The sequence below is a fragment of the Streptomyces sp. NPDC018000 genome (assembly GCF_044328025.1).
Taxonomy (GTDB): domain Bacteria; phylum Actinomycetota; class Actinomycetes; order Streptomycetales; family Streptomycetaceae; genus Streptomyces.
Genome location: NZ_JBIRGM010000006.1, coordinates 228,569 through 283,804, shown reverse-complemented (window position 1 = coordinate 283,804; position 55,236 = coordinate 228,569). Strand labels below are relative to the sequence as shown.

The following is a 55,236-nucleotide window of genomic DNA, read 5'->3' as shown; positions in this document are numbered from 1 at the left end:
GCCATAGCCCTCGTACATGATCGTCTGATAGTCGACGCCGCCCGCTTCGAGACCGCCACCGCGCTTGACCGCGGAGTCGATGTTCTTGTTCGGTACGGAACTCTTCTTCGCCTTCTGGATCGCGTCCACAAGGGTCGGATTTCCATCGGGGTCCACACCGCCGGTACGGGCCGCTACCTCGATGTTCTTGATCAGCTTCGCGAAGAGCTTGCCGCGCTTGGCGTCAATCACGGCCTTCTTGTGCTTCGTCGTAGCCCATTTAGAGTGGCCGGACATCTGCCTTCTCCTTCGCGTCACCAAAAACGATTCGAACCCGAGAGATCCTACCGGGATCGAGTCACCCGACTGCGCGCACCATCTCCACGAACAACGCGTGAACGCGATGGTCCCCGGTCAGTTCCGGGTGAAATGACGTCGCCAGGGCGTTTCCCTGACGTACGGCGACAATGTGGCCACCGTGCTCCGCCACCACCTCGGCCTGCGCGCCGACCGATTCCACCCAGGGGGCGCGGATGAACACGCCCTCGACCGGGCCACCCTCGATACCTGCGACCTCGACGGCCGCCTCGAAGGACTCGTTCTGCCGCCCGAAGGCGTTACGGCGCACGATCATGTCGATGCCGCCGACCGTCTCCTGGCCCGAGCGCGGGTCGAGGATCTTGTCGGCGAGAAGGATCATTCCGGCACAGGTGCCGTAGACCGGCATCCCGTCCCGTACCCGCTCGCGCAGCGGTTCCAGCATGCCGAACAGGGAAGCCAGCTTGGACATCGTGGTGGACTCGCCACCGGGAATGACCAGGCCGTCGACCTCGGCGAGCTCCTCGGGACGCCGGACCGGCCTGGCCAGGGCATCCGCCGAGGCCAGGGCGATCAGGTGTTCCCGTACGTCGCCCTGGAGAGCCAGGACTCCGATCACAGGGGTGTCGGTCATCAGTGATTACCAGCCACGGTTGGCGTAGCGCTCGGCCTCGGGCAGGGTGTCGCAGTTGATGCCGACCATGGCCTCGCCCAGGTTCCGGGAGGCATCCGCGATGATCTTCGGGTCGTCGTAGAAGGTGGTGGCCTTCACGATGGCGGCGGCACGCTTGGCCGGGTCGCCGGACTTGAAGATGCCGGAGCCCACGAAGACGCCCTCGGCGCCGAGCTGGCGCATCAGCGCGGCGTCGGCGGGGGTGGCGACGCCGCCGGCGGAGAACAGCACGACGGGCAGCTTGCCGAGCTCGGCGACCTCCTTGACCAGCTCGTACGGGGCGCGAAGCTCCTTGGCGGCGGCGTACAGCTCGTTGTTGTCGTAGCCGCGCAGCCGGGCGATCTCATTCTTGATCTGGCGCAGGTGACGGACCGCCTCGACGACGTTTCCGGTGCCGGCCTCGCCCTTCGAACGGATCATGGCCGCGCCCTCGGCGATACGGCGCAGAGCCTCGCCCAGATTGGTCGCGCCACAGACGAACGGGGTGGTGAAGGCGAACTTGTCGCTGTGGTTGACCTCGTCGGCCGGGGTGAGGACCTCGGACTCGTCGATGTAGTCGACACCGAGGGACTGCAGGACCTGGGCCTCGACGAAGTGTCCGATGCGAGACTTCGCCATCACCGGGATGGAGACGGCCTCGATGATCTCCTCGATCATGTTCGGGTCCGACATCCGGGCCACGCCGCCGTCCTTACGGATGTCGGCCGGCACCCGCTCCAGGGCCATGACTGCCACGGCGCCGGCATCCTCGGCGATCTTGGCCTGCTCGGCATTGACGACGTCCATGATGACGCCGCCCTTGAGCTGCTCGGCCATGCCGCGCTTGACGCGGGCGGTGCCGGTGGCCGGGGAGTCGGCGGACTGCGGGGTGGTGGGAAGCGTGGACACGGATCGACCTCACTCGGAGAAAGAGTTGCTGAAAGCGCTGGTTGGTGCAGTGCTGAGCAAACTCTCCGCGACCAGTCCGCAGCAAGGGCCAATGAAAGGCCGGTGGATCGTTTTGCACGCGTTCAGGACGAGTTGTGAGGCCGGTCACGTACGCGTGTGGTCCCCGCGTCAGCTGACGGGGCGGTCCGCCAGGGCGACAGGCGGTTCGTCATCCATCTCGAAGGCCAGCGGGAACGGGGCGTGCCCGGCCAGCCGGAACCACCGCACCGTACGGTGCCGGCGCAGCGCACGCGCAGCGCGCACCGCGTCGTTGTGGAACCGCCGGGCCATCGGGACACGGCGCACGGCCGCGGCGAGTTCGAACGCCGCCTCCTCGCCGCCGGGGATCTCCTTCACGGACTCCACCTGCGCCGTCTCACCGAACACCGCGCGCAGCGCAGTGCTGAGCTCGCTCTCCGCGACCTCGCGGTTCTCCTCCTCCGCCTGGCGGGCGGCGTGCGCGGCCTCGTACAGCACGATGGACGCGGCCGGGTCGAGGACACCGGAGGTCGCCAGTTCCTGCGTGACCGAGGCGCGGCGCAGGAGCTGCGCGTCGAGGGCGGCGCGGGCGGCGTCGATACGGGTGTGCAGCCGGTCCAGCCGCCCTGCGGTCCAGCTGAGGTACATACCGATCGCGACGATCACGACGGCGATCCAGATGAGGGTTTCGATCACGGGCGGCAAGGCTACCTTCGGCGCGCAGGCGGTGTGACCGTCCGGCCCCGGGCACGGGGCGGACGCGGGCGGGATCGGCTGCCGCCGGGGCGCTGCCCCGACGCCGGTCCTCAATCGCCGGACGGGGTCGAACCGGCGCCCCGCATGTGCCGGTCGGTCTAATCGCGCGCCAGCCCGAAGCGTGCGCGCAGGCCCGTGCGTTCGTCGGCCGCCACCGACGCCGCGCCGTCCGTCACCGTCTCGTACACCGCGAGAATGTCCGCCCCGACCGTCGACCAGTCGAAGCGCCGCACGTGCGCGGTTCCCCGCTCGCGCAGCTCCTTGCGCCGCTCCGGGTCACCGAGCAGCCGGACCGCCGCCGACGCCAGCGCGTCCGCGTCCTCGTTGGCGAAGAGTTCGCCCGCCGCGCCCAGGTCCAGGACCTGCGCGAACGCGTCCAGATCGCTGGCCAGCACCGGCGCGCCGGCCGACATGGCCTCGACCAGGATGATCCCGAAGCTCTCGCCCCCCGTATTGGGCGCGACGTACACATCGACGCTGCGCAGCAGCCGCGCCTTGTCCTCGTCGCTCACCATGCCGAGGAATTCGACGCGCCCGCGCATCTCCTCGGGCAGTGAGGCGACGGCCTCCTCCTCGTCACCGCGGCCCGCCACCAGCAGCCTGGTGTCCGGACGCGCGGCGAGGATCGAGGGCAGCGCCCTCATCAGCACGGGCAGGCCCTTGCGTGGCTCGTCGATACGCCCGATGAAGCCGATCGTGCCGCCCTCCCGTCTCCCGCCGCCTTCGAGCGAGCTTCGCGCCCCCTCCGATTGCCACTCGGTCTTGGGCTCGGCCCCGGCGAAGAAGCCGACATCGACCCCGTTCGGGATGACGACCGCGTCACCGCCCAGGTGCTCGACCAGGGTCCGGCGTGCGTACTCGCTCACCGCGATGCGCGCGCTGATCTTCTCCAGCGCGGGCTGCAGGATCGGGTACGCAGCGATCATGGCCCGGGAGCGCGGGTTGGAGGTGTGGAACGTGGCGACGATCGGCCCCTGCGCCGCCCAGCAGGCGAGCAGCCCCAGCGACGGCGAGGTCGGCTCATGGATGTGGATCACGTCGAAAGTGCCGTCGTGCAGCCAGCGGCGCACCCGGGCGGCCGAGAGGAAGCCGAAGTTCAGCCGGGCCACGGAGCCGTTGTACGGGACGGGCACGGCCCGGCCCGCCGAGACCACGTACGGCGGCAGCGGAGTCTCGTCGTCGGCGGGTGCCAGCACCGACACCTGATGTCCCAGACGGATCAGGTGTTCGGCCAGGTCCCGGATGTGGAACTGCACACCGCCCGGTACGTCCCAGGAGTACGGGCAGACGATGCCGATCTTCATGGTCGGTCCTCCCGGTTCTCCAGATCGGCCGACCAGAGGCGTTGCAGCATGTGCCAGTCCTCCGGATGCTCGGCGATTCCGACGGCGAAGGCATCGGCCAGCGCCTGTGTCATCAAGGACGTCTTCTCCGCACGGCTGCCTGACTGGGGCACCTCGACCGGCGCATGGACACGCGCCTTCATCACAGGCGTGTCGTCGTACGAGAGCGTCACCGGCAGCAACAGCGCCCCGGTCTGCTGGGCCAGCAGCGCCGGCCCGGCGGGCATGCGTGCGGTGTCCCCGAAGAATGTCACCTCGACGCCGGACGCCGACAGATCACGGTCGGCGACGAGACAGACCAGCCCTCCCGCGCGCAGCCGCCGTGCCAGGGTGCCGAAGGCGGCGCCGCCGCTGTGCGGCAGGACCTCCATGCCGAGCCCCTCGCGGTAGGCCACGAACCGGTCGTACAGCGTCTCGGGCTTGAGCCGCTCGGCGACCGTGGTGAAGGGCACCTTGAGATCGGTGGTGACCCAGGCTCCGGCCAGGTCCCAGTTCCCCAGGTGCGGCAGAGCGAGGATGACGCCGCGGCCGGCGTCCAGTCCGTCGGTCAGCCGGTGCGCGTCTGTCACGTCTATCGACGCCTTGATCCGCGCCGGACTCCAGGTGGGCAGCCGGAACGACTCCATCCAGTAGCGCATGTACGAGCGCATCCCGGCCCTGGAGAGCGCGGCGAGCCGGGCCGGGGACGCACCGGGCACGACCCGCGCCAGATTCGACTCCAGCCGCAGTACACCCTTGCCCCGCCGCTTCCACACCTGGTCGGCGATGGTGCGGAAGAGGGACCGGGCGACCGGTTCGGGGAGCTTCTTGACGGCGGTCCAGCCGAGCCCGTACAACCCGTCGGTCAGCCGGTCCCGCAGGCCGGACTGCGTGTCACCCGGTGCGCCGCTCACTGTACGGCCCCGCTCCCCCGGTCCGCGGCATCTGCCTCAGCGGACTCGCGGCGCACGGTCACGACCCGCTGCACGAGCGTCACCAGGCTGCCCACGGCGACGATCCACAGCGCGATCGGCAGCAGGATCTCGATCCCGGGGACACCGAACTTGTGGAGACCCGCCAGTCCTGCCGCGACCAGCGAGATGACCAGCCGCTCGGCGCGCTCCACAAGACCGTTGACCGCGACCGGCAGCCCGATCGACTCGCCGCGCGCCTTCGTGTACGAAACCACCTGGCCGCTCGCCAGACAAAAAATCGCGACCGCGCACATCACGTTGTCGTCGCCGTTGCCCGCGTACCAGAGCGCGAACCCGCCGAAGATCGCCCCGTCGGCGACCCGGTCCAGGGTCGAGTCCAGGAACGCGCCCCAGCGGCTGGAAATACCGGCCTGCCGGGCCATATTGCCGTCGACGAGGTCGGAGAAGACGAAGATCGTGATGACGATCGTGCCCCAGAAGAACTCCCCCATCGGGAAGAAGGCCAGCGCACCTGCCACCACCCCGGCCGTGCCGATCAGAGTGACCGCGTCAGGGGTCACGCCGAGACGGAGCAACAGTGCGGCGAACGGTGTGAGGACACGCGTGAAAAATGCACGCGCGTACTTGTTCAGCATGGCCTTCCCGAGGGTCGGTGGGCCGAGCGGCCCCTACGGCCACCGGCTGGCCCATCGTAGTCACGCCTGCCGGACTCCACCGTCCCGGCACCCGGCGTCGCGCCGCGGGGCACGACGTATGGACGCAACCTGACCTGAGTGGAAAGCTCGAATTACCGCGGGCGTCGCCTTAGCCGCCGCGGCCGCTCCTCCGCGCCCGTGCTCCCTTCCCCCACACCGCGCCGGCTTTTCTTCCCACTCCGCGCCACTATCCGGGAGGCACGCATCATGGGCGACAAGGCACACACATACACCGGGGCCGCCGGCAGGGCAGCAGCGGCCGACCGGCCCTCATCCGTACGGAATGTGGTGCTGGTCGGCCACAGCGGATCCGGCAAGACCACCCTCGTCGAGGCCCTCGCACTGACCGCGGGCGCGGTCAACCGGGCCGGCCGGGTCGAGGACGGCGCCACGATCTCCGACTACGACGAGATCGAACACCGCCAGCAACGCTCCGTACAGCTCTCAGTCGTTCCCGTCGAATGGGGCGGGTACAAGATCAATTTGCTGGACACCCCCGGATACGCCGATTTCGTCGGGGAACTCAGGGCCGGTCTGCGGGCAGCGGACGCGGCCCTGTTCATTGTGTCCGCGGCCCAGGAGGCCGACGCCGTGGCGGGCGCCACCCGCGCCGTGTGGGAGGAGTGCGCCGCCGTCGGCATGCCTCGCGCCATCGTCGTCACTCACCTCGACACGGCGCGCACCTCGTTCGACGAGATGACCCGGATCTGCGGCGAGATCTTCGGCGGCTACGACCCCGACGCCGTACTTCCTCTCTACCTGCCCGTGCACGGACCCGAGGGCCCGGACGGGCACGCTCCGCTCACCGGGCTCACCGGACTCCTCACCCAGCGCATCTTCGACTACTCCTCGGGCGAGCGGCGGGAGAGCCCGCCCGCCGAAGCCCAGCAGACCACGCTCCAGGGGGCCCGGAACCGGCTGATCGAGGGGATCATCGCCGAGAGCGAGGACGAGACCCTGATGGACCGCTATCTCGGCGGTGCCGAGATCGACATCAAGACACTCATCGACGACCTGGAGCGCGCCGTCGCCCGAAGCGCCTTCCACCCCGTCCTCACTGCGGCCCCCGCCGCCGAAGGCGCCCGCCAGGGCATCGGCACCGTTGAACTCCTGGAACTGATCACCGGCGGCTTCCCCACCCCGCTGGAGCGCCCGCTCCCCGGGGTGACACCCCTCCATGGGGCCCCGCGACCGGTCCTGACCTGCGACCCGCAGGGTCCACTCGTCGCCGAGGTCGTCAAGACGGCCTCCGACCCGTACGTCGGCCGGGTCTCGCTCGTACGCGTCTTCTCCGGCACCCTCCGCCCCGACGAAACCGTCCACGTCTTCGGCCACGGCCTCACCGACCCCGGCCACGAGACACGCCCCTTCCACGAGGCGGAGGTACACGTCGGCGCACTCTCCTCACCCTTCGGTAAACAACAGCGCCCCCTCACCGCATGCATCGCCGGAGATCTGGCCTACGTCGCCAAGCTGGGCAGCGCCGAGACCGGGGACACCCTCTCCGCCAAGGACCAGCCGCTGCTGATGGACCCCTGGACCACACCGGACCCACTGCTGCCGCTCGCCATCGAGGCACACAGCAAGGCGGACGAGGACAAGCTCTCCCAGGGGCTCTCCCGACTGGTCGCCGAGGACCCGACCATGCGCCTCGAACAGAACCAGGACACCCACCAGGTGGTCCTGTGGTGTCTCGGCGAGGCTCATCAGGACGTGGCGCTGGACAGGCTGCGCAGCCGGTACGGCGTCCAGGTCGACGCCGTACCGCACAAGGTGTCGCTGCGCGAGACCTTCGCCGGCCCGTCGACCGGCCGCGGCCGGCATGTGAAACAGTCCGGCGGCCACGGCCAGTACGCCATCTGCGAGATCGACGTGGAGCCGCTGCCACCGGGTTCGGGCATCGAGTTCGTCGACAAGGTGGTCGGCGGGGCGGTACCGCGTCAGTTCATCCCGTCCGTGGAGAAGGGCGTGCGCGCCCAGGCCGCCCGAGGAGTCGCGGCCGGGCATCCGCTCGTCGATGTACGCATCACCCTGCGGGACGGGAAGTCCCACTCGGTGGACTCCTCCGACGCCGCGTTCCAGACCGCCGGCGCACTGGCCCTGCGCGAAGCCGCCGCGGACACCCGTATCCAGCTCCTCGAACCCGTTGCCGAGATCCAGGTCCTGGTGCCCGACGACTATGTCGGGCCGGTGATGAGCGATCTGTCCGGGCGGCGCGGCAGAGTGATCGGCACCGAGCAGTCCGGCCCCGGACGCACCCTCGTACGGGCCGAGGTGCCGGAGCTCGAGATCGGCCGGTACGCGATCGACCTGCGCTCCCTGTCCCATGGCGCCGGCCGCTTCGACCGGGCGTACGCCCGGCACGAAGCCATGCCCCCACAGCTCGCGGAGCGCATCCGCGAACAGCAGGAAAACAACCCGAATGATGCGTAATCGCCTGTGCCGCCCGCTCTTTTCCACAGGAGCGGGCGGCGAAGTGATCCGGACGATACGCTGTGGTCCCAGCTCAGAAGGTGTGCCGGGCACGGCAGTTGGGAAACAGCCGCAGGAGCAGTTCCTTGGCGGCGAGTGGGGGCGATGGTGGCCAACGACGGATTCGATTTCTCTCCCGGAGCGCAGATTCCGCTCCAGGGCTCTGCCGGACAGGCGGTGGCGACAAACGCCCTCGCCTCCGCCGCGTACCGCGACAGCCCGGTGGAGACCATCCTTGAAGCCAACAGCGAGTGGCACAAGTCCGAAGTGAAGGCGGGCCGTTCCAAACTCCTCAAGTCCGACTGGTTCAAGCCCAACCTCGGCGAGGCATTCTCCCGCGCCGTCCAGGAACGCATGCTGGGCGGCGCCCGCAAGGCCCTTATTCAGTCGTTCGGAATCGACCCGCAGACCGTCGTCGAGCACTGCCTGTCCGCGACCCGCCTCCGCAGGGCACGCGACACCAAACTGACCGCAGTCACCGTCCTGTTCGGCTTTCTCTTCCTGCCCGGAATGCTCCTGTGGGTCATCGCCTTCCGGCTGCGCGACTCGCTCGGCAACACCAAGGACAAGGCCCTCGCCGCCCTTGGCAGCGCCCTGCTCCCGGTCATCGGCATCGTAGCCTTGTTCTTCCTGGTCAAGCTGCCGCTCACCGGGTTCTTCGCACTCTACGTACGGGCGATGGTCGTCGCCCCCGTCATCGGCTGGTTCATCGCCAGACGTATCGCCGAATCCTCCGCCAAGGACATGCGCGCCCGCTGGGAAGGGTTGCTTTCCGGCGGCGGCGTCATTGCCAAGATCCCCGAGGCCGTGCCCAAGAACCCCAACGAGACCTCCCGCGAGGCACTCCGCCAGGGCTTGGAGAAACTCTCCGCCGAGCAGCAGTCCAACTCGGTCTTCTACGCGGGCCCCAAGGGAATCCTCGGCATGGGAACCCGCTGGGGCAGCTGGCAGCTCGCCGAACAACTCGTCTCCAGGGAACCCGGCAAGGAATTCCACCAGTTCCGCAGCTGGGACCTGATACGGGCCATCCACGACCAGCTCAAGGTGCTGGAGCGCGGCCCGCTGAACACCGGAGGATTCCCCACCCCGTCGGTCACTCACTGGATCGTGTCTCCCGTCGGCGAGAACGCCGACTCGGTCTCCCGGCCCGACGGCGAGGACGTCGCCACCTTCCAGGTCAAGCCGCACGAAATACAGCGGATCTGCAACCACCAGCAGTTCGGCGGCGGCGACCGGCACTATCTGGGCGTCCAGTTCACACTCTGGGACGGCCAGTTGGTCATCACCATGATGATCACGGTCACGGTGCTCTACGAAACCCTGCGCATCGAAGTCACCGGACACGCACTCGGTCCGGTCCACTCGCTCTTCACCAGCAAGCCTGCGGCCAAGACCAAGACGGTCAACAAGACCGTCCGCTTCTGGGAGACCCGCGACATCACCCTCGCACTGGTCGAACCCCGCGAAGTCGTCCGCCTCGCCCTGCGCGCCCCCTTCACCTGGTATCCGCCCCTCCTCGACTACCTGGGCGGCAAGATCGCCCTGCCCGAGCCGTTCGGCCTGCGCCATGCCTGGGCCGAGAAGCCATGGCGCCACCGCTTCATGGCCGACGACGCGATGCGCGCCGCCACCCCCGTCCTGCGCGCCGTACACAGCGCCGCCCTACGCGTCCTGGAGGAGAACGGCGTCGACACCGAACGCTTCGACAACCGCTCGATGGTCCTGAGCGGACTGGTGCAGGACCCGACCCCGCGCAAGGCCGACCTCTACGACGCATAGACATGCGAGGGCGCCCCGGTAAAGCAGAAACCGGGGCGCCCTCGCAGAAGCAACAGCTCGGATCAGGCCGTCGGCCAGGCGTCGGCCAGCATCTTGCGCGTATCGGCGAGCAACTGCGGCAGTACCTTCGTATGCCCCACCACCGGCATGAAGTTGGTGTCACCACCCCAGCGCGGCACCAGATGCTGATGCAGATGGGCCGCGATACCGGCCCCCGCCACCGAGCCCTGGTTCATACCGATGTTGAACCCGTGCGCCCCCGACGCCGCCCGCAGAGCCGTCATCGCCCGCTTGGTGAAGTCGGCCAGTTCCATGGTCTCCGGACCGTCCAGCTCCGTGTAATCGGCTACATGCCGGTACGGCACCACCATCAGATGTCCGCCGTTGTACGGATACAGATTCAAAACGGCGTACACCTTGTCGCCGCGCGCGACGACAAGCCCGTCCTCGTCCGATTTCAACGGGATCGCACAGAACGGACAGCCGTCGCCGGCCTCCGGACCGGTCGGCTTGTTCTCGCCCTGGATATACGCCATCCGGTGGGGCGTCCAAAGGCGCTGGAACGCGTCGGGCGTCCCCACTCCGATCTGCTGCTCCGGCTCACTCGTCATGGCGTTCAGCATATTGCTTCACTGCCGGCCAGCGTGTCGCCGGGGCCGCCCCCCTCGGCGCACGGCGACGCTGATGCGATGCTGATGCGATGAGCGACCAGCCCGCGGACTCCACCACCCTTCGTTTCAGGCGCTGGGAGCAGCGCACGGAAGTGCCGCTCTTCGGCGCCTCACTGCTCTTCCTGTTCGGTTACGCGGTCCGCGTCCTCGCCCCGCACGACGCCGAGCTCTGGCGCACTCTCGCCCTCGCCCTGGTCGGTGCCACCTGGTTGATCTTCGCCGCGGACTACGTCGTACGGTTCCGCCTCAGCGGTCTCGGCCACCGTTTCATCCGTGTGCACTGGCTGGACACGGTGGTGCTGCTGCTTCCCCTGCTGCGGCCGCTGCGCCTGATACGGGTCTACACGGCGGTCCAGCGGCGCAGGGAGCAGCCACGGCTGAGCCTGCACGCCCGCGTGATCGCGTATGCCGGTACCAGCGCTCTGCTCCTGGGCTTCTCCGCCTCGCTCGCCGTCTACGACCAGGAGCACATGGCGGAAGGGGCTTCGATCCGTACCTTCGGCGACGCGCTGTGGTGGGCGTGCGAGACGCTCACCACCGTGGGGTACGGGGATGCGGTGCCGGTCACACCGGGTGGCCGGGTCGTGGCGTCGGGCCTGATGGCCTGCGGGCTGGCACTGCTGGGAGCAGTGACGGGTTCGTTCTCGTCGTGGCTGCTGCAGGTGTTCACGCGGGAGGACGAGAAGAAGCCCCCGGAGGGCAGGTAGCTCTCCGGGGGCCTCTCACCGGGTGTCTGTCAGACCTGGACGCGGTCCTCGACAGCCTTCTGGATCTTGGCGATGGCATCCTCGACGGGGATGCCGTTCTCCTGCGATCCGTCGCGGTAGCGGAAGGAGACGGCGCCGTTGGCCATGTCCTCGTCGCCCGCGATGATCATGAAGGGCACCTTGGCCTTCTGCTGGTTCCGGATCTTCTTCTGCATCCGGTCGGACGAGGCGTCCACCTCGACCCGCAGCCCCTTCTTCCGGGCCTTGGCCGCGAACTCCTGGAGGTACGGGATGTGCGCGTCGCCGATCGGGATGCCGACCGCCTGGACAGGGGCCAGCCATACCGGGAACGCACCCGCGTAGTGCTCGAGGAGCACCGCGAAGAAGCGCTCGATGGACCCGAACAGGGCGCGGTGGATCATGACCGGGCGCTGCTTGGTGCCGTCGGGACCGGTGTACTCCAGGTCGAAGCGCTCCGGCAGGTTGAAGTCGAGCTGCACGGTCGACATCTGCCAGGTGCGGCCGATCGCGTCCTTGCACTGCACCGAGATCTTCGGGCCGTAGAAGGCGGCGCCGCCCGGGTCCGGGACCAGGGGCAGTCCTTGCTTCTCGGCGACCTGTCGCAGCGTCTCGGTGGCCTCTTCCCAGACCTCGTCCGAGCCGACGAACTTCTCCGGGTCCTTGGTGGAGAGCTCCAGGTAGAAGTCGGTCAGACCGTAGTCGCGGAGCAGGTTGAGGACGAAGGTGAGCGTCCGGTCGAGCTCCTCCGCCATCTGCTCCCTGGTGCAGTAGATGTGCGCGTCGTCCTGCGTGAAGCCGCGCGAGCGGGTCAGACCGTGCACGACGCCGGACTTCTCGTACCGGTACACCGTGCCGAACTCGAAGAGGCGCAGCGGCAGTTCACGGTAGGAACGCCCACGCGCATCGAAGATCAGGTTGTGCATCGGGCAGTTCATCGGCTTGAGGTAGTAGTCCACCCCGTCGTCGAGCTGCATGGGCGGGTACATGCCGTCGGCGTACCAGTCCAGGTGGCCGGACTTCTCGAAGAGCTTGCCCTTGGTGGCGTGCGGAGAGTAGACGAACTCGTAGCCCTCCTCCTCGTGACGCCGACGCGAGTAGTCCTCCATGGCGCGGCGGATGATGCCGCCCTTGGGGTGGAAGACCGCGAGGCCGGGGCCGATCTCGTCCGGGAAGGAGAAGAGGTCCAGCTCGTTGCCGAGCTTGCGGTGGTCGCGCTTGGCGGCCTCCTCCAGGAACTCCAGGTGCGCCTTGAGTTCGTCCTTGGTGGGCCACGCCGTGCCGTAGATGCGCTGCAGCATGGGGTTCTTCTCGCTGCCCCGCCAGTACGCCGCGGCATTGCGCATCAGCTTGAAGGCCGGGATGTTCCGGGTGGTGGGCAGGTGCGGACCGCGGCAGAGGTCCTTCCAGCACAGATCGCCGGTCTTCGGGTCGAGGTTGTCGTAGATGGTCAGCTCGCCGCCGCCCACCTCGACATCCGCGCCGTCGCCGGCGTTCTCGACGGAGTCGGAGCCCTTGATGCCGATGAGCTCCAGCTTGTACGGCTCATCGGCCAGCTCCTCACGGGCTGCCTCGTCCGTCACGACCCGGCGGGAGAACTTCTGGCCCCGCTTCTGGATCTCCTGCATCTTCTTCTCGATGGCCTTGAGGTCCTCGGGAGTGAACGGCTTCTCGACGTCGAAGTCGTAGTAGAAACCATCCTTGACCGGCGGCCCGATGCCCAGCTTGGCCTCGGGAAAGAGCTCCTGCACGGCCTGCGCCATGACGTGCGCGGTGGAGTGCCGGAGGATGTTCAGGCCGTCCTCGGAGGAGATCTCGACGGGCTCGACGACCTCGCCGTCGGCGACGACGTATGCGAGGTCCTTCAGCTCACCGGCGACCCGGGCGGCGACAACGGTGCGCTCGCCGGGGAAGAGCTCGGCTGCCGTAGTGCCCGTCGTCACCACGCGCTCTTCCCGCTCGGAATCGCGTTGGATGATCACACGGACGTCTGACACCGGTCTCTCCTGACTCAGGGGGTACGCACGCATTCGTGATGCACGTGCGATACGAATCGTACCGAGCCGTGGGCCCCCTCTGCTAAACGGTTGAGCGCGAAGAGCCTCGTCTTGTCCGCTGCCCGCCCTCTACGCCCTTGGGCCGACCGGCAAAGTGGGGGTGGCCCCATGTGCCGCTCGGCCCTGTTCGCCGGTGCACGATTCACCGGTGCACGCCTCCTCGAAACAGTCGACGTTCTCCTGGAGCGTTTTCATCAGTCGGTCCCGTTCGGCCTCGTCCACCTGTACGGGCACGACCTGCGAGGCCCGGGTCAGCCGCCGGAAGCCACCGCGGCTCTCCAGCCTGCCCTCCACCCGGATCGGCAGCCCCACCAGGTGGGCGTGGCCCGCGATCCGGTACGCCTCCTCGTCCAGCTCCAGCCGTACGTGCGGCACCTCTGCGCCCGCCAGCACCCGCAGTCGTACGATCCCGGCGCCACGCGGCCCCGAGCGGCGCAGCCGGACGACGGCGCCGGTGATCCGTACCGTCACGGCGGGCTCGTCCTGGAGGTAACGAGCGCCCGCCCGGCGCAGGGCGGGCAGGCCGCCGGGGGAGAACTCCACCGGCTCGGGGCGGGCCGGGCAGCCCTCGGGGATGCCTGCGGCGGGCGCCCATTCCAGGGCTGTCCCGGCCCCTTCCGAGCCCCGGACCAGTGCGATGACGGCCTCGGTCAGTTCCCGGCTGACCCCTGCCTCGACTGCGGCGTCGAAGGCTTCGAAGCCACCGGTCGCCCGTTGGTAGTCCACTGCCTCACGGGTGGCGTGCAGGGCGTGATAGAGCCGTACCGCGACGGCGCGGCCCGGTTCGACGGGGGCGAACACGGTGAGATCGCGGCCACCGGGCGCGGGCCCGACGAGGATGCCTTCGAGGGCTGCCAGGGCTCTGCGGCGGTGGCGTGCGCCGTGGTAGCCGGTGCGCCCCCGTACGGCGAGCGCCCCGGCGAGCAGGATCTGCCGGGCGGCGGTGTGCAGCTGCTCCGCCCCCGTCCAGCTGGCGGCCCCGGCCGCTCCCGCGACGGGTTCGGGGACATCGCGCCACCAGCGGATCTCGTCACTGGGCACGGCGAGGGAGACCAGGACTTCGCGGGCGGAGGGTACGGCGCTGCGGGCGAGCGCGGTCAGCACCTCGCCGAGGAGGTCCTCGCTGTCGGGGAAGGCGGTGGTGTCGGGGACGAGGAGGCTCGTACCGCCGCCGGGCCGGGACGGCAGTCCCGGTGGGGTCCAGCGCCCGGCCGCCCCGCCGCGACGCCGCCAGCCATGCCGGTCGAGCAGGGCGCCGAGAACCGCGGGGTCGATACGGGCGGGGTCGGGGATGTTTCCGAGCGGCTCGGGATCGATGGGCCACGCTCCCGCGGATTCGCCGGGGTTCGGGCGTGTGGCTGACGCGATCGCTTCGTCGGCGGACTCGTTCAGCGGCCGGCGCATCAGGGTCTCCCTCCCGCCCCTACGCGGGTCATGATCTCGCAGAGCGCCCGGTCGTCGAATATGCGCGAAGTCGGGATCCGCACCGTGGTCCTGTGCCGGCCCGTCACCGCGTGGCCGGCCAGATTGGTCCAGTAGCAGCAGTGGCGCAGGTCGAGTCGGTCGTGTCCGGCGCGCAGCCAGTCGTCCTGGCTGCGCGGCACGATCATCACGACCAGGATCTTGTGCACCGACACGGGGGTCCGGGCGAGCTTCACGAGGTGTGCGTTGTCGAGCGTGAAGGAGAACGTCGGTCCGGGCGGGTGCGGCGGGATCTGGTAGGTGCATTTGAGCTGCACCTTTATGGTCACTTCGTCGTCCACGGTGTGGCCGGGGGCGCCGTGGCTGACGTGCCAGTCGATCCCGTTGTCGGGGAAGGGCTGCGACAGGGAGCACCCCGCCGCGGCCGCGACGGCGTGCAAGTAGCCCACCTGGAGGGTCTCCATGCAGGCGGTGGTGGCGAGTGTGCCGCGCAGCGGTGCGATCCGCTGGGGCAGCAGCCCGCTCGGTTCGGGCTGCGCGAGCGCCATGGCTGCGTGTGCCTTCCGGGCCGTGCCGACCGGTTCTTCGGTGCAGGGATGTCTGCGGTGCAGGAATTTCTTCGTGCGGGACTGACGGACAACTTCCTTTCCCGTCAACTGTGTTGTCACCGCACACGGCGGCCCGCAAACGGCGTATCAGGCAAAGGGCGCGGGTATCACCGAACCGGGCAGGGGAATCACGCCATCTGCCGTTCGGGCACGAGGAGTTCGGGGATGTCTCACTGGTACGAAGGGCCGCTGGCCGCATTTGACACCGAGACAACGGGAGTGGACGTCGAGGAGGACCGGATCGTTTCGGCCGCTCTGGTCGTCCAGGACACAGCAGGCGGGCGGGTGCGCCTCACCCGCTGGCTGGTGAATCCAGGTGTGCCGGTGCCCGCCGGGGCGACCGAGATCCATGGTCTGACCGACGATCATCTTCAGCGCAACGGCCGCTGGCCGGCGCCCGTGGTGGAGGAAATAGCCCGGGCGCTGGCCGAGCAGTGCGCGGCCGCCCGCCCGCTCGTGGTGATGAACGCACCGTTCGATCTGACGCTGCTGGACCGGGAGCTGAAGCGTCATCGCGCGTCGTCGCTCGCCGGGTACCTGCAGAACGCACCGCTGTGTGTGCTGGATCCGCGCGTACTCGACAAGCACCTGGACCGCTACCGCAAGGGCCGGCGGACCCTCACCGATCTCTGCGAGCTGTACGGGGTGGTGCTGGACGGTGCACATGACGCGGCGGCCGATGCGGCGGCCTCGCTGGAGCTGGTGCGGGCGGTGGGACGGCGGTTCTCGTCCCGTCTGGAGCGGCTGACGCCGGCGGAGCTGCACACCCTGCAGGCCGTGTGGCATGCGGCACAGGCGCGCGGACTGCAGGCATGGTTCGCGAAGAACGGCACGGCGGAGGCGGTGGACCCTGCGTGGCCGCTGCGTCCGGAGCTTCCCGCTGTGGCGTGATCGGTGGCGACCCGGGCCCTGTTCCCGGACAGACAGAGGCCGGTCCGTCGATTCTGCTGACGGACCGGCCTCTTCCGGGTGGGCGATACTGGGTTCGAACCAGTGACCCCTTCGGTGTGAACGAAGTGCTCTCCCACTGAGCTAATCGCCCGGGAACGGGTTGAACCATACAGGGCTCGGAGGGTCTGGTTCAAACTCCTTCCAGCCGGGCCGTGAGGCCACGCCGTCCGGCACGCATCATCAGGGCGTGGTTGGCCCGGAACACGGCGCGTCCGGGCACCGCGAGGATCCGCATCAGCCGCCTGTGCACCTCGACCTCCTGCTCATAGGTGGCACGGCTCCCGGCGCCGTGTGCGGTGACCGTCCACCGGGCCCAGCCGTCGAGGTCGCCGCTGAGGGTCGCTTCAAGGACCCTGGCCCGGGGGTCGCGGCGGCGTTCGCGGACGGTCATGACGAGGTCGTACGGGAGGAAGGAGCGGATACGGGTGGTTCCGGTGGTGCCGTCGACCGAGGTGACCTCGCGGACCTGCGGCCACCATCGCGGGTAGTCATCCGCGCGTCCGAGGATCTCGTACACGGCATCGGGTGGGCCTGGCAGGTCCCAGATACTCACAAATCGGTAGTGACTCCACTTCATGGCCCCAGTCTGCGCGTACTCAGCCGGAGAACTGAGTACCCGAGCGCATGTCCGAACCTGTGGCTCACGCCACACTGCCGCTCATGGAACATGTGCCGCCGCCCGCCGAGGAATTGGCGCTCCTCGATCGCGAGCTGGCCCTGCTGGATGCCCGCCGGTCCCAGTTGCTGGTTCGTCGTGCCTGGCTGCTGAGTGTGCTGACGCCGCCCGTCGCGCGCCCTGCCGCACCGCCGTACGCCGCTCCGTTCGGACCTCCTGCCGCACCTGTCGGGCCGCGCAGTGCGCAGAATGTGCTGCTCATCCTGGGCGGTCTGCTGCTGACGATCGCGGCGATCGCGTTCACTCTGGTCAGTTGGGGCCACATGGGCATCGGTGGCCGCTCGGCGGTGCTCGGGGTGGTGACGGTCGCGGCGCTTTCCGCTCCTGTCGTGCTACTGCGTCGCGGGTTGCCCGCGACAGCCGAGTCGCTCGCCGCCCTGGCGTCGGCGCTGATGGTGCTGGACGCGTATGCGCTGCACCAAGTCGCGGTGCCGGACGCCGACGGGCGAGGTTTCGCCGCGGTCGCCGCGGCTGTGCTGGCCGCGCTCTGGGGCGCGTACGGGCTGCTGCTCGACCGGCTGCGGATGCCGCTGCCCCTGGCGGTGGTGAGTGCGCAACTGCCGCTGCTGCTGTGGGCGTGGGCGGCGGGTGCGGGATCCGCAGCGTTCGGTTGGGCGTTGTTGGTGACGGCGGCGTTGGACTGTGCGATCGCGGTGTGGGGCAAGGGTGTTGCGGTACGGGTGACGTCCGTCGTCTGCTGCTGGGCGACGGGCCTGCTGGGGCTGCTGGTGGCCCTGGCGCAGTCGATGTCCGCCGATGCGGCGTCGGCCGCGCTGGCACCGGGTCTGCTGTTGCTCGTGGGTGCGCTGATCGCGGTGTCCGGGGCGTGGCGTGCGCCGGCGTGGATTGCGGTGTCCGGTGGTGTGGTGACCGGGCTGTGCGGGGTGGCCGCGGTGGGTGGTGTGCTGCGTGCCGGGGTGGCCTGGAGCTGGTCGGTGCCGGTGTATCTGCTGTGCGCTGTGGCGCTGTTGGCTGCGGTGCGCGCTCCGCTGCCGCGCCCGGTCGGGCAGGGGATGGTGTGGGCTTCGTCGGCGGTGACCGTCGGCGCGGTGCTGGCCGCGGCACCGCCGGTCGGACTGTCGCTGATGGGTGCGGTGTCGCAGCTGGCCCGGGTGTGGTCGGGAACGCCGGACGGTGGTATCCGGGGCGCGCTGGGTCTGAAGAGCCTGCCGTGGTCGGGGATGGCTGCGGCACCGGTGGTGCTGCTGGTGGTGGCCGGTCTGTCGGGGGCGGTGTACCGGTCGTGGGCGTGGCCGGTACGGGTGGCCGGTCCTGCGCTGTCGCCGGGTTCGGCCTGGCGGGGTGCGGCGGGGGCGGGTGCGGTGGCGCTCGGCTGGGCGGGGTTCACCGTGTTGCCCCCGGTGCTGGGGATGTCGTACGCGGCCGCCATGTCGGTGCAATTGGCTCTGGTCGCCGGGGTGCTCGCGGTGGCGGTACGGGGTATGCGCTGCGGGAAGGATGGCGTGGGGCTGACTGCGCTGGTGTGCGGTCTGGTCGGCGCGGTGAGTACGGGAGTGCTGTCGCTCGGGGCGGAGGCTGCTACGTACGCGGTGTTCGCGGTGCTGCTGGTGGTGTTCGGCGCAGCCGCGGTGATGCTCGGCGGCACTGCGGTGTCGGCGGAGCGGGCGTTGCCGCCGCAGTCCGCTCAAGCGGCGCGGGCCGTAAGGGCGTTGCAGATCGCGCAGGCGGCGGTGGCATGCGGTGCGGTGGTGTGCGGGATGGTGCTCGCCCGTGCGGTCGGGGCGTCGCTGGGGCTTGCCGCGTACCGGGCGGCGCCGCTCCTGCTGGTCGTCCCTGCGATGACGGTGTTGCTCGGAGTGCGGCTGCGTGGTCTCCCGTCGGCTCTGCCGGTCGAGCTGACCGGGGCCGTGGCGGGCGTGGTGGCGGTGGCCATGGCAGTGGCGGACCGGCCCTTTCTGGCCTTGGTGCTGGCGCTGTGCGGGGTACTGGCCGCGGGTACGGCCGTGCGTGCCGAGCGGCGGCCGGTGGCCGGGTATCTGGCGATGGCGCTGTTCGTCCTGGCGGCCTGGCTGCGACTGTCGGCTTCGGGGGTTTCGGCCCCGGAGGCGTACACCCTGCCGGTGACAGTGCCTGCTCTGGCGGTCGGTGTGCTGCGCCGGCGCCGTGATCCGGAGGCGTCGTCGTGGACGGCGTACGGTGCGGGCCTCGCGGCGACTCTGGTGCCGAGCCTCTTCACGGCATGGACCGATCCGCACTGGGTCAGGCCGCTGCTGCTCGGTGCGGCGGCGCTGGTGATCACCCTGTCGGGCGCGCGGTTGCGGCTGCAGGCGCTGCTGCTGCTCGGTGGTGCGGTGCTGGCGCTGGACGCCCTGCACGAACTCGCGCCGTACGTGGTACAGGTCGTGGGCGCCCTGCCGCGTTGGCTGCCGCCCGCGTTGGCCGGGGTGTTGCTGCTGGCGGTCGGGGCGACGTACGAGCAGCGGCTGCGCGACGCCCGGCGGCTGAAGGACGCCCTGGGCCGCATGCATTGACGATGTGTCACATGACTGGCCTGGGGCGCCCCATGACCCTCGGGCCAACTTGTGGCCATCAGGCCGCCGTCAAAGACGTACCGGACAGGACAGTGTTCACAGCCGGAGGTCGCAGCCGAACTGCCCCTCGGATTCGCGCAGTACGCGTTCCTCGTCATAGTCGCGTAGAAATGCGACGGGGTTCTGGAAGGAACCGGGAGATGCGCATTGCCCACGGGGACTCGGGTGTTGAGCTCTTTCCAGAAATTCTCGCAGTCATGGAAGGCAGTACCGACAACCGATCCTGACCCGGATACCCGGGTGCTTCTTCTCGGAGAGCGAATCCTGGCGTTGCCCGCTGCCACAACCGATTGAATGGTTCACGAAGGTATCGCAGCGAGTGAACATGGAAATGCAGAGGGCCCCTGAGACTCTGTGGTCTCAGGGGCCCTCTGTCCGGGGTGGGCGATACTGGGTTCGAACCAGTGACCTCTTCGGTGTGAACGAAGCGCTCTCCCACTGAGCTAATCGCCCGGGCGCAGGCCAAACATTACCCCATCTCAGCGGCGCCCCATGACCATCCCCGGGTCACTCGTGGATCTTCCACGGCATGGTGATGCCGAACTTCCAGACGTAGATCCCCACCAGCGCCGCCATGATCACCAGGCCGATCACGGTGAGGATGATGTTGCGCCGCCGGACCTTGGGGTCGAGCGCCCGCTGAGCGGCCTCCGTGACCTTCCGCCTCGTCCAGCGCAGCACCAGCTGCGCCCAGACGAACTCCGTCGCCCAGATCGCCATGCCGGCGAAGATCACCACCCAGCCGGGGCCGGGCAGCGGCAGCATGATGATGCCTGTCACGACCACCGCGAGGCCGACCACGAAGACGCCGACCTGCCAGCTCAGATGCAGCGCCCTGGAGGCTTTGATGAACCCGGGCGCCCTGGAGCCGAGCTCTCGGTCCTTCTTCGTCACACCCTCCGCGACATCTCCCGCCACGCTTTCCGTCACATCCCCCGTGGCGGACACTGATTTCGCCGGTATGGCGCCCCAGTCCCGCTCGTCACTCTCCGCATTCATGGGAGCCAACCTACCGGAACAGCCCTCGTCACCGGAATGGCCGCATAACCCCGAGTTACACACCGCCGTACGAGCTACCTGAAGGAACACAAAAAGGTCAGAGGGGTTTACAACGCCACCGTAGGTGGCATGTCGATTTCGCCGACGTGCGAATCCCCGAGCGCACACTGAGCGAAAGGCCCTGGCGCTTATGAACACCACGGTCAGCTGCGAGCTGCACCTGCGCCTCGTTGTGTCGAGCGAGTCCTCACTGCCTGTACCTGCGGGCCTGCGGTATGACACGGCCGATCCTTATGCCGTGCACGCCACCTTCCACACCGGAGCGGAGGAAACGGTCGAGTGGGTTTTCGCCCGCGACCTCCTCGCCGAGGGGCTTCATCGGCCCACCGGCACCGGAGACGTCCGCGTCTGGCCATCCCGTAGCCACGGCCAGGGCGTCGTCTGCATCGCGCTGAGCTCCCCAGAGGGCGAAGCCCTGCTCGAAGCCCCGGCGAGGGCCCTGGAGTCGTTCCTGAAAAGGACCGACGCCGCGGTTCCGCCAGGCACCGAGCATCGTCACTTCGACCTTGATACGGAGCTCTCACACATCCTGGCCGAGAGCTGAGCCAGGCCGAGAGCTGCACGGCGCCGTCCAACTCGGGGAGGCGGCGCCGCGCGGAAAACCTCATAGGGCTGACACCGACGCCGCCATCACGGAATCCACCGTGGTGACGGCGTCGGCGCGCGTTCCCCCGCAGCCGTGGCCGAATGCCCCGCGCACCGGTACGCACCTGGCGCCCCGGAGCACCCGCCCACGGCCCGCACAGAGGACCTCAGGCCCACCGGTACCCACAGGTGGCCGGTAAGCGCTCCCCGCACCCCTCATGGACCCTCTCGGGCCACTGTGCGCCGACACCGAACCAGTAGAGTCAGCCGGCATCGGCGGGCACCCGCCCGCCGGAGGCCAGGGAGCGAAAGCGTGCTGATCCCCCACGACACCCGGATCGCCCTAGACACAGTGGTCGATCTGCTCAACACCGCACCGGAGAGCGAACCCCGGGGGAGCGGGCAGCGGGAAGGCGAGCCGCTCGACGGTCTCGCCGACATCGAAGCGCTGTACGACTTCGCGCGGCGCCATCGCATCAGCGGCGTGGGCAAGCTCCACGAGAAGGACCTGCGCGCCGTACGGGACGTACGGACGCGCTTCGCCACGATCTTCGCGACGGACGACGCGCAGATCGCCGCCTCGCTCGTCAACGCCCTCATCGCCGCCGCCGGCACCACACCGCAGCTCAGCAATCACGACGGCTACGACTGGCATGTCCACTACTTCGCACCGGACGCCTCGATCGCCGACCATCTCGCGGCCGACTGCGGCATGGCACTGGCCTTCATCGTGGTGGCGGGCGAGCAGGAGCGGCTGCGGCGCTGCGAGGCGCCGGACTGCCGGCATGCCTTCGTCGATCTCTCCCGCAACCGCTCCCGCCGCTACTGTTCCAGCCGGACCTGCGGTAACCGTCTGCATGTGGCCGCATACCGGGCACGCCGAAGGGAAGCGGCCGACTGACCGTTCACAGCATGAAGAGATCATGCAACGCGGCCATCAGCAGCAGGCTGCCGATCACCGCGAGGAAGATCATCAAAGGGGGCTGGGAAAGCGCGAAGAGGCAGCCGCGCGGCTCTTCGGCAGGGCTTGCGGGGGCATCGCCCCGGGAGGTGTCCACCATCTCGGGACGATCATGACTCCCTCCGGGCTTCTTTGGCGATCAACACGCCTTTTTGTACGGTGAGTTCACCCGCCCCGGGCCGGGCAGGATTCGCTCCGGCGTCCGATGGGCCCTCACATTTTCGGTAGCACGACCGGTACGCTCCTCCATCGCACACGACACGTCGTGGACATCTGTGTTGCTCAACATCGCTTCATACACGCTGAATTCGAGGTCCGGCGGGTAAGTACCCGACTGGTCGAGGTGCGCCGCCAGAAGACATCGAAGTCCTCCAGCCGGGGCCTGCTTTCGGCAGTCGCCGAGTTGTGCCCAAGGGCGTGAAGGAGCCGGGAGCGGGTGGAGCCGTGGCCTCAGCGCAGTGTCGCGCAGGATGCGTGTCGCCGCCCCGGCGGGGGTGAGTATGCCGGGGACCAGCGCGCCCAAGATCGTTCGGGGCGGGCGGCTGAGCGGACTCAGTCCAAAAGAACGGTGCGTGTCAGATGCCGTGCTTCTTCAGGATGGCCTCGATGTCGCTGAAGTCATCGCCCGACGAGGCGGACTGCTGCTTCGGCTGCGCCTTCGGACGCGCCTGTGTCGCCGGGAGCCTGGACCCCAGGGAAGGCGCCGAAGCCGCGGGAGCGATGGCCTCTCTCTGCGCTGCCCGGGCTGCGGCCTTGCGTTCCTTACGGGTACCGACGCCACGGCGCTCGATCGTACGAGTGGTCATGAACAGCAGCCAGGCCACGGCCAGCAGCCCGAAGCCGAACCAGACGCTCGGCTTGAAGGCGATTCCGGCGACCCAGTCCACGATCCCGGTCAGCACCAGGCCGATCGGCACCAGGGAGTAGGCGGCGATCCTCGCCGCGGCGAGGAAGCGCTTCCGGTACGCAGTGACGGCGGCGATGCCCAGGCCCGCCGCGGACGCCGCGGAACAAATGGTCTCGGCAAGCATCAGGGCCTCCAGGCGCAGGGGGAAACGTCCCTTCCATCCTGCACCGGTCACCGCCCGGGCGGCCACGATCCGGGACCACATCAGGGACATTTCAGGGCCGGGATCCTCCCCAGGTGCCGATCAGGAGCAATCCCGCCGCACGGAGACGGAATGGATCGGATGCGGATTGGGACGCTCGGGCGGGCCCTGGGAGACTGGCCGTATGAGCGATTCCACCCCCGCAGCGCCCGTCGTCCTCGACGTCTGGTGCGAACTCCAGTGCCCCGACTGTCACCAGGCCCTCACCGATGTGCACTCCCTGCGGGCCAAGTACGGCGACCGCCTTGAGGTGCGGCTGCGGCACTTCCCACTGGAGAAGCACAAGCACGCCTACGCCGCCGCGCAGGCCGCCGAGGAGGCCGCGGCCCAGGGCAAGGACTGGCCGTACATCGAGGCGGTTCTCGCCCGTACCGACGACCTCGGCCGCACCGGCGAGCCGCTGCTGCTCGAGGTGGCGCGGGAAATCGGCCTGGACGCCGAGGAGATGGACACCGCTCTGATCGACGGACGCCACCTGCTGATCGTCGACGCCGACCAGGCCGAGGGCAAGGCGATCGGGGTCACCGGCACACCGACGTATGTGATCGGCGACGAGCGGCTGGACGGCGGCAAGAGCCAGGACGGGCTGCGCGAACGGATTGAGGAGATCGCCGACCGGCTGCTCGCCGAGCAGGGCTGAGCCGACTAAGGGCTGTCCCGTAACCCCGCCCACCAGGGATTACGGGACAGCCCTCAGGGAGTGAGCATCTTGGCCAGGTTGTACTGAGTCGCTCCGTAACCGAGCGACTCGTACAGCCGCAGGGCCGGTGTGTTGGAGGCGAAGACGTGCAGCCCGAGGCGGTGGGCACCCGCGTCCAGGGCAATGAGCTCGGCCTGCCGCATCAGGGCACGTCCGTAGCCACGGCCACGGTGCTCCTCGCTCACCTCGACGTCGAAGACGTATCCGTCCATTTCGCCCTGGCTGTCTTCGCGCACCGACACCCACACATGGCCGACGACCGCGCCCTCGTGAACGAGGACGTGGAAATGCATGCCCGCGGTGTCGATGCCGTTCGGCAGGTTACGGGCATGATCGGACCGGGACTTCTGCATGGCTTGCTCGACCGGGACGCCCTGGTCGATCCAGGACTGCGCATACATGTCGACGCTGGTGCGTTGCCACTGCGCGAACTCCTCGGCGCTCATCCCCCGGGCGATGGCACCGTCCGGAATCGCCGGAACCGTCCGGGCGAGATCCTTGAGCATGTTCCGGCTGCGTTCGGTGTAGCCGAGTGCGGCTGCCAGCCGCCGGGCTCCCTCGTTGTCCGCAGGTGCTGTAAGAAACACCTGGCTGCATCCCCATCCACGCAGCACCTCTTCGGCGGCGAGCGCGGCAATGGTGCCACGGCCCCGCCGCCGGCTCGGCTCGTCGACGCTCAGGGAACGCAGCACACCGGCCGACGCGCCGAACCCCGGATGCGTGCCGATCTCGACGGCTCCGACAGGCCGTCCGTTGTCGCACACGTCGTACGCGCGGCTCTTCGCACCGTCGGCGCCTTGCTGGATCGGCCCGGTCGGCCGCAGGGTCGTGGTCATCAGAGCCGTTCTATCCGCTGAGCCCCGGCCCGTCACCCTGTTTTGCGGCTTCGAGCCACGGGTTCTACGGGTCGAGGTCGTTCCCCGCCCGCTCGTCGAAGATCCGCATGGCCTTGACGGTCACCGGGCCGGGCCCGCCGGGCAACTCCCGGTCGTCCACCCGGTGGACTGCCTGCACATCACGCAGGGTGGAGGTCAGGAAGATCTCCTCGGCCTGTTCCAGGACATCGAACGGCAGGTCGGTCTCCTCGGCCCCTGTCCACTCCACGGCCAGCGCGCGGGTGATCCCGGCGAGGCAGCCGGAGGCGACCGGCGGGGTGTGCACCTGCCCGCCGAGGACGACGAAGACATTGGACCCGGTGCCTTCGCAGAGCTGTCCGACCGTGTTGGCGAAGAGTGCCTCCGACGCGCCGTGCTCATGGGCGCGGGCGAGGGCGACGACGTTCTCGGCGTACGAGGTGGTCTTGAGCCCGGCGAGCGCACTGCGTTCGTTGCGCGTCCAGGGGACGGTGATCACGGCGGTGGTGTCGGGACGGCGCGCCACCTCCCCGAGGGCGACGACGAGGCCGGGGCCTGCGTTGCCGCGGTCGGAGCCGAGCGGGGAGAGTCCTCCGGTGTAGGTGATGCGCAGCCGGCCGAGTGCCATCGGGTTGGCGTCGATGACGGCGGTGCACGCGCGGCGGACCTCGTCGAGGTCGGGGTCGGGGAGGCCGAGGCCACGGGCGGAACGGGTCAAGCGATCGAGGTGGCGGGTGAGGGCGAAGGGCCTGCCGTCGACGGTCCTGACCGTCTCGAAGATGCCGTCCCCCACGGTGAGTCCGTGGTCGAGCACGGACACCCGGGCGTCGTCGGCATCCCGCAGTTCGCCGTTGACCCAAATCCTCATCACGCGGTCCTTCCAGTCGCTTCGTGAGCGCCCGACGCTACAGCGAGCAGCCGGGATGCCTTGAGTTCGGTCTCGTCCCATTCGCGGTCCGGGTCGGAGCCCCAGGTGATGCCGGCCCCGGTGCCGAAGCGGAGTACCGGGGCGGTCCCGGTCCGGTCGATCCAGAAGGTCCGTATGCCGACGGCCAGGGACGCGGTGCTGCGGTCGGCATCGACCCAGCCGATGCCGCCGCAGTAGGGCCCGCGCGGTGCCGTCTCCAGTTTCTCGATGATCCCGAGGGCGCTGGACTTGGGTGCCCCGGTGACGGAGCCGGGTGGAAACGCCGCGTCGAGGAGTTCGGGCCAGCCGGCGCCCTCGGCGAGCTCTCCGCGCACGGTGGAGACGAGGTGGACGAGGCCGGGGTGCTTCTCCACCACACAGAGGTCGGGGACCGTGACCGATCCGGTGGCACAAACCCGGCCGAGGTCGTTGCGGACCAGGTCCACGATCATCACGTTCTCGGCGTGGTCCTTCTCCAGCAGATCGCCCTCGGTCCGTCCGGTGCCCTTGATCGGACCCGACTCGACGGTCAGGCCGTCGCGCCTCAGAAAGAGTTCGGGGGACGCAGTGGCGATCTCCACGCCGTGCGCGGGCAGCCGAATCGTTCCTGCATACGGGGCGGGATTGCCGCGCGCCAGCAGCGCGGTCAGCGCGTCCACGTCCGCGGCGGCCGGGTCGGGCAGTTCCGCGGTCATCACCCGGCAGAGGTTGGCCTGGTAGACCTCGCCCGCCGCGATGTACTCGCGGATCCGCCGTACGCCCGCGGTGTACGCGGCACGGTCCAGGGACGATTTCCAGTCACCGGCCGCGGGCCCGCACCAGGCGCCGCGTACTGGGGCGGGCACCGTCTCGGTGCGTACGGCGGCGAAGCGCGCGCAGACGAGCCTGCCCTCGAAATCGACGGACACGGCCCAGAAGCCGGACGAGTCGAGGGCTGCGGGATCACTGGTCACGTCCTGCAGATCGGACGCGACGAGGCCGCCGAAGCGGGCCATTGGAGCGAGGTCGTGCACGCCGTTGAGTCTAGGACGGCGCGCGATGACCCGCGCCGGGGCTTACGCGCTTCAGCACGCTGCACAAACGCGTTTTTGTACTGGCCCGGGAATCCGCTAGAGTTCAACACGTCGCCGGGACGCGCAAGCAGACCGGGAAAGACAAGCGGACGTAGCTCAGTTGGTAGAGCGCAACCTTGCCAAGGTTGAGGTCGCCAGTTCGAACCTGGTCGTCCGCTCGCAGAAGGTGGGGGTCTTCCCGAACTCCCACCCCTGGTGGAGTGGCCGAGAGGCGAGGCAACGGCCTGCAAAGCCGTCTACACGGGTTCAAATCCCGTCTCCACCTCCAAGGACGATTAGCTCAGCGGGAGAGCGCTTCCCTGACACGGAAGAGGTCACTGGTTCAATCCCAGTATCGTCCACTGATCCGCAAGGATCCCCGCGCGATTAGCTCAGCGGGAGAGCGCTTCCCTGACACGGAAGAGGTCACTGGTTCAATCCCAGTATCGCGCACGCAGTACACGCAGTTTCACCCTGCGCGATTAGCTCAGCGGGAGAGCGCTTCCCTGACACGGAAGAGGTCACTGGTTCAATCCCAGTATCGCGCACCAGCGAAAGCCCCGGTCGTCTTGGCGACCGGGGCTTTGTCGTTTCCGCGATGAGCAGCGGTGGTTACCGCTGAGCGGCCGGGCGGCGGAACGCACCGCGGGCCCGGACGGAAGCGTCCGGGCCCATGGTCAGGCCCTCACCGGCGTCGCCCCGCTCAGGAGGAGAAGAGCATGCGCCCGAAACTCTTGCGCCGGTAGTGACCACCGTGGTACTGCGGGGCACCCCAGGCGGGCGCCGGGGCGGCCGGGTAGGCCTGCGGGGCGGGCGGCGCGGGCGGAGCCTGCTGCGTCCACTGCGCCTCGATGCGGGTCAGGGACTCCAGCTCGCCGTAGTCGAGGAAGATCCCCCGGCAGCCGCTGCACTGTTCGATCTGTATGCCGTTGCGGTTGTACGTCTGCATCTGTGCGTGGCACTTGGGACACTGCATGGTTTGGCTCACTCCTCGCCGTCGGGTCACCGTCGCCGGAATGCATGCCCGCCGACGGTCGGTTCAGCCTACGACGAGTGCTCGGCGGCCAACTCGGGAGGGAGGGAGACAATTCGGACACAGGCATCGATCATCGTCTGCTCCACCTCATCCAGAGTTCGGCCCTCCGCCGCGGACTTGGCGCATGCCAGTGCCGCGGTCTGAACGGTCAGTGCACGGGCCGGGACGTCCAGTTCGGGCCAGGGATCGCCCTCGGCGCGCACGGCGGGGCCGCCGGCTGCCCGGTAGGCGTCCAGGAAACGGAGCCAGACCTCGGGAGGCAGCAGCCCGGCCGCGTACCAGGCGGCGGGGCGGGCGAGGTCCCATGCGGGGTCGCCGAGGCCGGCGTCGTCGACGTCGATGAGCAGCCAGGGGCCGTGCGGGGCGGGGTGGCGGACGAGCTGCCCGAGGTGCAGATCGCCATGGCACAGGAAGCGGGAGCGGTGCCGGGGCGCGGCGGCTTCGTCGCGGGCCCAGGCGGGCAGACGGTGCCACGCTTCGAGTACAGGGGCGGTGGCCGGGTCGCCGGGCCGGGCGGCGCGCATCCGGGCAACGGCGAGCGAAGCCTTTGCGGGGCCGCGCATGGGCGGGAGCGCGAGGGCGGGCGGGGCCGGGGTCAGATGGAGCCTGGCCAGCAGAACGGCGGCCTCTTCCCAGGGGGCGGCGTCGGGGTCGCCGGGGTCGACGGGCTCGCCGTGGGGCCACAGGGTGACCGGGCGCCCCTGGAGGGCGGCGGAGGGCGTGGAGGGCTGGGGCTGCAGGGGGGTGAGGAGGATGCCGGTCAGGCGGGGGTCGTTCGCGAGGGTCAGGCGGGCCAGCAGGTCGGGGGTGCCCGTGCCAGGGGCGTGGGCCTTGGCGACGACGGGCCCGCTGCGGACCACTGTGCCGTCCGCGCGGTCGGCGAGCACCGCCGGTGGCGGGCAGGCACAGATGTCCTCGGGATGTGCGTGGGCGGCCCGGTGGGCGAGGGCGCCCAGCGAGCGTACGACTGCGGTGGTCACGGACTCCTCCGGTGGCGGACAGATGCAGGTGGCCCGATACACGCCGGGCCCGCCGATGAGCGTACGCGCGTCGCGAGGAGACCCCGGACAGCGCGATGTCCGGTCAGCTCCCCAGCTGACCGGACAAACGCTGCCGCCCGCCGTACCCCCGTCCCCACGGGGTTGTTGGCCGGATGTCCCGGTCCGGACCGCTCTTCCGGACCCGGGGCGCCGCTCAGCGCCCCAGCATCACGCCCACGGACGACGCCTGTGTGATCACTGCGTCCCAGCCGCCGAAGACGACTACGAGCAGGGCCGCCAGAGGAAGAACCATCGCCGTCGCCACCAGCGGGTGGCGCGTACCGGACGACGGGTGGCTGCCGAACGAGGCATCGGCCCTGCGTCCCCGTGTGCGGATCATGGTCCGCGCTGCCGTGTCCGCCATGGTTCCTCTCCTGACTGAATATGGAGCGGCGGGCGTCTGGCCTCGGGGGACGAGTGCTGCACCCGCCGCTTGAGGTCAACACTAGGGACGTGGACGTCGTACGACGTCATGCCCGCGTACCGAATGCCGGGCCTCCCGGAGGATGAGCCCCGGGTGGTCGATGTACTCCCCTGGGTGGAGAGCGGGCGTCTGATCCCGGGGTCATCCCGGAGGGGCTCGGTCGCGTACGCCCGCAGCCTCCGATGTATTCGGCCTCTGGCCCCCGGCCGCTCGGTGACCATCGAAGCGACCGCCGGCTCCTCGGTCCTCAGCGGGCCCGGCGGCTGCGCGGCGAAGCCGACGCCGGGCCCGGACACTCCGTACCTGGGCCGGTCGATCAGGACCACGCTGCACGTGACCGCTCCCCGAGGGAAGGGGAAGACGTCCCGCTGAGCGCATCCCGGTCCCCCGTCCGGACATTTCGTCCGGGCGGGGGACACTCGCGCGTCAGAACGGTTCGGGGCCCCTCCCCGGCCGTGACTTCACTCACTACCCCCTCCGCTTCTCGGCGACGGCCCCCCGGTGTGCCACCGGAGAAGTCCGCGTCGCGCCCGGTCCGGCATCCACGCCCTGCGGCCCGTCGTTTCCGCTCGTCCGTCAACCCCGCACCGTCGCAACGCCTTTGAGGCCCGGATCCGTCCGGCGCGGGAGCCGCTCGGGGCCCACGCACTGTCATGGACCGTGCCGCGCACCGACAATCGATCGGTGGGCGAGGGCGCGGCCTCTGAGCGCCCCGGGCGCCGGGTACGTAAGCTGTGCTTCATCAGGCGTACCAGGCAGCGGGGATGGGCAGACATGGCGATGATGCGGCTCCGGCGCGAGGACCCGCGTGTCGTCGGCTCGTTCAGGCTGCACCGGCGGCTCGGGGCGGGCGGCATGGGGGTCGTCTATCTCGGTTCGGACCGGCGGGGCCAGCGGGTGGCGCTGAAGGTGATCCGTCCGGATCTGGCGGAGGACCAGGAGTTCCGCTCGCGGTTCGCGCGCGAGGTGTCCGCCGCGCGACGGATCCGCGGTGGCTGTACGGCGCGTCTGGTTGCCGCAGATCTGGAGGCGGACCGCCCGTGGTTCGCCACGCAGTACGTCCCGGGGCCCTCACTGCACGACAAGGTGGCCGAGGAGGGCCCGCTGTCGGCGGCCGAGGTGGCCTCGATCGGGGCGGCGCTCTCCGAGGGCCTGGTGGCGGTGCACGAGGCCGGTGTCGTCCACCGTGACCTCAAGCCGTCGAACATCCTCCTCTCCCCCAAGGGCCCCCGGATCATCGACTTCGGGATCGCCTGGGCGACCGGGGCGAGCACGCTCACGCATGTAGGTACGGCGGTGGGCTCGCCGGGATTCCTGGCGCCGGAGCAGGTTCGCGGCGCGGCGGTGACGCCCGCGACGGACGTGTTCTCGCTCGGTGCCACGCTGGCGTACGCGGCGATGGCCGACTCGCCTTTCGGGCACGGCAGTTCCGAGGTGATGCTGTACCGCGTGGTGCATGAGGAACCGCAGTTGTACGACGTGCATGACGCGCTCGCACCACTGGTGAGCGCCTGCCTGGCGAAGGACCCGGAGGAGCGGCCGAGCACGCTTCAACTCTCCATGCGGCTCAAGGAGATCGCGGCGCGGGAGGCGCAGGGTCTGCACGAGAGCCGTCCGCCCGCTCAGCGTTCGGCACAGGAGCTGGACCGGCCGACCGGTCGTATCGACGGCCCGTACACCGAGCAGCAGACCCGGCGTACGGCCCCCCCGGCACCCCGTCAGCAGAGGACGAAGCAACCTCGAAGCAGTCGGCAGGCCGCGTCGTCGCGGGCAGGGTCGTCGCGGGCAGGGTCGCCGCGCACCGGTGGTTCGCGCCCTCAGCAGCATCAGCCGCCGCGCAACACCACGCGCTCCGGCAGGCGCCCGCAGGGCACGAACGGGGCGAACGGCCGACCGGGCACTCGGCCCGGGGCCCGTAAGACTTCGGCGGGGCGGCGTCCCGCCAATCCGCGGCTGCTGCGGCAGCGTCTCGTCGTCTTCGTCGTGGTGACGCTGCTGGCGGCACTGGGCATCGCGGCGGCACAGGGCTGCCAGGGGCCGGCCCGCGGGCTGGGCACGAGCGAGAGCCGGACGCAGTCCCAGGGCCAGCTCCAGAACCAGACGCAGGGCCGGACCCCGGACCAGGGCCCGCAGTCTCAGTAGGCGGTCAGTTCTGCGGGCGGCCCGATGCCACCGCGTAGAACGCGACCGCGGCGGCCGCTCCCACGTTCAGCGAGTCGACTCCGTGCGCCATCGGGATGCGCACCCATTCGTCGGCGGCGACCAGGGCCTGGGTGGACAGTCCGTCGCCCTCGGCACCGAGCATGAGCGCCACCTTGTCCATCCGGTGCGGTGCCGCCTCGTCGATGCTGCCGGCCTTTTCGTCCGGGGTCAGCGCGAGGAGTTTGAAGCCCGCTTCCCGTACGGTCTCCAGGCCCTTGGGCCAGGTGTCGAGACGGGCGTACGGGACGGAGAAGACCGCACCCATCGAGACCTTGACGGAACGCCGGTAGAGCGGGTCGGCGCAGTCCGGGGAGAGCAGTACGGCGTCCATGCCGAGGGCGGCGGCGCTGCGGAAGATCGCCCCGATGTTGGTGTGGTCGTTGACGGCCTCCATGACGACCACCCGGCGGGTCGTCGCCAGCAGTTCGTCTGCCGTCGGCAGCGGTTTGCGCTGCATCGAGGCGAGGGCCCCGCGGTGGACGTGGTATCCGGTGACACGTTCGGCGAGCTCGGGGCTGACCGCGTACACCGGGGCCGGGACCTCGTCGATGACGTCGCGCATCAGATCGACCCACTTCGCCGAGAGCAGCATCGACCGCATCTCGTACCCGGCATGCCTGGCGCGTCTGATCACCTTCTCGCCCTCGGCGATGAAGAGGCCTTCGGCGGGCTCTCGCCTGCGTCGGAGTTCGACATCGGTGAGTCCGGTGTAGTCGCGCAGACGGGGGTCGTCGGGGTCGTCGACGGTGATGAGATCAGCCACGGGTTCGATACTGCCTTGTCCGGTGTGTGGTGCCAACGGCTTGGGAGAAGATCCGCTACCGCTGGTTACTCGGCGGGGTGCGGGCGGCGCTCGCGCCGGCTGTTCGGCAGGGAAGGAGCGGCGCTCGCGCCGACAGCGACGACGTCGCCGATGACGATGACGGCCGGGGGACGTACGTCTTCGGCAACGGCCCGTTCGGCGACGGTCGCAAGCGTTGCGTCGACCCGGCGCTGGGCTGCCATGGTGCCCTCCTGGACGAGGGCGACCGGGGTCTCGGGGGCCTTGCCGTGGGCAATGAGAGTGCGGGCGATGGCGCCGATCTTGTCGACGGCCATCAGGAGCACAAGCGTGCCGCGCAGCTTGGCGAGAGCCGGCCAGTCGACCAGCGAGCGCTCGTCGTCGGGGGCTACATGACCGCTCACGACGGTGAACTCATGCGCCACGCCGCGATGGGTGACGGGAATTCCGGCCGCGCCGGGCACGGAGATCGAGCTGGAGATGCCGGGGACGACGGTGCAGGCGATGCCTTCGGCCGCGAGCGCCTGGGCCTCCTCCATGCCACGGCCGAAGACGAACGGGTCGCCGCCCTTGAGCCGTACGACGGCTTTGCCCGCCTTGGCGTGCTCGATGAGCGCCTGGTTGATCGCTTCCTGGGCCATGTAGCGGCCGTACGGGATCTTCGCGGCGTCGATCACCTCGACGTGCGGCGGGAGTTCGTCGAGCAGATCGCGCGGGCCGAGGCGGTCTGCGATGACGACGTCGGCCTCGGCGAGGAGGCGGCGGCCTCGCACCGTGATCAGGTCCGGGTCGCCGGGGCCGCCGCCGACCAGCGCGACACCGGGTGTCCGGGTGCGGTGGTGGGGTGCGGCGAGGGTGCCGTCGCGCAGGCCCTCGACGACGGCGTCGCGGACGGCGGCACAGTGGCGCGGGTCACGGCCGTGGGTGTCAGTGGTGAGGACGGCGACGGTCACGCCCTCGCTGCGGCCGGTGGCCGGGGTCCAGGCAGTGGCGGCGTCGGCGTTGTCGCTGCGGACGCACCAGGTGCGGGTGCGCTCGGCCTCGGCGGAGGCGGCGTCGTTCGCCGAGGTGTCGTCGGACACGATGAGGGCGTACCAGGTGTCGGCCAGGTCACCGTCGGCGTACGGGCGGCGCTCCCAGCGGATCTCACCGGCGTCGGCCATCGCCTCGACGGACGGGGTCGCGGCCGGCGACACGAGGACGATGTCGGCACCTGCCGCGATGAGCGCGGGGAGGCGGCGCTGGGCGACCTGGCCGCCGCCGACCACGACGACTCGGCGGCCGCTGAGACGCAGTCCGACGGGGTACGCAGGGTGATCGGCGTGATCTGCGTGCTCGGCCATGGCGGGTGCTGGCTCCTCATGCAGGGGACGGAATGCGGCGGTGGAGCGGCTGTGACGTGCGGGTTCGTGGGACGGGGTCCACGATACGGGTTGGGGTGCCCGGGTGGTGCGGTGCAGTAGGGGCGCCTGCGGCGGGCCTGTTCCCCGGCCCGTCCTTCCCGTGACCGGGGGCTCCGCCACTGGGCCCCGCCCCTCGAACGACGGAGGGGCTGGGGTCCGGAGGAGGGACTACTTCTCCGTGACGCCTGCCGAGTCGAACGTCGCCACCTCATGCATCGCCCGCGCCGCACTCTGCACGATCGGCAGCGCCAGCAGAGCACCCGTGCCTTCGCCGAGGCGGAGGTCGAGGTCGACCAGCGGGCGCAGGCCCAGCTTGTTGAGTGCGGCGACATGGCCGGGCTCGGCGCTGCGGTGGCCGGCGATGCAGGCGGCGAGGGCCTCGGGGGCGATCGCCCGGGCGACGAGGGCCGCGGCGCCCGCGCTCACGCCGTCGAGGATGACGGGCGTACGCAGCGAGGCACCTCCCAGCAGGAAGCCGGCCATCGCCGCGTGTTCGAGGCCGCCGACCGATGCCAGGACACCGATCGGGTCGGTCGGGTCGGGCTGGTGGAGTTCGAGGGCCCGGCGGACCACATCGACCTTGCGGGCGTGCATCTCGTCGTTGATGCCGGTACCGCGACCGGTCACCTCGGCCGGGTCCAGGCCCGTGTACACGCAGATCAGTGCGGCCGACGCGGTGGTGTTCGCGATGCCCATCTCGCCGATGAGCAGGCCCTTGTTGCCTGCCGCGACCAGATCGCGGGCGGTCTCGATGCCGACCTCGACGGCCGCGAGGACCTCTTCGCGGGTGAGGGCCGGGCCGGTCGTGAAGTCGGCCGTTCCGGCACGCACCTTGCGGGGAAGAAGGCCGGGCGTCGCGGGCAGTTCCATGGCCACGCCGACATCGACCACGCACACCTCGGCACCGACCTGGGCCGCGAACGCGTTGCAGACCGCGCCGCCGCCGAGGAAGTTGGCGACCATCTGGCCGGTGACCTCCTGGGGCCACGCGGTGACGCCCTGGGCGTGCACCCCGTGGTCCCCCGCGAAGATCGCGACGCCCGCGGGCTCAGGGATCGGCGGCGGGCACATCCGGGAGAGTCCCGACAGCTGCGCGGAGATGATCTCCAGCATGCCGAGCGCACCAGCGGGCTTGGTCATCCGCTTCTGGCGTTCCCACGCCTCGCCAAGCGCCTTGGCGTCCAGCGGACGGATGTTGGAGATGGTCTCCTGCAGCAGGTCGTGCGGTTCCTCGCCGGGCAGGGCGCGGCGACCGTACGTCTCCTCGTGGACGACCCAGGACAGCGGGCGGCGCTTGGACCAGCCTGCCTGCATCAGCTCGGGCTCCTCGGGGAACTCGTCGACGTAACCGACACAGAGGTACGCGACGACTTCGAGGTGCTCGGGCAGGCCGAGGGCGCGGACCATCTCGCGCTCGTCGAAGAAGCTGACCCAGCCGACGCCGAGGCCTTCGGCGCGGGCGGCGAGCCACAGGTTCTCGACGGCGAGCGCCGAGGAGTACGGGGCCATCTGCGGTTGGGTGTGCCGGCCGAGGGTGTGGCGGCCGCCGCGGGTGGGGTCGGCGGTGACGACGATGTTGACCGGGGTGTCGAGGATGGCCTCGATCTTCAGTTCCTTGAACTGCTTGGCCCGGCCCTTGGGAAGCGACTTGGCGTACTCCTCGCGTTGGCGCTGTGCCAGTTCGAGCATGGAACGACGGGTCTCCGCCGAGCGGATGACGACGAAGTCCCAGGGCTGCGAGTGGCCGACGCTGGGCGCAGTGTGCGCGGCTTCGAGGACGCGGAGCAGTACCTCGTGCGGAATTGGATCGCTGCGGAAGCCGTTGCGGATGTCGCGCCGCTCGCGCATGACCCGGAGCACTGCCTCGCGCTCTGCGTCGTCGTAGCCCGGGGCCGGCGCGGAGGCGGGAGCCTCGGTCTCGTCGGACTCGGATGCCTCGGGGGCTTCCGCTTCCTCGGCGTGTGGCTGGAGCTGAGGCTCAGGCTGGAGCTGAGGCTCGGGCTGGACCTCGGTCCGTGCGGGCTCCACAGGCGCGGTCCCCGTGGCCTCTGGAGTCTTCGTGGGGGACGTGACGTCCGGGGTCTCGATGACTTCCGGGCCCGCTTCGGGCTCCGGCTCAGCCGCCGTCAGAACCTCGGCCTCGGCCTCGGGGACGGGGGTGGGGCTGGGGCTGGGGACAGAGGCGGGGACCGGCTCAGGAGTTTCGGCGGGCGCGACGTTCTCGACGGGCTCAGCGGCCTCGACCGCTTGAGCGGACTCGGCGGCCTCGGGCTGGGCGGGCTGGACCGGCGCCATCACGAACGCCACGCGCTCGGGCTCGGGCTCGGGCTCTGATTCCACGGCCTGCTCGACGACGGGCGCCGGGGCCATGTGCGGGGTCGTCGGCACCGAACCCTCCACAGGCACGAACTGGCCCACGGGTGCGGCTTCCGCGACGTCCTCCGGTGCGACGGCCGCAACTTCGGCAGGCACCTCTGCTTCTGCTTCTGCTTCTGCTTCTGCTTCTGCTTCTGCTTCTGCCGAAACGTCTACCGGAACCTCGACGGGCGTCCCGACAGCGGCCGGTACCTCATCGGCCTCGGGAGCGCTCACGGCTTCCGGCACCACGACCGGAGCGACCTGCACCGGCTGCACCGGCTGTGCTGCCTGATGTACCGCCGGTTCCGGGTCGGCGACCGGCTCCGGCACGACCGTTTCCGCCGCCGCCGGAGGAACAACCGGCTGCGGCGCCTCGGCCGCCCACGGGCTCCCGCTCTGCGGCAGGGCCTCACCGAGCTGCGGGCCCGGCAGCGCGGCCGCCTCGTCAACCGGCGTCTCGAGGTGCTCGGGCCCGGTGGCCGGCGGCCCGGCGTGCCGTGCGGGGGCCTGGGGCTGGGCCTGCGCCTGGGGCGCGCCCGCGGGGCCGCGGTCGGCCAGCGAGCGGACCACGCCACCGGTCGGCGTTCCGCCGTAGGACGGGCCGCCGTCTGCCACGACCGGTCCGCGATGCAGCGGTCGGCGCGCCGGGGCCTGGGTCTGCGCCGCCGTGGCCGGAGCGGGAGCCGGGGTGGCCGGAGCGGGAGCCGGGGTGGGCGACGGGATGCGTACGTCCGTCAGGTCCACCGAACCGGAGTCGCGACCACCGGACTCGTGCGTCCCCCGGCCGGACTCGGGCTGGGTCTCGGCCACCGGCTGCTGTGCGGCGTACGCCTCCTCGACCTGTGCCTGAACGGGTTCCTGCACCTGGACCTGCACGGGCCCCTGGGGCTGCGCGGGAGTCTCGCCGGCCGACTGGGAGCGGACCGCCTGTGGTGAGGGCTGGGCCTGGTGGGCGCCCTGTTCGGGCAGCAGTGCCTGCGCGGCGACACCCGCGGGGTACTGACCGGGGGCCGGTACCGTCTGCGGGTCGCCCCAGGCGCCCTGGGGGCTCGGCATCAGCAGGAGATCGTCGTCCTCGGACACATGCTCGGAGGGAGCGAGGTAGGTGTAGGCATCCGGGGCGGCGATGCCCGGCTGCTCCACCATCCCTGCGTTCTCCGGCAGTCCCTCACCCGGGATCTGGCCGGTGTCACTCATGCGTACCCCTCGCCCATCGTCAGTGCTCCTTCGGCCCTTCGCCCGGGACGCCCGACCACGGCACGCCGGCGCTCGTCAACAAGAACGAGCGGGCGCGCCGCGCGGCACGAAACGGTCACGGACATACTGCATTCTCGCGGCCGTTCGCCGCCGCGGCAGCTCATTTCGCCACGGCCCGCTGTGGACTGCGCCACGTCGCGCATCCCCCGGTTCTGCCGTACCACAACAGGGGCCAAAACGGTCCCCTTTTCCAGACATTGACGAACGAAACGACGAACGTCCAGCCGCGGTGCAACGATCGGCCAGCCTACCTCGCGCTGTACGCCGACCGGGTCACGGGGCGAGGTCCGAACGCAGCGCCGAGAGCAGGAACACGACCGAGCGTTCGCTCTCCGACCATGCGACCGTGTCGAGTTCGACGGACTGGAGGAGCGAACATCGGACGGTGTACCCGTTCCCGGTGAGTGCTGCGCCGAGTGCCTCGGCCTCGTCGCGCGTCGACGCATGGGTCACGATGCGCTCCGGCCGGCGCTCGGTGACGGCGGTGACGACGGGGACTCCCCCGCCTCCGATCCGTACGACATCGGGCTCCGGCAGCCGTTCCAGCACATGGGGTGCCCTGCCCTCGACGACCTGGAGCTGGACTCCGAAGAACCGGGCCGACGCCGCGGTGCGGGCGCAGGCCGCCGGGTCGCTGTCGACGGCCAGGACCGCCGCCCCGAAGCGGGCGGCCTCCACCGCCAGGGCCCCGCTGCCGGAGCCGATGTCCCACAGGAGGTCTCCGGTACGGGGGCCCAGGAGGGCCAGTTGGGCGGCGCGCAGCCCCGGGGACTCGCCCTCGCCGCTCTCGTCCCCGGCGTCCGCGGCGCCGCCCGGATACGCCTGAGAGGGCAGTGCCCAGCCGCGTACACCACGGGGGTAGGCGGGGTGACGGCCGGCGATCCAGGCGCCGGTGGCCTGCGGTTCGGGGCCGCCGCCGATGACGATCACCACGTTGGGGTCGCGCCAGACATGGTCGGCGGCCTTCTCGGAGGTGACGACGCTGACCTGTTCGCGTGCGGTGCCGAGTTCCTCGCAGATGACGAAGGTGCGGTGGACGCCTTCGAGGAGCAGGGCGAGTTCGACGGGTCCCGCGCCGGGCGAGGTGAGGACGGCGACCTTGTGGTGGGCGCGGCAGACGTTGACGGCGCGGCGCAGGGTGCGGGGGTGGGCGACGACGATCTGGGCGTCCTCCCACGGCATCCCGGCGCGTGCGAAGGCGGTGGCGACGGAGGACACGGCGGGCACCACTTCGACTTCGAGGCCGTGTTCGGGCGCGCGGAGATTGCGTACGACTCCGAAGAAACCGGGGTCTCCGTCGGCGAGGACCACGGCGCTGCCGCGGTGTCCGGCGATCCGGCGGGCGGCCAGGTCGATGGAGCCCAGGCGGATCCGTTCGGCGTGCACCGGAACTTCGGGCAGTGCGAGGTGGTGGGCGGCTCCGGCGACGAGTGTGGCGGCCGAGAGCGCGGCTGTGGCCGCTGCGGTCAGTGGTGAGCCGTCCCAGCCGATCACGGTGACCCGATCGGCCATCTGTCGTCAGTCTCCTGGAGTTGTCGCAGGTGGAAATGCCCGTGAAGGGCGGGCAGGGTGAGAGTACCCGCTCCGTACCAATCCGGCGCGAGGCCCCCTTCAGGGGTCAGTTCCAGTCGTTGTAGGCGCCGTAGCCGCCCGCGTCGGCGAGCTGCTCGGCAACGCCTTCGAGGTCCTCGGGAAGCAGACCCCAGACGATCAGGTCGGTCCTGATGTCGGTCCAGCCTCCGTCTGTGCCGTTCTCGGTACGGGTGCGCGCTATGCGGGCGTTGCGCAGGACGCCCTCGCTGATGCAGCCGAGCTTCTGGGCGACCTGCTGGGAAGCGGTGTTGTCGGCGGCGGTGCGCAGTTCGATGCGCTCGAAGCCCTGGTCGCGGAAGAGCCACTGGGCCATCGCCAGTACGGACTCGGTGGCGTATCCCTCGCCGCGTGCCCAGGGAGCGGTGATGTAGGCGGCCTCGGTGGCGAGGGTGCGCCAGTCGGTGTTGTGCAGGCGGACCGAGCCGACGAGTCGCTGGGTGAGGAATTCGGTGACGGCGAAGACGATGCCGTCGCCCGTGGTGCGCTGTGCGGGAGCGATCCTGCGGACCCAGCGTTCGGCGTCGACCTGGGTGTAGGGGTGAGGGGCGTCGGTCCAGGCGGTGACGAGTTCGTCGTTCATCATCTCGATGTACGCGGGAACGTCCACCATGTCGAAGGGGCGCAGCACCAACCGATCCGTGCTGATGGAGATGTCCGGAAAGGTGGAAGTCATGCGCAGCTCCATGCCGAAGACCGTGTAAAGGCACAGCATGCAGCATCGGGCGGGCGTTGCGCATGGGCGGGTCCGTCCCGACGGAGCCCCGCGCCCCCCTGATGGGGTGCGCGGGGTCCGTCGGACGGATTCCGTGCAGGTGTCAGGACTTGGCGGCGGTACCGGAGGCCGGGATGACCGAGCCCTGGTAGGTGTCCTCGATGAACTTCTTGACCTCGTCGGAGTGGAGGAGCTTCACGAGCTTCTGGACGCGGGGGTCGTTCTCGTTGCCCTTCTTCACGGCGATGATGTTGGCGTACGGGTTGCCGTCGGCCTTCTCCAGCGCCAGGGCGTCCTTGGAGGGCTTGAGCTCGGCCTCGATGGCGTAGTTGCCGTTGATGACGGCGGCGTCGACATCGTTCAGGGCGCGGGGCACGGTTGCGGCCTCCAGCTCCTTGAACTCCAGGCCCTTCTTGTCGGTGATGTCGCTCAGCTTGGCGTCGGTGCCGACACCGGCCTTGAGGGTGATCAGGCCGTTCTCGGCGAGCAGCTGGAGGGCGCGGCCCTCGTTCGTGGTGTCGTTGGGCACCGCGATCGTCTGGCCGGGCTTGATGTCGCCGATGGACTTGACCTTCTTGGAGTAGAGGCCGAGGGGCTCCAGGTGGACGGTGCCGACGGAGACGAGGTGGGTGTTGTTCTTCTTGTTGAAGTCGTCGAGGTAGGGCTGGTGCTGGAAGAAGTTGGCGTCGACCTGGGCGGTCTCGGTGGCGGTGTTCGGCAGGACGTAGTCCGTGAACTCCTTGACCTCCAGCTTGAGGCCCTCCTTCGCCGCCAGGTTCTTCTCGACGAAGTTCAGGATGTCGGCGTGCGGCGTCGGGGACGCGGCGACGACGAGCGCCTTGGAGGTGTCGGCCTCGGCGCCGGTCTTGCTCTTGGACGCCGGGTCGGACGACGTGCCGCAGGCGGTGAGGCCGAAAGCGAGGGCGGCGGTAGCGGCGGCAGCTGCGGTGATCTTGATGTTCTTACGCACGAAAAGTGCCTCTTTCTGGTGGTGAGGTGGTGCGCCCGGACAAGGAGTTCGGGCTTGAGTGGAGAGGAAGTCTCAGGTGGTGGTGCGGCCCCGGCGGGCCAGCAGGCGTACGGCTGCGTCGCCGATCAGCTGGATCACGGACACGATGACGATCAGCAGCGCGACGGTGACGAGCATGAACCGGTTGTCGAAGCGCTGGAATCCGTAGGTCACGGCCTTGGACCCGAGGCCTTCGCCGCCGACCGCGCCGGCCATCGCGGAGTAGCCGATGAGCACGATGACGGTGGTGGTGACGCCGGAGATGAGCGAGGGCAGTGCCTGCGGCAGCAGCACCTTGCGGACGATCGTCGGGATGGATCCGCCCATCGACTGGACGGCCTCGACGAGCCCGTGGTCGACCTCGCGGACGGCCGTCTCGACGAGCCGCGCGAAGAACGGGATGGCGCCGACGGAGAGCGGCACGATCATCGCGGTCGGGCCGATGAAGGTGCCGACGACCCAGGTGGTGAAGGGGATCAGGGCAATCAGCAGGATGATGAACGGCAGCGAGCGGCCGATGTTCACGATCACGCCGATGACCTTGTTCACCGGGGTGTTCTGGAGCAGTCCGCCCTTGTCGGTGAGGACCAGCACGATGCCGAGCGGCAGCCCCACGAGAACGGTGACGACCGCGGACCAGAGCACCATGTAAAGGGTGTCGACGGTTCCCTGGATGAGCAGCGGCTGCATTTCGGACCAGGTCACTTCGCCACCTCCTCGGTGAGCGGGGCGGGGGTCTGTACGGGGCTGGAGGCGGCGTCGTGCTCCACGACCTCGGCCTGGAGTCCCTGCTCGCGCAGGAAGCCGATCGGCACGACGTTGTCCTCGAAACGGCCGGGCAGTTCGATGCGCATCCGGCCGATCTGGTTGCCGCCGACGGTGTCCATCGCGGCGCCCAGGATCGAGATGTCGATGTTGTACGTACGGGAGAGCTGCGAGATCACCGGCTGGGTTGCGGCTTCGCCGTGGAAGGTGACGTCGACGACCGTGCGATCGGGGCCGGAGGCCGTGGCGCCGACGGGGAACAGCTCGTGGGCCAGTTCGGAGCCGGGGGTGGCGAGCAGTTCGCCGACGGTGCCCGACTCGACGATGCGTCCCTTCTGCATCAGCGCGGCGGAGTCGCAGATCGTCTTGACGACGTCCATCTCGTGGGTGATGAGCAGGACGGTCAGGCCGAGCTGCTGGTTGAGGTCGCGCAGCAACTGGAGGATGGAGCGGGTGGTCTCGGGGTCGAGGGCGGAGGTCGCCTCGTCGGAGAGCAGCACCTTGGGGTCTCCGGCGAGCGCGCGGGCGATGCCGACGCGCTGCTTCTGACCGCCGGAGAGCTGGCCGGGGTAGGCCTTGGCCTTGTCGGCGAGGCCTACCAGGTCGAGGAGTTCGAGGGCCTTGCGGGAGCGGTCCTTGCCGTAGACACCGAGGATCTCCAGCGGGAGTTCGACGTTGTCCTGCACGTTCCGCGAGGCCAGCAGGTTGAAGTGCTGGAAGACCATGCCGATGCGACTGCGCGCCTCGCGCAGTTCCTTGCCGGCCCGGCGGCGGCGACCGGCGAGGGCGGTGAGGTCCTGGCCGGCCACGGTCACGGTGCCGGAGGTGGGACGTTCCAGAAGGTTGATGCAGCGGATCAGGGAGGATTTTCCGGCGCCGCTCTGTCCGATGACGCCGTACACCTCGCCCTCGCGGACGTGCAGGTCGACGCCGTCCAGGGCTGTGACCTGGCGTCCGCGCGACTGGTAGACCTTCGTGAGGCCCGAAGTGGTGATCACAGGGGTTTCCGTCACTGTCGAGTGCGCGGCGCGATGTCCGCCGGGCACGGGGCATTCGTCTGATGAGACTGCTGGGACGTTTCGATCGGACGTTCCAAGCGGGGGTCTCGGCACGGCTGACTGCCGCGGGTGGCCGCACAGCGGTGCTCGGGCAGGCTCGTTCCGCCGGATGCGGACGGCTCTGACTCGGTCTCGCTTCGGGGCGCGAGGCTCAGGCGGGGGCCCTCAGAAGGCGCGCATTCGACACATGCAACGAGCACCGGGCGTCGTGATCGCCTCGGTCGCAAGGGTGCGATTACTCGTCGTGGTCATGCGCCAAGTAAAACAGACGTAACGTTCCGTCCGACCCGCCTGTCCGCATGGCGGACAGCCGTGGATAGTGGTGCGAGCCGGTTCAGCCGACTGTCGTGATTTCCACTCCCTCGTCCGTGACCTGCACTGATATGGCAGAGAGGTTATCGACGACCACATCCGCGTCCAGCTCGGAACGGTCATGTGTTGTGGCCAAGGCCACGGTCTTCATGCCTGCCGCCCGCCCGGCCCGCAGTCCGGCGGGGGCGTCCTCGAAGACCACGCAGCGGGCCGGGTCGACGCCGAGGCGCCCGGCGGCCAGGAGGTAGGGCTCGGGGTCGGGCTTGCCCCGGGTGACGTCCTCGGCGGCGACCATCACGGGGAAGTCGACCCCCACTTCGCGCAGCCGGGCCTCGCCGAGCGGTCGGGTGGCGGAGGTGACGACGGCCCATCGGTGCGCGGGCAGCGCACCGAGCAGCTCCTTGGTGCCGGGCAGGATCACGACTCCGCCGGGTGCGTCCTCGATCTCCAACTGTTCTATCCGGGCCAGGGCCCCGTCGACCCGGTCGGGGGGCAGCAGCTCGGCGATGATTTCGCCGGCCGTCCGGCCGTGCAGTTCGACGCCCTGGAAGTCCTCCGCCGTCATCCCGTACTCCTGGGCCCACCGGGTCCAGCAGCGGTACACCGACTCGATCGAGGAGAGCAGCGTTCCGTCGTTGTCGAACAGCAGGGCTTCGGCATGGATCTTCATGTGCATCGACACTAGGGCCTCGCCCTCGGGCCATGCCCTCCGGGTACGGGGGCGCACGCAAGGGGCCTTTGGGTCCGTAATACCCTCACCTCATGCTTGACGCCCTGACGATCGCGGTCGCCGTGACCGCGCTCGCCCTCGCCGCCTGGTGCGGATTCGCCGCATACCGGGACCAGCCGACCAAGGACTGGCACTTCATCGGAATGGCCATGGTCTCGCTGCTGGCGCTGGCCCAGCTGGTGGTGGGCATCGTGCAGCTGTCCCGGGGCGAGCGGCCCGAGCAGGGTATGACGATCTTCATCGCGTATCTGATCGGGGCTTTCCTCGCCGTACCCGCGGCCGGTTTCCTGTCGCTCACCGAGCGGACCCGATGGGGTTCGGTGACGGTGGCGGCGGGCGCGGTCGTGCTGGCCGTCCTCGAAGTACGGCTCTACGACATCTGGGGAAACTGACCGTGACCGACACCGATCGCACCCCCGCAGCGGCCACCGGCGAGAAGCAGCCCTTCGACCTGGGCGCCGGTCCCGGCCGGGTACTGCTCTGGTTCTACGGGGTGTTCACCGTCGCGGCGGCCTCCCGCTCGATCGTCCAGATGATCCTGGACTTCGACAAGGCGCCGCTCGCCTATGTGCTGTCGGCCGTGGCCGCTGTCGTGTACGGATTCATCACGTACTCGCTGGTGCGCGGTGGTGAGAGGGCGCGCAGGTCGGCGCTGGCGTGCTGCGCCGCCGAGCTCCTGGGTGTACTGGTCGTGGGGACCTGGACGATGGTGGAGCCCTCGGCGTTCGCGGACGCCACCGTCTGGTCCGACTTCGGCATGGGCTATCTGTTCATCCCGGTGATCCTGCCGATCACCGGGATGATGTGGCTGCGCCGGGCGAAGACGGCGTAAGCCGCACGAGGACCGAGAACGCGTGCCAGACGCCCCCGGCCAGACGGGACTTCCGGAACACGCCCTAGGCGCTGGCCACGTAGGCGGGCGCGGTCGCGTCCTTCTCCAGCAAGATCATCCGGACGCCGTCCTGGCCCGTCTCATTGCCCACGGGGGCGTAACCCGCCCGCTGGTAGAGCCGCAGATTGCTCTCGCTGCGATGCCCGGTGTGCAACCGGAAGCGGGTGGCCGACCGCTCGTCGACGAGTCCCGACTCGGCGGCCCGCAGCAGCCGGGCGCCGAGCCCGTGCCCCTGGAGCCGCGGGTGCACACAGAGCCTCCCGATCTCCCCGGTGCCGTCCTGATCGGTGGATCCACGGACCGAACCGACGACTTCGTCACCCAGCCGCGCCACGAACACCAGATTCGTGGCAATCTCCGCGCGCACCGAATCGAGGGTCTGGACGAGCGGGTCGATCCGGTAGTTCCCGTAGAGTTCCGCCTCGCTCTGGAAGCAGAGGTACTGAAGTTTCAAGATCTGTTCGGCGTCCTGTGCCGTCGCCGCCGAGATGATCACGCTCATGCCCATGTGCGCATGCCTCCGCCCACCTGATCCATCGGTTGTTTCTCACGCTCCTTTCCCCACAGTTCAGGAGCTACAACCTCCGCCGCGAGCATTCTGCGCAGACATCCAAGGCATCGGGAACGGATCGGGCCCAAACTCCCCTGTGACATACCCAACTTCCCTGCGATTTCCCGGTAGGTGGGATCACCGGGCGCGAGCATCGCGTGCAGCAGCCGGGCACACCGGCCGGGCAGCCGGTCCACCGCGGCGCGCAGCGCCCGGCGTTCGTCGGCGCCGACGGCGATCCGCTCCGGGCAGCCGGCCGGATCCGCGGAGGTCTCGTCACGGTAGGGGCGTTCGTGCCGGACGGTACGGCGGGCCCGTCGGGCCTCCGCCCGTACGGCGTGCCGCACCCAGCGCGCCCTGTCCACCGGCGGCCCGTCCTGTGCGAGCCGCTCCAGCAGCCGCAGCCAGACGGCCTGTTCGAGATCGGCGGGTTCGATGGCCGCGCCCGTTGCCGAGGCGGCCGCCTCGGCCGTGGCCTCGGCGCTCACCAGTGGATACAGGGCATGGACGACAGCCGCGGGGGCGGCGGTCCCTGTGGGGGCCAGATCGGGAAGCGTCATGCCCCGGCCGACGCACCTTTGCCGGCGGCCGGTTGCCTCGCCCGGCGAGCACCACCCGACCGGAGCACGCCCCGGCCGGGTGCTGACGCCGGTGTCACTTCGCGGCGAAGTCCGCCGCGGCGAGAAGAGCGGTGTCCGGGTTGTCGGAGAAGATCCCGTCGATACCCGTCGCAAAGTACGCCTGGAACGCGCCGAATGCGTCACCGTAGGCGTTGGGGTCCGTGCCGCGCCGGAAGTCGGCGGGCAGGAAGGTGTTCTCGTTGCGCATGGTGTACGGGTGCAGGACCAGGCCCTGGGCGTGGGCGTCCTTCACCAGGGCGGTCGGTGCGGTGAGCCGGCCCGAGGCGTCCTTGGGAATGATCAGGTCCAGAGTGGGTCCGATGCCCTGGGCGAAGGACGCCATCCATTTCAGGCCCTCGGGCTTCACCAGGTCGGCGACGGTGCGCGGATCGCCGGACGTCACGAAGTCCCAGGGCCGCTCGCGCGCGCCGGAGAGCAGTACGACGCGCGGGGTGGCGACGAGTCCGGCCAGCCGCTGAATGCTGCCGGGCTCGAAGGACTGGAGGATGAGCGGCGACTGCTTGCGGTGGCGGTTGTAGCGGCGCAGCAGCTTGGCGAGGGGCTCTTCGAGTCCGAGGCCGAGGCTGCGGAAGTAGGTGGGGTGTTTGGTCTCGACGTACAGCCAGACCTGCTTGCCGCGCTTGCGGCCCTCGCGGTCGGCCCACTGGAGCACCTCTTCGAACGTGGGGATCTCCCAGCGGCCGTCGTAGAGCGTGTTCTTCTGACGGGTGCCGGGGATGCGCTCCTTGGCGCGGAGCGTTTTCAGTTCGGCGAGGGTGAAGTCCTCGGTGAACCAGCCGGTGAGGGAGACCCCGTCGACCTTCTTCGTGGTTCTGCGGCTCGCGAACTCGGAGTGGGCGGAGACATCGGTGGTGGCGGTGATGTCGTTCTCGTGACGGCAGACGAGGTGGCCGTCCTTGGTCGGCACCAGGTCCTGCTCGATGATGTGCGCGCCCATGTCGAGAGCCAGTTGGTAGGAGCCGAGAGTGTGCTCGGGCCGGTAGCCGCTGGCGCCGCGGTGTCCGATGACGGTGGGCACCGGCAGGTCGAGGCGGAATCCGTGTCCGCCGCCGTGGCCGCCGGCCCGTTCGGCGGCCTTCCCGCCAGCGCTTTCGGCGGCGTAGGCCGGGCTGCCGGCCAGCCCGAGAGCGGCCGTGCCCAGCACGGCGGCTCCCGCCCCCAGCAGGGTTCTGCGGCCGGGACCTGCCTGCGCGCGCTCTGTCATGAATGCTCCTCGCGTGTGATGTCTGGCACCTGTCGGCGAGGCCTGAGCGTAGGGAGTCGTACCGTCGAAGGAGCAGCCCCTGGACGAACATGGCGGAAACTCATGTCGACACCGGGTATCCACTCGATGAACCCGATGTGCGATGGGCGAGTTCCCGCGAGTATGGTCCTCACCTGCATGGAACGTCACGATCCCGCGCCTCGGCCGGCCCGGCCACTACACCGGAGGAACCGTTGTCCCGACACGCACTCATCAAGGCAGTGCTCGGACCGATCTTGCGTCTGATGTTCCGCCCCCAGGTGGAGGGTGTGGAGAACATTCCCGGAGACGGTCCGGTGATCCTCGCGGGCAACCATCTGACGTTCATCGACTCGATGATCATGCCGATCTGCTGCGACCGGCAGGTTTCCTACATCGGCAAGGACGAGTACGTGACGGGCAAGGGGCTCAAGGGCCGGGCGATGGCCTGGTTCTTCACGGGCTGCGGCATGATCCCGGTGGACCGTGACGGCGGCCGCGGCGGTGTCGCGGCGCTGATGACGGGCCGTCGGGTGCTGGAGGAGGGCAAGGCGTTCGCCATCTACCCGGAGGGCACCCGCTCGCCCGACGGCCGCCTCTACCGGGGCCGTACGGGCATCGCCCGGCTGACGCTGATGACGGGTGCACCGGTGGTTCCGTTCGCGATGATCGGTACGGACAAGCTGCAGCCCGGTGGTGCCGGTCTGCCGCGTCCCGGCAAGGTGACGGTCCGTTTCGGTGCACCGATGGAGTTCTCCCGCTACGAGGGCATGGACCGCGACCGCTATGTACTGCGGGCGGTGACCGACTCCGTGATGGCCGAGGTGATGCGGCTGTCCGGTCAGGAGTACGTCGACATGTATGCGACCAAGGCCAAGGCCGCGTGAGCTGACACGCGGCGCAGGGCATACGGAAGGGCCCGTACCCGGGTTGGTGGGACGGGCCCTTCCGTATGTCGTCACAACTCGTACGGCCCAAGGGGCGGCGACTACTCGTGGACGATGCCGTCCTCCAGCCTCTGACCGCGCAACAGGAACCAGGCGGCGACGGCCGTCGTCAGCAGGACCGCTGCGCCGACACCCGCGGCCAGCTGCAGTCCGTCGACGAACGACTCCTGTGCCGCGGAGACCAGTGCGCTCGCCTGCTGCGCCGGAAGACCGTGGGCCGCTTCGACGGCGCCGCCCAGCGATTCATGAGCCGCTGCGGCGTTGGCGGACGGGACGCCCTCCGGGGTGGCGAAGCCCTGGTAGACGCCGGTGACGACGGAGCCGAGCAGGGCGATGCCGAGGGCCGCGCCGAGTTCGTACGCCGTCTCCGAGACCGCGCTCGCGGAGCCGGCCTGCTCCTTGGGGACGCTGGAGAGGATCACATCGGAGGTGACGGTGAAGGCAAGGCCCGCACCGACGCCGACCACCAGCAGCACCGCACCGATCAGCGGATATGCGGTCTCCTTGTGCATCAGGGTGACCGCGGCGAGCGCCAGGCCGATCGCCCCGAGGCCGACGGAAACCACCGACCGCACCGAGTAGCGCCGGGCCGCCCGGCCCGCGATCAGACCTGCGGTGACCGCACCGACGGCTGCGGGCAGTTCGGCGAGTCCGGCCTCCAGCGGCCCGCGTCCTTGTACCAGTTGCAGGAACTGGGAGAGGAAGAAGACGAGCCCGGACAGGCCGAGGATGGTCAGCAGATCGGCGAGGACCGCACCCGAGAAACCCCGGTGGTGGAAGAGCCGCATGTCCAGCAGGGGTGCGGGGAGCGTGAGCTGCCTGCGTACGAACCAGCAGAGCGCGGCCAGGCCGCCGACGCCCGCGACAGCGATCCCCCAAGTCACGCCGTGCGCGGCCATCTCCTTGATGGCGTATACGACTCCGATCATGCCGATGAAGGAGAGCGCCACGCTGACCAGGTCCCACGGGCCCGGTGCCGGATTCTTCGACTCCGGAATCATTTTGATGCCGACGGCCACCAGGACGGCCATGACCGGCAGGTTGATCAGGAAGACCGATCCCCACCAGAAGTGCTCCAGGAGGAACCCGCCGACGACGGGTCCGACGGCCGCACCCGCGGAGGCCATGGCTCCCCAGATACCGATGGCGAAACTGCGCTCGCGCGGATCGTGGAAGAGGTTGCGGATCAGGGCGAGCGTGGACGGCATCAGGGTGGCACCCGCGACACCGAGCAGCGCCCGCGCCAGGATCATCATCTCGGGCGTGCTCGCGTACGCATTGAGCACGGAGACTGCGCCGAAGGCCACGGCACCGGTCAGCAGCAGCTTCTTGCGGCCGATGCGGTCGCCGAGGCTGCCCATCGAGACGAGGAGCCCGGCGATGACGAAGGAGTAGACGTCGCCGATCCAGAGCAGCTGGGTGCCGGACGGCTTGAGGTCCTCGGTGAGATAGGGGGTGGCGAGGCCGAGGACTGTGGCATCCACGGCCACCAGCAGCACGGCGAGGACGAGGACGCCCAGGGCGATCCACCGCCCCGGACGGCGCAGCTCCTGCGAGGTCTCCACGCGCTGTTCGAGACTGGTCATCGCTCCACGCTCCGGCGTGCACCGCCGAGCAGCAGCTCGACGATCATGTACTGGAAGTCCTGCCCGGCGACCCGGCCCGCCTGGACGGCCCAGGCGCCGGCGGAGAAGAGACTGTAGAGGGCCTCGGTCAGCCAGGCGGGGGTGAGATCGATCCGGAACTCGCCACGCTCCTGGCCGCGCCGGAAGAAGGCGGAGACCCGGGCGTCGAGCCGGTTCCAGCCCTCGTTCACCTCGTCGCCCTCGAAGAGCTGGTTCTCGGTGACGAGGAACGAGAGCAGTCCGGCGCTCGGCTCGACGGCCGCGACGAGTCGGCGCAGCCCCTCCTCGCAGCTCCCCTCGTCGAGCGCGGCCTCGTCGAGGGCCGCTTCGAACTCCTGGATTCCCAGGTTCTCCAATGCTTTGACCAGGGTGTCCCGTCCGGCGAAGTGCCGGTGCAGCGTGGCGCGTCCGATGCCTGCGGCCTTGGCGACCTCGTCCATGGTGGCGGTCGATTTACGGGTCAGCAGGGCGGCGGCGCTGCGCAGCACCTGCTCACGGTCAAAAGTCATGAGACAACCATAAACCATATGAGACAGAAATGTCTCACGGAAGACGTCGCCCCCCACGGAACGGAGAGAGGACGATGTCGGCATGAAGCCGCTGCTGCTGATCGACATCGACGGTCCGCTGAATCCGTACGCGGCGCTGATGCTCCGCCGGATCCCGTATGGGTATGCGATGCATCTGATGCGGCCCACGGGGTGGGACTACGGCCCGCCGCTGCCCGTCCTGCTCAATCCGGCACACGGCCAGGCGCTGCTGGCCCTCGCCGGCCGTTACGAACTGGTCTGGGCGACGGAAGGACGAGGCCAACGCGTGGATCGGGCCGCGGCTCGGACTGCCCCCACTGCCGTACATCGACTGGCCGTCGATGCATGGCGGCGCGCCGGACGGTACGTACTGGAAGACGCAGTACGTCGTGGAGTACGCGGCAGGCCGGCCGTTCGCCTGGGTCGACGACGAGATCGCCGAGCAGGACCGGGAGTGGGTCTCGGGGCAGGGGGCGGGCGAGACGCTGCTGCTGTGGATCGACCCGCGGATCGGGCTGCTGCCGGCCGATTTCGAGAAGCTGGCCGTGTGGGCGGACGGCCGCCGTGGCAGCTGACACCGAGCCCGCCGTACGGGCCGCGCGCCCAGGGGCGCTCGGTGCCGCCCGCCCCGGGCCGGACGCACCGGCCGTGTCACAGGCGCCGGGCGCGCCCGGTCAGCTCCACGGCAGCCCGGCGCGGTGTCGCCAGTACGCCTCCGGCTCCTCCACAAGCGCGTCGAGCCGGGCGCGCCGCTCCACGTCGAGGTCGACGACGGCAGCGTGCAGGTTTCCGGCGAGCTGGTTGACGGTCGCCGCACCGGAGAGCACCACACCGGCCCACGGCTGGTGCAGTACGAACGCCAGGGCGACCGCGTCACTGCCCAGGCCGGCCTCGGCGGCGATCTCCTGGACCACGGCGGGGGCTTCCGTTCCGGCGAGCCGGCCGTTGGCCATGGCTTCCTTGACGATCACGGTGAGCCCGGCGTCATGGGCCTCGGCGAGCGCTGCTCCGGCCGAGGTCTCCAGGAGGTTGTATGTGGCCTGGACCGTACGGAAGAGCGGCTTGCCGTCGACCGTGACGGCAAGAGCGGCCCGGATGGCGTCGGCCTGGGCCGGCCCGCTGGTGGACAGGCCGACACTGACCCCCTCCGCGGCAAGTGCGGCGAGCCGTGCGTGCAGCTCCTTGTCGGTGAGGGCCGGGCTGTCGGCGGTCACGGAGTGGATCTGGTAGAGGTCGAGGCGGTCACCGAGGAGCGCGTCGGTCTCTGCGCGCTGGCGTTCGAACATGGCGAGGCTGTGGTCCTTGACCTCGTGCGCCTCGGCTTCGACGCTCCAGTCGGCGGTGTAGGTGTAGCCCCACTTGCTGCCGATGACGACATCGCGCACTTCCGGGCGCAACGTCAGCCACTCGGCCAGGAACTCCTCCGAACGGCCGTAGGAGCGGGCCACGTCGAAGTAGCGGACGCCCTGGGCATAGGCGGCATCCAGCAGCTCGTGCGTGCGGTCACGCAGCGCTTCGACGCTGCGGTCCCCGGGCAGATCGCGGTCGCGGTGGAGGTTGATGTAGCCGGGCCTGCCGACCGCTGCCAGGCCGAGCCCGATGTGGGCGGTCGGAGTCGTCGCTGTTGCCAGCCGGGCGAAAGGCATCGTGGGCTCCTCGTCGATCGGGTGCGCTCACCACGTCAACGTAACTCAGACCGGCCGGCAAGTGGGGGTGTCCGATGCCACCCCCACTTGCCGGCCGGTCTCAGCTCGGGACAACCGAAAGGCGGGGAGCGTACGGCCGCTCCCCGCCTCGATTCGCCTTCGGCAATGCCGGGTCTGTGCGGTCAGTTCTTCGCGGTGGCCCACGCCTGCTGGACGGCGAGGTCGGCCTTGACCTCGGCGAGCTGGACGGCCACGGCCGACGGGGCCGTACCACCGCGGCCGCTGCGGGACGCGAGCGCACCGGCCACATTGAGGACCGTGCGGACCTCGGGGGTGAGGTGCTCGGAGATCGTCGCGAACTGCTCATCGGTCAGCTCGTCGAGCTCGATGCCGTGCTGCTCGCACTCCTTGACGCACTCGCCCGCGACCTCGTGCGCGACGCGGAACGGCACGCCCTGCTTGACCAGCCACTCGGCGATGTCGGTGGCGAGCGAGAAGCCTGCCGGAGCCAGCTGCTCCATGCGCTCGCGGTTGACGGTGAGCGTGGCCATCATTCCGGTGAACGCGGGCAGCAGGACTTCGAGCTGGTCACAGGAGTCGAAGACCGGCTCCTTGTCCTCCTGGAGGTCGCGGTTGTACGCGAGTGGGAGGGCCTTCAGCGTGGCCATCAGACCCGTCAGATTACCGATCAGCCGGCCCGACTTGCCGCGGGCCAGCTCGGCGATGTCCGGGTTCTTCTTCTGCGGCATGATCGAGGAGCCGGTGGAGAAGGCGTCGTGCAGGGTCACGAAGGAGAACTCCTTCGTGTTCCAGATGATGACCTCCTCCGCGATCCGGGAGAGATCGACGCCGATCATCGCGGTGATGAACGCGAACTCGGCGACGAAGTCGCGGGAGGCCGTGCCGTCGATGGAGTTGGCGACGGAACCATGCTCGAAGCCGAGGTCGGCGGCGACCGCCTCCGGGTCGAGCCCGAGAGACGACCCGGCCAGTGCGCCGGAGCCGTACGGGGAGACAGCCGTCCGCTCGTCCCACTGACGCAGCCGCTCGGCGTCCCGGGACAGGGACTGCACATGGGCCAGGACGTGGTGGGCGAAGAGCACCGGCTGGGCGTGCTGCAGATGCGTACGACCGGGCATCGCAACGTCCGGGTGCGCCTCGGCGAGGCCGATCAGAGCGCCCTGCAGCTCGGCGATGAGACCGCCGATGATCCGGGCGTGATCACGCAGGTACATCCGGAAGAGCGTGGCGATCTGGTCGTTACGGGACCGGCCGGCCCGCAGCTTCCCGCCGAGGTCCGGGCCGAGGCGCTCAAGCAGGCCGCGCTCCAGCGCGGTGTGCACGTCCTCGTCGGCGACGGTGCCGGTGAACGAACCGTCGGCGACATCGGATTCGAGCTGGTCGAGACCGGCGATCATGCGGTTCAGCTCGTCCTCGGCGAGCAGGCCCGCCTTGTTCAGCACTCGCGCATGGGCACGGGAGCCGGCGATGTCGTACGGCGCGAGCCGCCAGTCGAAGTGGACGGAGGCGGACAGCTTGGCCAGTGCCTCGGCCGGACCGTCGGCGAAGCGGGCGCCCCAGAGGCGTACATCGCTGTTGCCGTTGCCGTTGCTCACTGCATGCTCCTCGGAAGAACAAGGGGGTGGATGTGCAACCGCCTCCCCGCGCGGAGGGACGGGGAGGCGGTGACGTGACTACTGAGGGTCGGGCGAGGTCTGCGTCAGGCTATGCCTGCAGATCGCGCTTGGCGGCGATCTTCGACGAGAGGCCGAAGATCTCGATGAAGCCCTGCGCCTTGGACTGGTCGAACGTGTCGCCCGAGTCGTAGGTGGCGAGGTTGAAGTCGTACAGCGACTCGCTGGACTTCCGGCCGGTGACGACGGCACGACCGGCGTGCAGGATCATCCGGATGTCGCCGGTGACGTGCTGGTTGGCCTCGTTGATGAAGCCGTCCAGGGCGCGCTTGAGCGGGGAGAACCACAGGCCGTCGTAGACCATCTCGCCCCAGCGCTGCTCGACCTGCCGCTTGTAGCGGGCCAGCTCGCGCTCGACGGTGACGTTCTCCAGCTCCTGGTGGGCGGTGATCAGCGCGATCGCGCCCGGGGCCTCGTACACCTCACGGGACTTGATGCCCACGAGACGGTCCTCGACCATGTCGATCCGGCCGATGCCCTGGGCGCCGGCCCGCTGGTTGAGCTGCTGGATCGCCTGGAGGACGGTGACGGGCTTGCCGTCGATGGCCACGGGCACGCCCTCCTTGAAGGAGATGACGACCTCGTCGGCCTCGCGCGGGGTGGCGGGGTTCTCGGTGTACTCGTAGATGTCCTCGATCGGCGCGTTCCAGATGTCCTCCAGGAAGCCCGTCTCGACGGCACGCCCGAAGACGTTCTGGTCGATGGAGTACGGGGACTTCTTGGTGGTCGCGATCGGGAGGTTCTTGTCCTCGCAGAAGGCGATGGCCTTGTCCCGGGTCATCGCGTAGTCACGGACCGGGGCAATGCACTTCAGGTCCGGGCCGAGCGCGGAGATACCGGCCTCGAAGCGCACCTGGTCGTTGCCCTTGCCGGTGCAGCCGTGGGCGACGATGCCGGCGTTGTGCTTGTTGGCTGCCGCAACGAGGTGCTTGACGATGGTCGGCCGGGAGAGGGCCGAGACCAGCGGGTAGCGGTCCATGTAGAGGGCGTTGGCCTTGATCGCCGGGAGGCAGTACTCCTCGGCGAACTCGTCCTTGGCGTCCGCGACCTCGGCCTCGACGGCACCGCAGGCGAGCGCGCGCTTACGGATGACGTCCAGGTCCTCGCCGCCCTGGCCGACATCCACGGCAACGGCGATGACCTCGGCGCCCGTCTCCTCGGCGATCCAGCCGATGGCGACGGAGGTGTCCAGGCCGCCCGAGTAGGCGAGTACGACGCGCTCGGTCACGGGTTTCTCCTTACGGTGCAATCACTGATGGGTATAACTATGCAGTACTCCGTATGGTTTGTCAAAGCTGCTGGTGACGGCTCACCCGAACGTTCGAGCCCGCTCCCCATCGGCCCCCAGGTCGTAAATGCCGGGCCCGAAGACCGCGCGGCGCTGCCGGGCGCCGTGTTGGCGACGACAATGCCCCCCATGGGAAAGACATACGAACGCATCAACGGACGGATTAGGGCCTTCATCGAAGAGCAGCACCTCTTCTTCACGGCGACCGCGCCCCTGGACGGGAACGGCACCGTCAACCTCTCCCCCAAGGGCGTCAGCGGCTCCTTCGCGGTCATCGACGAGCAGACAGTGGCCTATCTGGACTTCGCCGGAAGCAACGCGGAGACCGTGGCCCATCTCCGTGAGAACGGCCGCATCACCCTGATGTGGTGCGCCTTCCAGGGGCCGCCGAACATCGTGCGGGTGCACGGCCGCGGCGAGCCCGTCTTCCGCGACGACCCGCGGTTCACCGGCCTGCTCGCCCACTTCCCCGGCGTCGACCCCACGCCGCACGGGCTGCGCGCGATCATCGTGGTGACGGCCGAGCTGATCCGGGACACCTGCGGATTCGCCGTGCCCTTCATGTCGTACGACGAGGACCGGCCACTGCACGCCCAGCGCTTCGTCCGCGAGGACGACACGTCGCTCGGTGTCTACTTCGAGAAGAAGGAACACATCGCGACGAGCCTCGACGGACTGCCGGGGCTGCCGCTCCCGCTGCCGGCCATGCCGCGCACCGAGCGGGATTGAGCCGTACGGAGCGGATCCGGCGGTGACACCCCGCCGGACGGTCCGGCATCCGTGGCATGCGCAGATCC

The 55,236-nt window shown here is 69.6% G+C and carries 51 protein-coding genes, 7 tRNA genes and 1 pseudogene (1 of these 59 running past the window's edge); 19 read left to right on the top strand and 40 right to left on the bottom strand.

Going from position 1 to position 55,236, the window contains the following annotated elements; translation table 11 throughout:
- The 7 genes from ACH4EW_RS17335 to pgsA all read right to left on the bottom strand — a co-directional run.
- A protein-coding gene (locus ACH4EW_RS17335) for a YebC/PmpR family DNA-binding transcriptional regulator (RefSeq protein ID WP_189543716.1) crosses the window boundary here: on the bottom strand, positions 1 to 276 show its 5' portion. The gene continues 477 nt to the left of window position 1, outside the view; the window shows 276 of its 753 coding nt (coding positions 1-276); its start codon is at positions 274 to 276; the stop codon falls past the left edge of the window.
- 61 nt (positions 277 to 337) lie between these two features.
- Entirely contained in the window at positions 338 to 931 is a 594-nt protein-coding gene (gene pdxT / locus ACH4EW_RS17330; protein WP_398257496.1) for a pyridoxal 5'-phosphate synthase glutaminase subunit PdxT, read from the bottom strand.
- A 6-nt stretch (positions 932 to 937) separates the two neighbouring features.
- Positions 938 to 1,858, bottom strand: a complete 921-nt coding sequence (gene pdxS / locus ACH4EW_RS17325) for a pyridoxal 5'-phosphate synthase lyase subunit PdxS (protein ID WP_093898403.1) — start codon at positions 1,856 to 1,858, stop codon at positions 938 to 940.
- Between the two features lie 168 nt (positions 1,859 to 2,026).
- Positions 2,027 to 2,524 (bottom strand): hypothetical protein, encoded by a 498-nt coding sequence (locus ACH4EW_RS17320; RefSeq protein ID WP_176740353.1) that lies wholly within the window; start codon positions 2,522 to 2,524, stop codon positions 2,027 to 2,029.
- 206 nt (positions 2,525 to 2,730) lie between these two features.
- Complete coding sequence (locus ACH4EW_RS17315) at positions 2,731 to 3,936, bottom strand: glycosyltransferase family 4 protein (protein WP_398257493.1); 1,206 nt, start codon at positions 3,934 to 3,936, stop codon at positions 2,731 to 2,733.
- Entirely contained in the window at positions 3,933 to 4,868 is a 936-nt protein-coding gene (locus tag ACH4EW_RS17310) for a phosphatidylinositol mannoside acyltransferase (protein WP_398257490.1), read from the bottom strand. The genes ACH4EW_RS17315 and ACH4EW_RS17310 overlap by 4 nt, the downstream gene beginning before the upstream one ends.
- Positions 4,865 to 5,524: a phosphatidylinositol phosphate synthase gene (gene pgsA / locus ACH4EW_RS17305; RefSeq protein ID WP_398257487.1), complete on the bottom strand. Its 660-nt coding sequence runs from the start codon at positions 5,522 to 5,524 to the stop codon at positions 4,865 to 4,867. The genes ACH4EW_RS17310 and pgsA overlap by 4 nt, the downstream gene beginning before the upstream one ends.
- Before the next feature lie 267 nt (positions 5,525 to 5,791).
- Between pgsA and ACH4EW_RS17300 the strand changes: the two genes are divergently transcribed.
- Together ACH4EW_RS17300 and ACH4EW_RS17295 are read left to right on the top strand one after the other, a co-directional pair.
- Complete coding sequence (locus ACH4EW_RS17300) at positions 5,792 to 8,017, top strand: elongation factor G-like protein EF-G2 (protein WP_398257484.1); 2,226 nt, start codon at positions 5,792 to 5,794, stop codon at positions 8,015 to 8,017.
- A gap of 147 nt (positions 8,018 to 8,164) precedes the next feature.
- On the top strand, positions 8,165 to 9,835 hold the full coding sequence (locus ACH4EW_RS17295; RefSeq protein WP_398257675.1) for a hypothetical protein: 1,671 nt from the start codon (positions 8,165 to 8,167) through the stop codon (positions 9,833 to 9,835).
- Positions 9,836 to 9,897: 62 nt separating this feature from the next.
- Here ACH4EW_RS17295 and ACH4EW_RS17290 read toward each other — a convergent pair whose 3' ends face one another.
- Positions 9,898 to 10,458 carry an HIT family protein gene (locus ACH4EW_RS17290; protein ID WP_398257481.1) on the bottom strand — a complete coding sequence of 187 codons (561 nt, stop codon included), beginning with the start codon at positions 10,456 to 10,458 and terminating at the stop codon, positions 9,898 to 9,900.
- Positions 10,459 to 10,535: 77 nt separating this feature from the next.
- Here ACH4EW_RS17290 and ACH4EW_RS17285 point away from each other — a divergent pair, with 77 nt between their 5' ends.
- The gene (locus tag ACH4EW_RS17285) at positions 10,536 to 11,213 is read left to right on the top strand and encodes a potassium channel family protein (protein WP_398257478.1); all 678 of its coding nucleotides are present in this window, start codon (positions 10,536 to 10,538) and stop codon (positions 11,211 to 11,213) included.
- A gap of 29 nt (positions 11,214 to 11,242) precedes the next feature.
- Here the strand turns inward: ACH4EW_RS17285 and thrS are convergent, their stop codons facing one another.
- The 3 genes from thrS to ACH4EW_RS17270 all read right to left on the bottom strand — a co-directional run bounded on the left by thrS (position 11,243) and on the right by ACH4EW_RS17270 (position 15,258).
- Complete coding sequence (gene thrS, locus ACH4EW_RS17280; protein ID WP_398257475.1) at positions 11,243 to 13,228, bottom strand: threonine--tRNA ligase; 1,986 nt, start codon at positions 13,226 to 13,228, stop codon at positions 11,243 to 11,245.
- A 129-nt stretch (positions 13,229 to 13,357) separates the two neighbouring features.
- Positions 13,358 to 14,692 (bottom strand): hypothetical protein, encoded by a 1,335-nt coding sequence (locus ACH4EW_RS17275; RefSeq protein WP_398257473.1) that lies wholly within the window; start codon positions 14,690 to 14,692, stop codon positions 13,358 to 13,360.
- Positions 14,692 to 15,258 carry a DUF4365 domain-containing protein gene (locus ACH4EW_RS17270; RefSeq protein WP_327276249.1) on the bottom strand — a complete coding sequence of 189 codons (567 nt, stop codon included), beginning with the start codon at positions 15,256 to 15,258 and terminating at the stop codon, positions 14,692 to 14,694. Before ACH4EW_RS17270 ends, ACH4EW_RS17275 begins: the two co-directional genes overlap by 1 nt.
- Positions 15,259 to 15,483: 225 nt before the next feature.
- Between ACH4EW_RS17270 and ACH4EW_RS17265 the strand changes: the two genes are divergently transcribed.
- Positions 15,484 to 16,209, top strand: coding sequence for a 3'-5' exonuclease (locus ACH4EW_RS17265; RefSeq protein WP_398257470.1), 726 nt, complete (start codon positions 15,484 to 15,486; stop codon positions 16,207 to 16,209).
- A gap of 79 nt (positions 16,210 to 16,288) precedes the next feature.
- Here the strand turns inward: ACH4EW_RS17265 and ACH4EW_RS17260 are convergent.
- Positions 16,289 to 16,360, bottom strand: a tRNA-Val gene (locus ACH4EW_RS17260).
- Between the two features lie 39 nt (positions 16,361 to 16,399).
- Entirely contained in the window at positions 16,400 to 16,846 is a 447-nt protein-coding gene (locus tag ACH4EW_RS17255; protein ID WP_398257467.1) for an SRPBCC family protein, read from the bottom strand.
- Positions 16,847 to 16,929: 83 nt separating this feature from the next.
- On the opposite strand from ACH4EW_RS17255, the gene ACH4EW_RS17250 reads away from it, so the two are divergent.
- Complete coding sequence (locus ACH4EW_RS17250; RefSeq protein WP_398257464.1) at positions 16,930 to 19,437, top strand: SCO7613 C-terminal domain-containing membrane protein; 2,508 nt, start codon at positions 16,930 to 16,932, stop codon at positions 19,435 to 19,437.
- 441 nt (positions 19,438 to 19,878) lie between these two features.
- Here ACH4EW_RS17250 and ACH4EW_RS17245 read toward each other — a convergent pair.
- Positions 19,879 to 19,950 (bottom strand) — tRNA-Val (locus tag ACH4EW_RS17245).
- 54 nt (positions 19,951 to 20,004) lie between these two features.
- Positions 20,005 to 20,496 (bottom strand): TIGR02611 family protein, encoded by a 492-nt coding sequence (locus tag ACH4EW_RS17240; RefSeq protein ID WP_398257461.1) that lies wholly within the window; start codon positions 20,494 to 20,496, stop codon positions 20,005 to 20,007.
- Between the two features lie 190 nt (positions 20,497 to 20,686).
- On the opposite strand from ACH4EW_RS17240, the gene ACH4EW_RS17235 reads away from it, so the two are divergent.
- Both ACH4EW_RS17235 and ACH4EW_RS17230 read left to right on the top strand, forming a co-directional pair.
- Entirely contained in the window at positions 20,687 to 21,100 is a 414-nt protein-coding gene (locus ACH4EW_RS17235) for an SsgA family sporulation/cell division regulator (protein WP_003959770.1), read from the top strand.
- A 354-nt stretch (positions 21,101 to 21,454) separates the two neighbouring features.
- Positions 21,455 to 22,042: a CGNR zinc finger domain-containing protein gene (locus tag ACH4EW_RS17230; protein ID WP_398257458.1), complete on the top strand. Its 588-nt coding sequence runs from the start codon at positions 21,455 to 21,457 to the stop codon at positions 22,040 to 22,042.
- Positions 22,043 to 22,046: 4 nt separating this feature from the next.
- Here ACH4EW_RS17230 and ACH4EW_RS17225 read toward each other — a convergent pair whose 3' ends face one another.
- Entirely contained in the window at positions 22,047 to 22,202 is a 156-nt protein-coding gene (locus tag ACH4EW_RS17225; protein ID WP_327366311.1) for a hypothetical protein, read from the bottom strand.
- 475 nt (positions 22,203 to 22,677) lie between these two features.
- Entirely contained in the window at positions 22,678 to 23,133 is a 456-nt protein-coding gene (locus tag ACH4EW_RS17220) for a hypothetical protein (protein ID WP_398257673.1), read from the bottom strand.
- A gap of 202 nt (positions 23,134 to 23,335) precedes the next feature.
- On the opposite strand from ACH4EW_RS17220, the gene ACH4EW_RS17215 reads away from it, so the two are divergent.
- A complete protein-coding gene (locus ACH4EW_RS17215; protein WP_398257456.1) occupies positions 23,336 to 23,851 on the top strand; it encodes a DsbA family protein in 516 nt (171 codons plus the stop codon).
- Between the two features lie 53 nt (positions 23,852 to 23,904).
- Here the strand turns inward: ACH4EW_RS17215 and ACH4EW_RS17210 are convergent, their stop codons facing one another.
- The 3 genes from ACH4EW_RS17210 to ACH4EW_RS17200 all read right to left on the bottom strand — a co-directional run bounded on the left by ACH4EW_RS17210 (position 23,905) and on the right by ACH4EW_RS17200 (position 26,667).
- The gene (locus tag ACH4EW_RS17210) at positions 23,905 to 24,747 is read right to left on the bottom strand and encodes a GNAT family N-acetyltransferase (protein ID WP_398257453.1); all 843 of its coding nucleotides are present in this window, start codon (positions 24,745 to 24,747) and stop codon (positions 23,905 to 23,907) included.
- A 64-nt stretch (positions 24,748 to 24,811) separates the two neighbouring features.
- Positions 24,812 to 25,633: an aminotransferase class IV gene (locus ACH4EW_RS17205; protein ID WP_398257450.1), complete on the bottom strand. Its 822-nt coding sequence runs from the start codon at positions 25,631 to 25,633 to the stop codon at positions 24,812 to 24,814.
- Complete coding sequence (locus ACH4EW_RS17200; protein WP_398257670.1) at positions 25,633 to 26,667, bottom strand: chorismate-binding protein; 1,035 nt, start codon at positions 26,665 to 26,667, stop codon at positions 25,633 to 25,635. Before ACH4EW_RS17200 ends, ACH4EW_RS17205 begins: the two co-directional genes overlap by 1 nt.
- 163 nt (positions 26,668 to 26,830) lie before the next feature.
- Between ACH4EW_RS17200 and ACH4EW_RS17195 the strand changes: the two genes are divergently transcribed.
- The 5 genes from ACH4EW_RS17195 (at position 26,831) to ACH4EW_RS17175 (ending at position 27,275) form a co-directional block, all read left to right on the top strand.
- A tRNA-Gly gene (locus ACH4EW_RS17195) sits at positions 26,831 to 26,903 on the top strand.
- Positions 26,904 to 26,939: 36 nt separating this feature from the next.
- Positions 26,940 to 27,013, top strand: a tRNA-Cys gene (locus ACH4EW_RS17190).
- Position 27,014: 1 nt separating this feature from the next.
- Positions 27,015 to 27,086 (top strand) — tRNA-Val (locus tag ACH4EW_RS17185).
- Positions 27,087 to 27,105: 19 nt separating this feature from the next.
- Positions 27,106 to 27,177: transfer RNA gene (locus ACH4EW_RS17180), tRNA-Val, on the top strand.
- A gap of 23 nt (positions 27,178 to 27,200) precedes the next feature.
- A tRNA-Val gene (locus ACH4EW_RS17175) sits at positions 27,201 to 27,275 on the top strand.
- A gap of 152 nt (positions 27,276 to 27,427) precedes the next feature.
- Here the strand turns inward: ACH4EW_RS17175 and ACH4EW_RS17170 are convergent.
- The 3 genes from ACH4EW_RS17170 to ACH4EW_RS17160 form a co-directional block, all read right to left on the bottom strand.
- Entirely contained in the window at positions 27,428 to 27,700 is a 273-nt protein-coding gene (locus ACH4EW_RS17170) for a zf-TFIIB domain-containing protein (protein WP_398257447.1), read from the bottom strand.
- Between the two features lie 68 nt (positions 27,701 to 27,768).
- On the bottom strand, positions 27,769 to 28,740 hold the full coding sequence (locus ACH4EW_RS17165) for an aminoglycoside phosphotransferase family protein (RefSeq protein WP_398257444.1): 972 nt from the start codon (positions 28,738 to 28,740) through the stop codon (positions 27,769 to 27,771).
- 214 nt (positions 28,741 to 28,954) lie between these two features.
- Entirely contained in the window at positions 28,955 to 29,164 is a 210-nt protein-coding gene (locus ACH4EW_RS17160; RefSeq protein ID WP_398257442.1) for a hypothetical protein, read from the bottom strand.
- 834 nt (positions 29,165 to 29,998) lie between these two features.
- Here ACH4EW_RS17160 and ACH4EW_RS17155 point away from each other — a divergent pair.
- Positions 29,999 to 31,366: a protein kinase gene (locus ACH4EW_RS17155; protein WP_398257439.1), complete on the top strand. Its 1,368-nt coding sequence runs from the start codon at positions 29,999 to 30,001 to the stop codon at positions 31,364 to 31,366.
- 4 nt (positions 31,367 to 31,370) lie between these two features.
- Here ACH4EW_RS17155 and ACH4EW_RS17150 read toward each other — a convergent pair whose 3' ends face one another.
- The 9 genes from ACH4EW_RS17150 to ACH4EW_RS17110 all read right to left on the bottom strand — a co-directional run bounded on the left by ACH4EW_RS17150 (position 31,371) and on the right by ACH4EW_RS17110 (position 43,344).
- On the bottom strand, positions 31,371 to 32,189 hold the full coding sequence (locus tag ACH4EW_RS17150) for a TrmH family RNA methyltransferase (RefSeq protein WP_398257437.1): 819 nt from the start codon (positions 32,187 to 32,189) through the stop codon (positions 31,371 to 31,373).
- Positions 32,190 to 32,254: 65 nt separating this feature from the next.
- Complete coding sequence (gene cobA / locus ACH4EW_RS17145) at positions 32,255 to 33,550, bottom strand: uroporphyrinogen-III C-methyltransferase (protein WP_398257434.1); 1,296 nt, start codon at positions 33,548 to 33,550, stop codon at positions 32,255 to 32,257.
- Positions 33,551 to 33,778: 228 nt separating this feature from the next.
- Entirely contained in the window at positions 33,779 to 37,165 is a 3,387-nt protein-coding gene (cobT, locus tag ACH4EW_RS17140; RefSeq protein WP_398257431.1) for a nicotinate-nucleotide--dimethylbenzimidazole phosphoribosyltransferase, read from the bottom strand.
- Between the two features lie 333 nt (positions 37,166 to 37,498).
- Positions 37,499 to 38,737 carry a precorrin-6y C5,15-methyltransferase (decarboxylating) subunit CbiE gene (gene cbiE / locus ACH4EW_RS17135; RefSeq protein ID WP_398257428.1) on the bottom strand — a complete coding sequence of 413 codons (1,239 nt, stop codon included), beginning with the start codon at positions 38,735 to 38,737 and terminating at the stop codon, positions 37,499 to 37,501.
- A 106-nt stretch (positions 38,738 to 38,843) separates the two neighbouring features.
- Positions 38,844 to 39,530, bottom strand: a complete 687-nt coding sequence (locus ACH4EW_RS17130) for a GNAT family N-acetyltransferase (protein ID WP_398257425.1) — start codon at positions 39,528 to 39,530, stop codon at positions 38,844 to 38,846.
- A gap of 103 nt (positions 39,531 to 39,633) precedes the next feature.
- On the bottom strand, positions 39,634 to 40,500 hold the full coding sequence (locus tag ACH4EW_RS17125) for a MetQ/NlpA family ABC transporter substrate-binding protein (RefSeq protein ID WP_398257422.1): 867 nt from the start codon (positions 40,498 to 40,500) through the stop codon (positions 39,634 to 39,636).
- Positions 40,501 to 40,572: 72 nt separating this feature from the next.
- On the bottom strand, positions 40,573 to 41,244 hold the full coding sequence (locus ACH4EW_RS17120; RefSeq protein WP_398257420.1) for a methionine ABC transporter permease: 672 nt from the start codon (positions 41,242 to 41,244) through the stop codon (positions 40,573 to 40,575).
- Positions 41,241 to 42,302, bottom strand: a complete 1,062-nt coding sequence (locus ACH4EW_RS17115; RefSeq protein WP_398257417.1) for a methionine ABC transporter ATP-binding protein — start codon at positions 42,300 to 42,302, stop codon at positions 41,241 to 41,243. The genes ACH4EW_RS17120 and ACH4EW_RS17115 overlap by 4 nt, the downstream gene beginning before the upstream one ends.
- A 394-nt stretch (positions 42,303 to 42,696) precedes the next feature.
- Positions 42,697 to 43,344 carry an HAD family hydrolase gene (locus tag ACH4EW_RS17110; protein ID WP_398257414.1) on the bottom strand — a complete coding sequence of 216 codons (648 nt, stop codon included), beginning with the start codon at positions 43,342 to 43,344 and terminating at the stop codon, positions 42,697 to 42,699.
- Between the two features lie 92 nt (positions 43,345 to 43,436).
- Between ACH4EW_RS17110 and ACH4EW_RS17105 the strand changes: the two genes are divergently transcribed.
- Both ACH4EW_RS17105 and ACH4EW_RS17100 read left to right on the top strand, forming a co-directional pair.
- Positions 43,437 to 43,796: a hypothetical protein gene (locus ACH4EW_RS17105; protein ID WP_398257412.1), complete on the top strand. Its 360-nt coding sequence runs from the start codon at positions 43,437 to 43,439 to the stop codon at positions 43,794 to 43,796.
- A 2-nt stretch (positions 43,797 to 43,798) separates the two neighbouring features.
- Entirely contained in the window at positions 43,799 to 44,236 is a 438-nt protein-coding gene (locus tag ACH4EW_RS17100; protein WP_398257409.1) for a hypothetical protein, read from the top strand.
- Between the two features lie 64 nt (positions 44,237 to 44,300).
- Here the strand turns inward: ACH4EW_RS17100 and ACH4EW_RS17095 are convergent, their stop codons facing one another.
- From ACH4EW_RS17095 to ACH4EW_RS17085, 3 genes are all read right to left on the bottom strand, one after another.
- Complete coding sequence (locus tag ACH4EW_RS17095) at positions 44,301 to 44,804, bottom strand: GNAT family N-acetyltransferase (RefSeq protein ID WP_398257406.1); 504 nt, start codon at positions 44,802 to 44,804, stop codon at positions 44,301 to 44,303.
- A complete protein-coding gene (locus tag ACH4EW_RS17090) occupies positions 44,795 to 45,406 on the bottom strand; it encodes an RNA polymerase sigma factor (protein WP_398257403.1) in 612 nt (203 codons plus the stop codon). The genes ACH4EW_RS17095 and ACH4EW_RS17090 overlap by 10 nt, the downstream gene beginning before the upstream one ends.
- A gap of 94 nt (positions 45,407 to 45,500) precedes the next feature.
- On the bottom strand, positions 45,501 to 46,691 hold the full coding sequence (locus ACH4EW_RS17085; RefSeq protein WP_398257400.1) for a glycerophosphodiester phosphodiesterase: 1,191 nt from the start codon (positions 46,689 to 46,691) through the stop codon (positions 45,501 to 45,503).
- A gap of 233 nt (positions 46,692 to 46,924) precedes the next feature.
- Between ACH4EW_RS17085 and ACH4EW_RS17080 the strand changes: the two genes are divergently transcribed.
- Complete coding sequence (locus ACH4EW_RS17080) at positions 46,925 to 47,596, top strand: 1-acyl-sn-glycerol-3-phosphate acyltransferase (RefSeq protein ID WP_266363024.1); 672 nt, start codon at positions 46,925 to 46,927, stop codon at positions 47,594 to 47,596.
- Between the two features lie 101 nt (positions 47,597 to 47,697).
- Here the strand turns inward: ACH4EW_RS17080 and ACH4EW_RS17075 are convergent, their stop codons facing one another.
- A complete protein-coding gene (locus ACH4EW_RS17075) occupies positions 47,698 to 49,242 on the bottom strand; it encodes an MFS transporter (protein ID WP_398257397.1) in 1,545 nt (514 codons plus the stop codon).
- Positions 49,239 to 49,790: a TetR/AcrR family transcriptional regulator gene (locus ACH4EW_RS17070; RefSeq protein ID WP_398257394.1), complete on the bottom strand. Its 552-nt coding sequence runs from the start codon at positions 49,788 to 49,790 to the stop codon at positions 49,239 to 49,241. The genes ACH4EW_RS17075 and ACH4EW_RS17070 overlap by 4 nt, the downstream gene beginning before the upstream one ends.
- Positions 49,791 to 49,872: 82 nt before the next feature.
- On the opposite strand from ACH4EW_RS17070, the pseudogene ACH4EW_RS17065 reads away from it, so the two are divergent.
- Positions 49,873 to 50,386, top strand: a pseudogene (locus tag ACH4EW_RS17065) (hypothetical protein).
- A 99-nt stretch (positions 50,387 to 50,485) separates the two neighbouring features.
- Here ACH4EW_RS17065 and ACH4EW_RS17060 read toward each other — a convergent pair.
- The 3 genes from ACH4EW_RS17060 to ACH4EW_RS17050 form a co-directional block, all read right to left on the bottom strand.
- Positions 50,486 to 51,457, bottom strand: coding sequence for an aldo/keto reductase (locus ACH4EW_RS17060; RefSeq protein ID WP_398257391.1), 972 nt, complete (start codon positions 51,455 to 51,457; stop codon positions 50,486 to 50,488).
- Between the two features lie 182 nt (positions 51,458 to 51,639).
- Positions 51,640 to 53,073: an argininosuccinate lyase gene (argH, locus tag ACH4EW_RS17055; RefSeq protein WP_398257388.1), complete on the bottom strand. Its 1,434-nt coding sequence runs from the start codon at positions 53,071 to 53,073 to the stop codon at positions 51,640 to 51,642.
- A gap of 109 nt (positions 53,074 to 53,182) precedes the next feature.
- Positions 53,183 to 54,379, bottom strand: a complete 1,197-nt coding sequence (locus tag ACH4EW_RS17050; protein WP_398257386.1) for an argininosuccinate synthase — start codon at positions 54,377 to 54,379, stop codon at positions 53,183 to 53,185.
- Between the two features lie 189 nt (positions 54,380 to 54,568).
- Here ACH4EW_RS17050 and ACH4EW_RS17045 point away from each other — a divergent pair, with 189 nt between their 5' ends.
- Complete coding sequence (locus ACH4EW_RS17045) at positions 54,569 to 55,168, top strand: pyridoxamine 5'-phosphate oxidase family protein (RefSeq protein ID WP_398257383.1); 600 nt, start codon at positions 54,569 to 54,571, stop codon at positions 55,166 to 55,168.
- Positions 55,169 to 55,236: the final 68 nt, after the last annotated feature.

What these genes read in the sequence shown, in the direction of transcription:
- pdxT (WP_398257496.1), bottom strand. Translation starts at nt 931, where the DNA reads ATGACCGACACCCCTGTGATCGGAGTCCTGGCTCTCCAGGGCGACGTA.
- ACH4EW_RS17320 (WP_176740353.1), bottom strand. Translation starts at nt 2,524, where the DNA reads ATGTACCTCAGCTGGACCGCAGGGCGGCTGGACCGGCTGCACACCCGT.
- ACH4EW_RS17315 (WP_398257493.1), bottom strand. Translation starts at nt 3,936, where the DNA reads ATGAAGATCGGCATCGTCTGCCCGTACTCCTGGGACGTACCGGGCGGT.
- pgsA (WP_398257487.1), bottom strand. Translation starts at nt 5,524, where the DNA reads ATGCTGAACAAGTACGCGCGTGCATTTTTCACGCGTGTCCTCACACCG.
- ACH4EW_RS17300 (WP_398257484.1), top strand. Translation starts at nt 5,792, where the DNA reads ATGGGCGACAAGGCACACACATACACCGGGGCCGCCGGCAGGGCAGCA.
- ACH4EW_RS17290 (WP_398257481.1), bottom strand. Translation starts at nt 10,458, where the DNA reads ATGCTGAACGCCATGACGAGTGAGCCGGAGCAGCAGATCGGAGTGGGG.
- ACH4EW_RS17285 (WP_398257478.1), top strand. Translation starts at nt 10,536, where the DNA reads ATGAGCGACCAGCCCGCGGACTCCACCACCCTTCGTTTCAGGCGCTGG.
- ACH4EW_RS17275 (WP_398257473.1), bottom strand. Translation starts at nt 14,692, where the DNA reads ATGCGCCGGCCGCTGAACGAGTCCGCCGACGAAGCGATCGCGTCAGCC.
- ACH4EW_RS17270 (WP_327276249.1), bottom strand. Translation starts at nt 15,258, where the DNA reads ATGGCGCTCGCGCAGCCCGAACCGAGCGGGCTGCTGCCCCAGCGGATC.
- ACH4EW_RS17265 (WP_398257470.1), top strand. Translation starts at nt 15,484, where the DNA reads ATGTCTCACTGGTACGAAGGGCCGCTGGCCGCATTTGACACCGAGACA.
- ACH4EW_RS17255 (WP_398257467.1), bottom strand. Translation starts at nt 16,846, where the DNA reads ATGAAGTGGAGTCACTACCGATTTGTGAGTATCTGGGACCTGCCAGGC.
- ACH4EW_RS17250 (WP_398257464.1), top strand. Translation starts at nt 16,930, where the DNA reads ATGGAACATGTGCCGCCGCCCGCCGAGGAATTGGCGCTCCTCGATCGC.
- ACH4EW_RS17240 (WP_398257461.1), bottom strand. Translation starts at nt 20,496, where the DNA reads ATGAATGCGGAGAGTGACGAGCGGGACTGGGGCGCCATACCGGCGAAA.
- ACH4EW_RS17235 (WP_003959770.1), top strand. Translation starts at nt 20,687, where the DNA reads ATGAACACCACGGTCAGCTGCGAGCTGCACCTGCGCCTCGTTGTGTCG.
- ACH4EW_RS17225 (WP_327366311.1), bottom strand. Translation starts at nt 22,202, where the DNA reads ATGGTGGACACCTCCCGGGGCGATGCCCCCGCAAGCCCTGCCGAAGAG.
- ACH4EW_RS17220 (WP_398257673.1), bottom strand. Translation starts at nt 23,133, where the DNA reads ATGCTTGCCGAGACCATTTGTTCCGCGGCGTCCGCGGCGGGCCTGGGC.
- ACH4EW_RS17215 (WP_398257456.1), top strand. Translation starts at nt 23,336, where the DNA reads ATGAGCGATTCCACCCCCGCAGCGCCCGTCGTCCTCGACGTCTGGTGC.
- ACH4EW_RS17210 (WP_398257453.1), bottom strand. Translation starts at nt 24,747, where the DNA reads ATGACCACGACCCTGCGGCCGACCGGGCCGATCCAGCAAGGCGCCGAC.
- ACH4EW_RS17205 (WP_398257450.1), bottom strand. Translation starts at nt 25,633, where the DNA reads ATGAGGATTTGGGTCAACGGCGAACTGCGGGATGCCGACGACGCCCGG.
- ACH4EW_RS17200 (WP_398257670.1), bottom strand. Translation starts at nt 26,667, where the DNA reads ATGGCCCGCTTCGGCGGCCTCGTCGCGTCCGATCTGCAGGACGTGACC.
- ACH4EW_RS17170 (WP_398257447.1), bottom strand. Translation starts at nt 27,700, where the DNA reads ATGCAGTGTCCCAAGTGCCACGCACAGATGCAGACGTACAACCGCAAC.
- ACH4EW_RS17160 (WP_398257442.1), bottom strand. Translation starts at nt 29,164, where the DNA reads ATGGCGGACACGGCAGCGCGGACCATGATCCGCACACGGGGACGCAGG.
- ACH4EW_RS17155 (WP_398257439.1), top strand. Translation starts at nt 29,999, where the DNA reads ATGGCGATGATGCGGCTCCGGCGCGAGGACCCGCGTGTCGTCGGCTCG.
- cobA (WP_398257434.1), bottom strand. Translation starts at nt 33,550, where the DNA reads ATGGCCGAGCACGCAGATCACGCCGATCACCCTGCGTACCCCGTCGGA.
- cobT (WP_398257431.1), bottom strand. Translation starts at nt 37,165, where the DNA reads ATGAGTGACACCGGCCAGATCCCGGGTGAGGGACTGCCGGAGAACGCA.
- cbiE (WP_398257428.1), bottom strand. Translation starts at nt 38,737, where the DNA reads ATGGCCGATCGGGTCACCGTGATCGGCTGGGACGGCTCACCACTGACC.
- ACH4EW_RS17130 (WP_398257425.1), bottom strand. Translation starts at nt 39,530, where the DNA reads ATGCTGTGCCTTTACACGGTCTTCGGCATGGAGCTGCGCATGACTTCC.
- ACH4EW_RS17110 (WP_398257414.1), bottom strand. Translation starts at nt 43,344, where the DNA reads ATGAAGATCCATGCCGAAGCCCTGCTGTTCGACAACGACGGAACGCTG.
- ACH4EW_RS17105 (WP_398257412.1), top strand. Translation starts at nt 43,437, where the DNA reads ATGCTTGACGCCCTGACGATCGCGGTCGCCGTGACCGCGCTCGCCCTC.
- ACH4EW_RS17095 (WP_398257406.1), bottom strand. Translation starts at nt 44,804, where the DNA reads ATGGGCATGAGCGTGATCATCTCGGCGGCGACGGCACAGGACGCCGAA.
- ACH4EW_RS17090 (WP_398257403.1), bottom strand. Translation starts at nt 45,406, where the DNA reads ATGACGCTTCCCGATCTGGCCCCCACAGGGACCGCCGCCCCCGCGGCT.
- ACH4EW_RS17085 (WP_398257400.1), bottom strand. Translation starts at nt 46,691, where the DNA reads ATGACAGAGCGCGCGCAGGCAGGTCCCGGCCGCAGAACCCTGCTGGGG.
- ACH4EW_RS17075 (WP_398257397.1), bottom strand. Translation starts at nt 49,242, where the DNA reads ATGACCAGTCTCGAACAGCGCGTGGAGACCTCGCAGGAGCTGCGCCGT.
- ACH4EW_RS17070 (WP_398257394.1), bottom strand. Translation starts at nt 49,790, where the DNA reads ATGACTTTTGACCGTGAGCAGGTGCTGCGCAGCGCCGCCGCCCTGCTG.
- ACH4EW_RS17060 (WP_398257391.1), bottom strand. Translation starts at nt 51,457, where the DNA reads ATGCCTTTCGCCCGGCTGGCAACAGCGACGACTCCGACCGCCCACATC.
- ACH4EW_RS17045 (WP_398257383.1), top strand. Translation starts at nt 54,569, where the DNA reads ATGGGAAAGACATACGAACGCATCAACGGACGGATTAGGGCCTTCATC.